Source organism: Mycobacterium sp. ST-F2 (genome assembly GCF_001905655.1).
Classification (GTDB): domain Bacteria; phylum Actinomycetota; class Actinomycetes; order Mycobacteriales; family Mycobacteriaceae; genus Mycobacterium.
In genome coordinates this window covers 1-56834 of the sequence record NZ_JMHT01000080.1, presented here as the reverse complement: position 1 = coordinate 56834, position 56834 = coordinate 1, and the positions used below count along the sequence as shown (strand labels likewise).

Here is a 56834-nt window from a genome sequence, read left to right as displayed (position 1 = left end):
GCCACTGACCGGGCATGTCGTACCACGGCGCGGCCACCAGAATCTGCCCGGGCTCGGCCGCGGCCACCAGGCGCGCCGCCAGATTCACCGGATTGCCGAAGTAGTCGCCACCGGTGGCCACCACCGAGCCGAAGCTCAGGCCCGCCCGCACGCTGATGTGGGCCATCTTCGGCCGCGGGTGGTGCACCAGATCCACAGCGACCTTCGCGAGCGATTCGGGTGTCGCGCAGACCCACATCACCGCATCCCCGATGAACTTGATCACCCGGCCACCGTCGGCGTGCACCACATCATTGGTGATGGCGTTGAACTCGCCCAGCAAGCTGGTCAGATCGTTCGGCGTGAGTCGTTGGGTGAGCTGCGTGAAATTGGACAGGTCGGCAAACCCGATGCCGCACACCACGGTTGACGCTTCACGGTGGTCGATCGTGTCGAAATATGCTCTCGCGGAGGCGACGTGGTGGCGGTGGACCGCGTCGATCATGGCGCCGATGCGCGGGATGAATTGAGCTGCCGCCAGATAAGCACGTGCGGTGACGAGTTCGTCGTGGCTCTGTGCCAGGTCGAGGTCGGGTAGACCGACGCGACTCATCGATGCCAGCGCCTCGGCCACGCGTGCGACGCTGGCGCCGACGACGCGCAGGAACCCTCGCGCGGCATCGTCACCGATCGAGGCCCGCAGATCCGCCCACGTGCGTAACGCCTCGAGGTCGGCGTCGGAGAGTGTCGGTGCGGTCGGGTCGGCGACCGTCAGACCGAGTACCGCCCAGACCTGTTCGACGTCGGCCAGTGGCACCCCGAGCGCACGCGCGGCGGAAGCCAGGCTGTGGCTGGGCTGACCCGACCACTGCGCGACGTCGCCGGCCAGCCCGAACAACCGGCCGCGCCGTTCGGCCTGGGCCATCTGTTCGGTGGTGAAGCCGAGGCTGTCGAGGTACTCGATCAGCGGCGCGCGCCGCCGCGCATCGGCGATGCCGGCGGCTTCCAACGCGTCGAAGTCGACCACGAAATGAGTCTGCCAGCTACGACGGGCCTGCGGGGCGGACTAGGCTCTCTGGCCGTGAGCGAACTGCTGCAGGGCCCGCTGGAAGACCGTCACCGCGAACTCGGGGCGAGTTTCGCCGAATTCGGGGGCTGGTTGATGCCCGTGTCGTACGCGGGCACCGTGGCCGAGCACAACGCGACCCGCGACGCCGTCGGCCTGTTCGACGTCAGCCACCTCGGCAAGGCCCTGGTCCGTGGTCCCGGCGCGGCCGAGTTCGTCAACTCCGCGTTCACCAACGACCTGCGCCGCATCGGCCCGGGTAAGGCGCAATACACGTTGTGCTGCAACGAATCCGGCGGGGTGATCGACGACCTGATCGCCTACTACGTCTCCGACGAGGAAATCTTCCTGGTGCCCAACGCGGCCAACACCGCCGCCGTCGTCGCCGAACTGCAGCGCGTCGCCCCGCCCGAACTGACCATCACCGACGAGCACCGGTCCTACGCCGTCCTGGCCGTGCAGGGACCCAAGTCCACCGAGGTGCTCACCGCGCTCGGCCTGCCGACCGACATGGACTACATGGGGTACGCCGACGCCGAGTACGCCGGCGTGCCGGTCCGGGTGTGCCGCACCGGCTACACCGGCGAACACGGCTACGAACTGCTGCCCGAGTGGGACCGCGCGGGCGTGGTGTTCGACGCGCTGGTCGACGCGGTGAAGGCCGCCGGCGGTGAACTCGCCGGGCTGGGCTCGCGCGACACCCTGCGCACCGAGATGGGCTACCCGCTGCACGGACATGAACTGTCGCTGGACATTTCGCCGCTGCAGGCGCGCTGCGGCTGGGCCATCGGCTGGAAGAAGGACGCCTTCTGGGGCCGCGACGCGCTGCTCGCAGAGAAGGCGGCAGGCCCCAAGCGGACGCTGCGCGGCCTCAAGGCCGTCGGGCGCGGTGTGCTGCGTGCGGACCTGACCGTCCTGGACGGGGACACCCCGGTCGGCATCACCACGTCGGGCACCTTCTCGCCGAGCCTGAAGGTCGGTATCGCGCTGGCACTGCTCGACACCGCGGCCGACATCGCCGACGGTGCGCGGGTGACCGTCGACGTCCGCGGCCGGGCATTGGAATGCGAGGTCGTCGCGCCGCCGTTCGTGGCGGCAAAGACGCGGTAGAAGAACCTGATTCCGGCGAGTGGAGCGACCGGAAAACCTGATAGCCACGGGCGATACAATCGGCATATGACCGATGGGCCCCTCGAATTCACCGTTTCGCGCGCGAGCAACCCTGCGAGCGACGAGGTAAGGGCCCAGATTCTGGCCGACCCCGGATTCGGGCGGTTCCACACCGATTACATGGTGTCCATCGATTACAGCGTCGACCGCGGCTGGCACGACGCTCGCGTCGGCGCCTACGGGCCCATCGAACTGGACCCGTCGGCCATCGTCCTGCACTACGCGCAGGAGGTCTTCGAAGGGCTGAAGGCCTACCGCTGGAACGACGATTCGATCGTCTCGTTCCGCCCGGAGGCCAACGCCGCCCGCCTCCAGGCGTCGTGCCGGCGCCTGGCCATCCCGGAGCTGCCCGCGGACGTCTTCGTCGAGTCGCTGCGGCAGCTGATCGCCGTCGACAACCAGTGGGTGCCCGCTGCCGGTGGGGAAGCGTCGCTGTACCTGCGGCCGTTCATCATCGCCACCGAACCGGGCCTGGGCGTGCGGCCCGCCAACGAGTACCGCTACCTGGTGATCGGCTCGCCGGCCGGCGCGTACTTCAAGGGCGGCATCAAGCCGGTGTCGGTGTACCTGTCCACCGAATACGTGCGGGCCAGCCCCGGCGGCACCGGTGCGGCCAAGTTCGGCGGCAACTACGCCGCCTCGCTGCTGGCCCAGGCACAGGCCGCCGAGATGGGCTGCGACCAGGTGGTCTGGCTGGACGCCATCGAGCGCCGGTACGTCGAAGAAATGGGTGGCATGAACCTGTTCTTCGTGTTCGGCAGCGGTGGTTCGGCCCGGCTGGTCACCCCGGAGCTGTCCGGGTCGCTGCTGCCCGGTATCACACGGGATTCGTTGCTGCAGTTGGCGGTTGACGCCGGCTTCGCGGTGGAGGAACGCAAGATCGACATCGACGAGTGGCAGAAGAAGGCCGCCGCGGGCGAGATCACCGAGGTGTTCGCCTGCGGCACCGCGGCCGTCATCACCCCGGTGGCGCACGTGAAGTACGGCCACGGCGAGTCGGCGGGCGAGTTCACCATCGGTGACGGCCAGCCCGGTGAGGTCACCATGGCGCTGCGCGACACCCTGACGGGTATCCAGCGCGGCACCTTCGCCGACACCCACAACTGGATGACGCGCCTGAACTAGCTCCCTGCGTTGACTGCGCGGCTACGGCGCAAAAGTGCGAGTGCGCAGCGCCCTGGCCTCAGAGTCAACGAGGTTGGCGGCTAGTGGGCGGCCAGCCCCAGGGCGGTCAGTGTCGTCGTGATTTCGACGGCGGCGCCTAGCACGTCACCGGTGATCCCGCCGAACCGGCTGGCGCAGTGCGCCACCAGCAGCCCGGCGATGGCAAGTGCGACGAGCACGACCACCGGGCCCTGCCACAGTCGCGGCGTCGCCCATGCGGACGCGGCGGCCACCGCCACCGTCCACGCCGCCACCACCCAGGGCGGCTGACTGCCGGCGACCAACGCCCCCAGCGTGCTGCCGGGCGCGGCCGGTACCGATGTGCGGCACGCGGTGAGCGCGGCCACCCGGCCGGCGGTGACCGCGACGACGACGGCCGCCGGGCTGCCGGATGCGAACGCCAGGCTCTGGGCGCCGATCACCACCACGATGGCGGCCACGCCGAACGGGCCCGCGGTGCCGCCGCGCATGACGGCCAGCGCCCGTTCGGGCGGTCCGTAGCAGCCGAGGCCGTCGACGGTGTCGGACAACCCGTCGATGTGCAGGCCGCGGGTCAGTAGCAGCAGCGCGGTCACCGCGAGCAACCCGGCCAGCGGTGCCGCGAACACATGTCCGGCGCCCCAGACGACTGCGGCCGCGACGCCACCGAGGGCGGCGCCCACCAGCGGGAGCGCGGTCAGTGTGCCTCGCCCGAACGGCTTGTTGCTGCGTACCGGCAGGACGGTACCGAATGCGAAAGCCGAAGCGAGGGCACCGATCACAATGGTTTGTCTGCCGGCTTGTCGGTGACGTTGGCCTCGCCGAAGGTGGCCATGGACGCCAGTGTCGCCACCGCGGCCCGCAACACCGGCAGCGCCACCGCCGCGCCGCTGCCTTCGCCCAGGCGCATGCCGAGATCCAGGATCGGGGTCATCTGCAGCCGCTGCAGCGCCACCGAATGCGCGGGTTCCGTGGACAGGTGGCCGGCCTGCCACCAGGCTTTCGCGCCGGGAGCCAGGCGGTCGGCGACCAGCGCCGCGGCCGTCACCACCACACCGTCGAGCAGCACCGGGGTCCGCCGGACCGCGGCCTGGGCGAGGAAGCCGGCCATGGCGGCCAGATCGGCACCACCGCAAACGGCAAGCAGCTGGGCGGGATCGGCCTTGACCTGGCGGGCGCGGAACAGCGCGTCGCGGATGGCCGCGGTCTTGCGCGCCCAGCCCTCGTCGTCGACGCCGGTGCCGCGGCCGACCACCGCGACGGGCTCGGACGCGGTGAGGGCGGCAACCAGAGTCGTTGCCGGGGTGGTGTTTCCGATGCCCATATCGCCCGCGATCAGTAGGTCGGCACCGCCGTCGACCTCCTGATCGGCGATGGTGCGGCCTGCCGCGATCGCCGCGATGGCCTCTTCGGTCGACAGGGCGTCCTCGACGGCGATGTTGCCGCTGCTGCGTCGTATCTTGTGGGCGCCGATCGCGGGGGAGTGGGCCTCGCCGTCGACGGCGATGTCAGCCACGCGCACGGTGGCGCCGGCCACCTCGGCCAGCACGTTGATGGCGGCGCCGCCGGCATCGAAGTTCGCCACCATCTGCGCGGTGACTTCCGAGGGGAAGGCGGAAACGCCCGATGCCGTCACCCCGTGGTCGCCGGCGAACACCACGATCCGGGCCCGCTCGAATTGCTGTGGCGGACAGACGCCTTGGCATGCCGACACCCAGACCGACAGTTCCTCCAGGCGCCCCAGGGAGCCCGCCGGTTTGGTCAGGGTGTTCTGGCGGGCGAGAGCGGCCGCGCGCACGTCGGCGTCCGGTTTGGTGAGGTCGGGAAACTGGGCGCGGGGATCGCTCATCGGGGCTCCTTGACGGTGAGAGGCTGGCCGGCCACCACCAGCACCACGCGGTCGCAGACCGCGGCCAGGCGCTGGTTGAGCGTGCCCAATTCGTCGGCGAACCGCCGGCCCGATGCCGTGGCCGGGACCACGGTCAGACCCACCTCCGGGCTGACCAGGGCCAGTGGCGCGGTGAATTCACCGACTGCTGAGGTCAATTCGTCGACGTCGGTCTGGATCGATCCGCCCGTCCAGGCGTCGTGCCGGTCCATCGCGGCGACCAGCCAGCCGCCGATGTCGTCGACCAAGGTGGCGGCCGGGTCCCGCAAAGTGCTTGCCACGTCAGCGGATTCGACGGTGGACCAGTGTGCCGGCCGGCGGCTGCGATGAGCCGAGACCCGGGCCGCGAAGTCGGCGTCGCCGTTGACCGAACCGGTTGCGACGTAGCGCACCGATCCGCCCGGACCGGCAACGCGGCCGATCCAGTCCTCGGCCCACTGCGATTTTCCCGACCGGATGCCGCCGAGCACCAGGGTGCGCACCGGGCTCAGTCGACCTTGTCTCCGCGGCCCACCTGCGGCTTCGGCACTCGCATCCGGCGCAGCTGCGAGGCCCGGCTGGACGCGTAAAAGCCCAGTTTCCAACCACTTTCGGTGTTACCCGGGAACTTGGCGTCGACGAGTTTGTTGATGCGCCGGCCGAGCCAGACGCCGTCGGCGGCCATGATCACCATGAGGCCCAGCATCGCGATGGACAGCAGGCCCTGGGTCTGCACCGGCGGCAGCGCCATCATGAAGAACACCAGCACCAGCGCCGAGGGCATGAACAGGCCCAGCACGTTGCGGCGGGAGTCGACGAGATCGCGGACGTAGTGCTTCACCGGGCCCTTGTCGCGGGGCAGCAGGTAGGCCTCGTCGCCGGCCATCATCTTGGCGCGCCGTGAATCCATCTCGGCCCGGCGGGCCTGTCGCTCGGCTTTGCGCTCTTCCTTGGTCTGCGAGTTGCGAAGTTCCTTGCGCCGCTTGCGTGCCTCGGCCGTCGTCATCGGTGCCGGTGCGACCGGGCCGCGCTTGCGGTTCGCGCTCTGCTTGGGGGTCGGGCGGCCCTTGGGCGCCGTGGTGCGCACCCCGGCGGCGTCGGCGTCCGAGGTGGTGGCTCCGGTGACGGCGTCAGCGCCGTCGTCGCCTCCGCCTTCAGAGTCGGGGTTGTCCTTCTTGCGGCCCAGCAGATTCACGGTGTCAGGTTACTTCGGTGGTCGGGGCCGGCCGTCATGCACCCGAGCCATACGCGGCTTAACCTGCTCGGATGGCGCATGACCTAACTGCTCCTCGCGTGCGCAGCGTGCTGATCGCCCCGGACTGCTACGGCGACAGCCTCACCGCGGTCGAGGCCGCGGCGGCCATCGCCGCGGGCTGGGCCGCCGCGCGCCCGGCCGACACCCTGGTCCTGGCGCCGCAGTCCGACGGCGGTCCCGGCTTCGTCGATGTCCTGGCCGAACGCCTGGGCGGTCTACGGACGGTGACGGTGCGCGGCCCGCTCGATCGCGACGTCACCGCGCAGTGGGTGCTGCACCAGGACACCGCCTATATCGAGTGCGCGCAGGCCTGCGGACTGGCGCTGCTCGGCGGGCCGCCCACGGTGCGGACCGCGCTCGACGCCGGCAGCTTCGGGGTCGGGCAGCTGGTGGACGCGGCGCTGACCGCCGGGGCACAGAAGGTGGTCGTGGGCCTCGGCGGCAGTGCGTGCACCGACGGTGGCCGGGGACTTGTCGAGGCACTGGGCGGGCTGGAGTCCGCGCATCGCAGGTTGGCCGGCATCGACGTCATCGTCGCCTCCGATGTCGAGCACCCGCTCCTCGGCCCGATGGGCGCCGCCGCGGTCTTCGGTCCGCAGAAGGGCGCCGATCCGGCGACCGTCGCGCTGCTGGAACAGCGCCTGACGGCATGGGCACATGAACTCGAGGCGGTGGCCGGCCGCGACGTCGCTGCCGAACCTGGGGCCGGGGCGGCGGGCGGTCTCGGGGCAGCGCTGCTGGCGCTGGGCGGACGGCGCGAATCAGGTGCGACGGTCATCGCGGCCCATACCGGGCTGGCCGATGATCTGGCGGCTGCCGACATGGTCATCACCGGTGAAGGCCGGTTCGACGACCAGTCGCTGCACGGCAAGGTGATCAGCGCCCTCGCGGCGGGGGCCCGGGCGCACGGCGCGCCCGTCCTGGTACTGGCCGGTCAGGTGACGCTGGACCCGTCCACGCTGGTAGCCGCCGGGATCGCGGCCGCCTATTCGATCACCGACCACGCCGGTTCGGTGGAGCTGGCGATCAGCGACGCGGCCAACCAGCTGACCGGATTAGCTGCGGGCGTAGCCGCTGAACTCGGGAATACCGGCCCGACAAGGTACCGTTGACTGTGCCTGGATATTGCCAGGCAATCGAGTGTGCACCAGGGAGAAGCAATGACTGTTGAGGACGCGACCAGCACCGGTACCTCGACCGAGACCCACGGCGTGATCTTGTCCGACGCTGCGGCCGCCAAGGCCAAGGCCCTGCTGGATCAGGAAGGCCGTGACGACCTCGCGCTGCGTATCGCCGTGCAACCGGGCGGCTGCGCCGGCCTGCGTTACAACCTGTTCTTCGATGACCGCACCCTCGACGGTGACCTGACCACCAATGTTGGCGGCGTCAACCTCACCGTCGACCGCATGAGTGCCCCGTACGTGCAGGGCGCCGTCATCGACTTCGTCGACACCATCGAGAAGCAGGGCTTCACCATCGACAACCCGAACGCCACCGGCTCTTGCGCCTGCGGCGATTCGTTCAACTGATCTAGCGCCGACCGTGCTGGTCCGGCGGTCTCCTACAGGGAGTCCGCCGGACGCGGCAGGTACGAGCAGACCAGGGTCTCGCGCGGCAGCACCAGCAGCTGCGCGACCGCCTGGAATTCGTTGTTCTTCGGTCCCGAACCGCGCGGCAGCCGCCCTGACGGCGCCACCTTCATGGTGAACAGCACCTGCGCCTGATTCGGTGACAACATCACGATCTTGTCGATCGACGTCACGTCCGCCTGGCCGAACTGCTTACGGAACGCATCGCTGGCCAGATTCGCCACGGTGAAGTCCGTGGCGTGGTCCTTGATGCCGTCATACAACCCGCACAACGCGTGCCGGGCCACGGTCTGCTTGTCCTGTTTCAGCAGCGCGTTCAGATAACCCTGGATCGCCGACTTCGCGGAGGCGTCCGTCAGCCCGCGATCATTGGTGCTGCGGACCGCGAAGATGATGCCGCCGATGACCGCGACAATCGCCACCACCGTGCCGACGACCAGCAGAATCCGTTTGGTGTTGTTACGGCCGCCCGACGGGTATGACACCGCCGGCGGCAGCGTCGTCGGGTAAGAGGCGGGCGGGCCACCATAGGGGGCACCGTAGGTGGGGTTCCCCGGACCCGGCTGCGGGGGGATCGATTCCGGGTACGGATATGCGCCGTCCATGTTGTCCACAGGCTAGCGCACTCGGCCTGATGTCCCGGTCCGGCGACTCCGGCTGCGCTGGGTAAGCTCGCCGGATGACCATTGCCGTGACCGGATCGATCGCGACCGACCACCTGATGCGCTTCCCGGGCCGTTTTGCCGAGCAGCTGCTGGCCGAGCACCTGCAGAAAGTGTCGCTGAGCTTCCTGGTCGACGACCTGGTGGTTCACCGCGGTGGCGTCGCCGGGAACATCGCCTACGCCATGGGCATCCTCGGCGGCAGCCCCACGCTGGTCGGCGCCGTCGGCAAGGACTTCGACGAGTACCGCGGCTGGCTGACGGCCCATGGCGTCGACTGTTCGCAGGTGCTGGTGTCCGACTCCGCCTACACCGCACGATTCGTCTGCACCACCGACGAGGACATGGCGCAGCTGGCGTCGTTCTACCCCGGTGCCATGTCCGAGGCGCGCAACATCAAGCTTGCCGAGCTCGTCGCCGCCCAGGGGGCGCCCGAGCTCGTGATCATCGGCGCCAACGACCCCGAGGCCATGTTCCTGCACACCGAGGAATGCCGGGAGCTGGGTCTGCCGTTCGCCGCCGACCCCAGCCAGCAGCTGGCCCGCCTGTCCGGCGAGGAGATCCGTCGACTCATCGACGGCGCCGCCTACCTGTTCACCAACGACTACGAGTGGGACCTGCTGCTGCAGAAGTCCGGCTGGTCCGAGGCCGAGGTGATGAGCCAGATCGAGCTGCGCGTCACCACGCTGGGGGAGAAGGGCGTCGACATCGTCGGCCGCGACGGCTCGTTCATCCACGTCGACGTGGTGCCCGAGAACGAGAAGGTCGATCCCACCGGCATCGGCGACGCCTTCCGCGCCGGCTTCCTCACCGGCCGCGGCGCCGGCCTGAGCCTGGAGCGGGCCGCTCAGCTGGCCTCGCTCGTCGCCACCCTGGTGCTCGAGGCTCCTGGCCCGCAGGAGTGGACCTGGGACAAAGCCACTGCGCTGCCGCGTCTTTCGGCCGCGTTCGGCGCCGAGGCGGCCGACGAGATCGCCGCGGCCCTGGGCTAGAGCTCGACGGGGTAGACGGGCTCGCTGATCTGTGGCGTGACGCTGCCCTCGATGAAGATGGCGTGCCACAGCATGAAGATCAGCACCGTCCACAGCCGGCGGCTGTGATCGCTGACGCCGTTCCGATGCTCTTCGAGCATCTGGCGGACGGCGTCGAGGTCGATCAGATCCCCGGTCTGCGAGGCGTTGACCGTCGCATAGGCCCACTCCAGCAGCTCGCCCGAACGCAGCCAGTGCCGGATCGGCACCGGGAAGCCCAGCTTTGCGCGGTGCAGCACGTGGGCGGGCACGATGGGTTCCAGCGCGCGGCGCAGCGCGTACTTGGTGGTTGTCCGGGTGATCTTCTGGTCGTACGGCAGCTTGGATGCCACCGCGAACACCTCGGGGTCGAGGAACGGCACGCGCAGTTCCAGCGAGTTGGCCATCGTCATCTTGTCGGCCTTGACCAGGATGTCGCCGCGCAGCCAGGTGAACAGGTCCAGGTGCTGCATGCGCGCCACCGGATCCCAGCCGGCCGACTCGGCGTAGATCGGCGCCGTCACATCGGTGTGGGTCCACTCGGGGTTGAACTGCGCCAGGGTCGTCTGCAGCTGCTCGTCGGAGAAGCTGCGGGCGTTGCCGTAGTAGCGCTCCTCGAGGGTCAGGGACCCGCGGTGCAGCAGGCTCTTGCCGCGCATACCGTCGGGCAGTGACCTGGAGGCCTTGCCGAGGCTGCGCCGCAGTCCCCGCGGGACGCGGTCGAAGGCCTTGAGCGACAAGGGTTCCCGGTAGATCGTGTAGCCACCGAAAAGCTCGTCGGCGCCCTCGCCGGAGAGCACCACCTTGACGTGCTTACGGGCCTCGCGGGCGATGAAGAACAGCGGCACCAGCGCCGGGTCGGCCACGGGCTCGTCCAGGTACCAGACGATCTCGGGCAGCGCCTCGACGAACTCGGCCTGGCTGACCACCTTGGTCACGTGCCGCGCCCCGATGGCCTCGGCGGAAGCGACGGCGACGTCTACCTCCGAAAAGCCTTCGCGCTCAAAGCCGGTGGTGAAGGTGATCAGCTTGGGGTTGTGCCGCATCGCCAGCGCGGCGATGGCGGTCGAGTCGATGCCGCCGGACAGGAACGCGCCGACGGTGACGTCGGCCCGCATGTGCTTGGCGACCGAATCCTCCAGGACCGCGGTGATCTCGTCGTACCGGGCCTGCTCCTGCCCTGTGACAAATGGCACAGCGGCGAATTTCGGCTTGAAGTACCGCGTCACCTCGGGCTGCTGGCCGGGACGGATCCGGGCGTAGCTGCCCGACTCCAGCCGGCGGATGCCGCGCTGCAGTGTCTCGGGTTCGGGCACGTACTGCAGCACCGTGTAGTGCTGGACCGCGCGCTCGTCGATGCTCAGATCGATGCCGGCGCGGCCCGCGAGATCGAGGATGCACTTCTTCTCGCTGCCGACGATGGTGCCGCCGGGGCCCGTCGCCAGGTACAGCGGCTTGATGCCGAAGGGGTCACGCGCGCAGAACAACTCGCGGGTCTGCGTGTCCCACAGGGCGAAGGCGAACATGCCGCGCAGGCGGTTCAGGGCCGCCGTGCCCCAGTAGTGGTACGCAGCGACGATGGCCTCGCTGTCGCCCTCGGTGGCGAACTCGGCGCCGAACTCGTCGCGCAGCTCCTCGCGCAGTTCGAGGTAGTTGTAGATCTCGCCGTTGAACACCAGCGCGTACCGGTTCGGCGACTCCGGTGGACCCCAGCGCAGCGGCTGATGGCTGTGCGCGATGTCGATGATCGACAGCCGGTTGAACCCGAAGACGACGGTGTGGTTGGCATCGTCGTCCGCCCAGGCGCCCGACTCGTCCGGACCGCGGTGGCGCATCGGATGAGTGGCGTCCGAAACCGCGTTCACCAGGTCAGTCGAATGGTCGGCAAGAGGGTCGGCCAAGTAGGCCAGCAGTCCGCACACGGCGCCAGTATGCCTGTTCAGGCGGGTGAACTCAGAACTGGCGTTGCCGATTGGCCGGTCGCTTCGCTCGGCGCCGCGGGCGTGGTCTACGCTGCGTAGTATTCGACCGGCTTGACCGACTCCTAGGAGGGCCTCAACGTGACCGCTCGCGGGCTCCGTTTGGTGGCGTTGTCCGCCATTCTCGGCGCGTCGACGCTGCTGCTCAGCGGATGCAGCTGGCAGGAAGTCTTCGGCCTTGGTTGGCCGGAAGGCATCACGCCAGAAGCACACGCCAACCGTGACCTCTGGGTGTGGTCGGTTATCGCTTCGTTCGTGGTCGGCGCCATCGTGTGGGCGCTGATCTTCTGGGCGATGGCGTTCCACCGCAAGAAGAAGACCGACACTGAGCTGCCCCGTCAGTTCGGCTACAACATGCCGTTGGAGCTGGTGCTGACCGTCGTGCCGTTCCTCATCATCTCGGTGCTCTTCTACTTCACCGTCGTGGTGCAGGAGAAGATGATGGACCACAGCAAGCCTGCTGAGGTGACCATCGACGTCACCGCGTTCCAGTGGAACTGGAAGTTCGGCTACCAGAAGGTCGCTTTCAAGGACAACACCTTCTCCTACGACGGCGTCGACGCCGCTCGCAAGGACGCCATGGTGTCCAAGCCTGAGGGCAAGAACGAGCACGGCGAGGAAATCGTCGGCCCGATCCGCGGCACCAACCCCGAGGATCGCAGCTACCTGAACTTCGACAAGGTCGAGACCATCGGCACCAGCACCGAGATTCCGGTCCTGGTCCTGCCGAAGGGCAAGCGCATCGAGTTCCAGATCGCGTCGGCCGACGTCATCCACGGCTTCTGGGTGCCTGAGTTCCTGTTCAAGCGGGACGTCATGCCGAACCCCGAGGCCAACCACTCGGACAACATCTTCCAGGTCACCGAGATCGAGAAGACCGGTCCGTTCGTCGGCCGCTGCACCGAGATGTGCGGCACGTACCACTCGATGATGAACTTCGAGGTGCGCGTGGTGGAGCCGGAGCAGTTCAAGGCTTACCTGCAGTACCGCATCGATCACCCGAAGGCGACCAACGCCGACGCGCTGGTGTCGATCGGACTGCCGCCGGTGGCCCAGACGACCCATCCGTTCGACTCTCGCCGCGGCGAGCAGGCTGGTTCGCCGGCCCAGGCGAGCAAGTAGGGGATACGCCAAATGCATATCGAAGCCCGACTTTTCGAGATTCTGACCGCCTTCTTCGCCTTGGCGTCCGTCGGCTATGCCGCGCTCACCGCGCTGTACGCCAAGGGCGGCGTGGAATGGGCCGGCGTCACCGCGCTGGTGCTGACCACCGGTCTGTCGCTGATCATCGGCACGTTCTTCCGGTTCGTGGCCCGTCGCCTCGACACCCGGCCTGAGGACTACGAAGACGCCGAGGTCTCCGATGGCGCCGGCGAGCTGGGCTTCTTCAGCCCGCACAGCTGGTGGCCCCTGCTGATCGCGCTGTCGGCCTCGGTCACCGCGGTCGGTATCGCCCTGTGGCTGCCCTGGCTGATCGTCGCCGGCGTCTGCTTCGTGCTGGCGACCGTTGCCGGCCTGGTGTTCGAGTACTACACCGGCCCCGAAAAGCACTGACACGTACGGCCCCTGTGACCTGATCGCTCCGCGGTCAGGTCACAACCGTATGTCAGATGGTCCTCTGGCGCCGTCCGGTACGGCCATGCCGGGCCCATGTTGGGTAATGTCTGCCGAAGCGCTGGAATGTCGCGGCAAGCGGCGTTCCTCAGCTGCAGCGACATAGTGGTCGAGAGGGATAGGCGTACGTGAGCGGGTCACATTCCTCGGGCTCGGATGATGCGGCCCGGGAGTCATCGGGCGTCGGTGACGGTACAGGCGAAACCGAGATCTATTCGCAGGCCTACTCTGCGCCCGAATCCGAGCACTTCACCATTGCGCCGTACGTGCCGCCGGAGCCGGCGCTCTACGACTACGACAGCTACGAGGCAAAATCCGACGCCGATGACGCCCCGCCGCCGCGGTGGCCGTGGGTCGTCGGCGTCGTCGCCATCATCGCCGCGATCTCGCTGGTGGCGTCCGTCGCCATTCTGGTGACCCGCAATACGAGCTCGGAGACCGTGGCGACGCCGTCGACGAGCACCACGTCGGCGCCGCCGTTCCAGGACGAGTTCACCACGACGACTCCACCGCCGCCTCCGCCGCCGACGACCACCGAGGAGCCGCCGCCACCACCGCCGCCCCCGTCGACGGTGACGGTGACGCAGCCGCCGCCACCTCCTCCGTCGGAAGAGCCGCCGCCTCCGCCGCCCAGCACCGCTGCGGCTGCGCCGCCGGCGACGACGTCGGCGCCGCCGACCGGACCGCGGTATGTCACGTACCGGATTTGGGGCACCAAGGCGCCGCTGGACCGTATTTCGGTGACGTACACCGACGCCGCAGGGCGCCAGCGCACCCAGCAGAACGTCTATATCCCGTGGATGATCACTCTGACACCGATCTCGATGTCCGATGTGGGGTCGGTGCAGGCCTCCAGCCTGCTGCGGCTGAGCCACCTGAATTGTTCGATTGTGACCAGCGACGGCCAGACCCTGGCGTCGCAGACAAACGATGATTGGCAGACGAGCTGTTAATGCCGTACAACGCTGAGACTTCAACCCGGTCGCGCGTGACCGGCGGTAGCCCCGAGCAGTTGGACCGTCTCCTGCTCGGCGGGTGTGTGGCCGTGTGGCTGGCGGCGCTGGGTGCCGGGGTGGCGGCCACCGTCACACTGGTGGACCTGGGCACCAGGCATTCGTCGGGCGGTGCGGCGTCGCACACGCCGTGGCTGCTGTACTCGATCATCGGGGTGTCGGCCGCCGTGATCGTGGGCGCCATCCCGCTGTTGTTGCGGGCCCGCCGCGGTGGGGCAGCGCAGCTGCCGCTGCTCGGGGGCGGTCCGGCCGAGGCGGAGGATCGCAGCCCTTCGGGTGACGCCCAGCAGAGTGCGTTACGGTCCTTCGACGATCCGGTGGTGCGGCGCTATTCGGCGTCGCCGGCGACCAGCATGGTGGGCTTCCCGGTGGCGGCGGTGGATCAGCTGTGGCTGCGCTGCACGCTCGGGATCGCCGCGGCCATCGGCGGCGCAACCCTGTTCGTGTTCCTGGGCGCGTACATGCTGGCCAATCGGCACGACGAGCTGGCCTGGATGCTGTACGGCCTCGCTTTCCTCATCACTGCCGCAATGGCGGCGGTGCCCTGGTACTGCCTGCGCGGTCTGCACGCGGTGCTGGAGGCCTCGGCGGAGGATGCCCGCGCCGCCTAGCGTTCGGCGAAGGCGCGGACGGCGCGCTGTGCGGTGTCCCTGAGGTATTCGGGCGTCACCGCGTCGGCGGTGAACAGGGCGCGGAAGTAGACGGGGCCGGTGGCCGTCTCCAGCAGTGCGCGCGGGTCGGTGCCGGGCGGGATTTCGCCACGGGTGACTGCCCGGTCGACGATGGCGCCGCTGAGGCGGAAGCGTTCCTCCCAGAATCTGGCCTGGGCGCACCGGACGTCCTCGCTGTCGTCGGCGCCCGTCAGGGTGCCGTAGAGGACTGCGCGGACGGCCCGGTTGGCCAGTGCGGTCACGACATCACGCAACAGTTGTTCGAGGTCTCCCTGTAGCGATCCGGTGTCCGGTGTCGCGACGGCGGCCCGGGTGAAGTTCGTCAGCAGATCCGCCACCAACGCGGCCTTGGTCGGCCACCGCCGGTAGACGGTCGTCTTGTTGACCTCTGCGCGCTTGGCGACGTCGGGCAGTTGCAGGTTCTCGTAGCCGATTTCCGCGAGCAGCTCGAGCGTCGCCGCGTGCACATCGGCCACGACGCGTGCGGACCGGCCGCCGGGCCGCGGACGCGGGGCTGCGGTGCCCTCGATGGTGGTGTCGGTCACGGATTCAGTCTGGCAGGACTCTTGACCTGGCATGGCGGGACGCTCCAAGATAAAAGCAACTGTAGATGCTTTAGTGTAGGAGGTGTTCGCGTGACGAACCAGGACATCACCATCGGCACCGTGATCGCGGGCCGTGCGGTCTCTCGCGACGAGGTCCTCGCCTGGGAGGCCGAGCGCCTGCCGAAGGCCGCCCGCAAGATCGGCCTGACGGTCCCTGGCGGCGATCTGGCTCGGCAACGGGCCGCGTTCACCGACAGCAAGCTGGCTCTCGGCCCCGACGAGATTCGTCGGCGCCTGGCGCGGGACATCCACCTGGCCGGCATCGTGGCCCGTGGGGCGACGCAGCTCTCGTTCGGTCGCCGTGCGACGAGCCGATGCGACCTGCACGTCACCGGTGGCAGCGCCGGCGCATTCGTGGACTGGTTCACCGACGCCGGCCGAGATGGCTACGCCCGCAGCATGATTGCCGCGAACCCCGACCACTTCCTCATCGACACCGCGCCGGACGGACGGCAGGAAGTGATCGAGACGACGGGTGGCAGCCCGCTCGCGACGCAGTTCTTCGTCGACTACAACGACACGTCACCGCTCGTGACACCTCGGGACCCGGCGTTCCCCATCGAGGCCGCGGGAGTGGCGCGTAGCGACCGTGGCCTGGCGATCGGCGGTGTCCGGCACGAGTTCCGCGACGAGGGCGACGGTTTCCTGGCTCGCCTCTGCGTGGAGTTCCCGAGGCTGACGGCGCCGTCCATGATCGCCGCGCACCGGTGGCACCTGGCGTGTGAGTTCAGCAACTGGATCGAGGCGGCTTTCGCCCCGGTGGGGTAGGGGAGTGCCCCGAAACGACTTCGGCCCGGTCTGGTGGAAACCAGACCGGGCCGAACTCGTGCTTACAACTAGTGGTGACCGCCTGAGCCGTTGGGCGAAATCTCGTCCTGGTACTCCTTGATCGCGGTGAGCGCCTTGTGCTCGGCGGCGTGCTCTGCGTCGGCGAGGGCGGCCTGCTCGGCAGCCGAGTCAGCGAACAGGAAGCTGCCGGTGCCGGGGGAGCCGGCCGATCCGAGCTTGTTCATGCGCTTGGGCAGTGCGGCACCCTGGTACTCCAGCGGGATGGGGTGGCCGTGGTCGTCGACCGGGCCGAGCGGCTGGTGCAGCTCGATGTAGGCGCCGTGCGGCAGTCGCTTGAGGATGCCGGTTTCGATGCCGTGTTCGAGGACGGCGCGGTCGCTGCGTTGCAGGCCTACACACCAGCGGTAGGTGAGGTAGTAGACGACGGCGGGCAGGACGACCATGCCGATGCGGCCGATCCAGGTGGTGGCGTTCAGCGAGATGTCGAACTTCAGCGCGATGATGTCGTTCATCGCGGCGAGGGTGAGCACCATGTAGAACGCGATGGCCATGGCACCGATGGCGGTGCGCACGGGCACGTCACGCGGACGCTGCAGCAGGTTGTGGTGCGCGTCGTCGCCGGTGAACTTCTTCTCCAGGAACGGGTAGGCGATCAGCAGACCGAACACCACGCCCATCAGCAGGGCGACGCCCATGACGGCGGGGATGGTGTGGCCGAACGGGTAGAACTCCCATGCCGGCCAGATACGGGCCAGGCCTTCGGTCCACATCATGTAGAAGTCGGGCTGGCTACCGGCCGAGACCTGCGAGGGCTTGTAGGGGCCCAGTTCCCAGATGGGGTTGATCTGCAGCAGACCGCCCATGATGCCCAGGATGCCGGTGACCAGGGCGAAGAAAGCGCCACCCTTGATCGCGAAGACCGGCATGACGCGGACGCCGACGACGTTCTTCTCGGTACGGCCGGGGCCGGGGAACTGGGTGTGCTTCTGGAACCACACCAGCGCCAGGTGGGCACCGATCAGCGCCAGGATGATGCCCGGGATCAGCAGGATGTGCAGGGCGTACATACGCGGGATGATGATGCTGCCGGGGAAGTCCCCACCGAACAGGGCCCAGTGCATCCAGGTGCCGATGACCGGAATGCCCAGGGTGATCGAGGACAGCGCGGCGCGCAGACCGATACCGGAGAGCAGGTCGTCGGGCAGCGAGTAGCCGAAGTAACCCTCGAACATGGCCAGGATCAGCAGCAGCGAGCCGATCATCCAGTTGGCCTCACGCGGGCGGCGGAACGCGCCGGTGAAGAAGATGCGCGCCAGGTGGACCATGATCGATGCGGCGAACATCAGGGCCGCCCAGTGGTGAATCTGGCGCACGAACAGGCCGCCGCGGACCTCGAACGAGATCTCCAGGGCCGATTCGTAGGCACGCGACATCTGCACACCGCGCAGCGGCTGGTAGACGCCGTTGTAGACGACCTCGGTCATCGACGGGTCGAAGAACAGGGTCAGGTACACACCGGTGAGCAGCAGCACGAGGAAGCTGTACAGCGCGATCTCGCCGAGCATGAAGGACCAGTGCGTCGGGAAGACCTTGTTCAGCTGCCGGCGTACCGCGGCCGACGGGTGGTACCGCGAGTCGATCGCATCGCCCTGTGCGGCAGCGATGTCAGCGAGCTTGGGACTCATGATTTGCGCTCCCAGAATGCCGGTCCGACGGGTTCGATGAAGTCGCCGTTGGCGACCAGGTAGCCCTCTTTGTCAATCGTGATCGGCAGCTGCGCCAGGGCGCGGGCCGCCGGACCGAAGATCGGACGCGCGAAGTGGAGCGCGTCGAACTGCGACTGATGGCAGGGGCACAGAATGCGGTAGGTCTGCTGCTCGTACAGCGACGAGGGGCAGCCCAGGTGCGAGCACACCTTGGTGTACGCGAAGAAGTCACCGAAGTTGAAGCTCTCCTGGCCCTTGCGCTTGACCACGCGGGACAGGTCCTCGGGCTTGATGCGGATGAGCATCACCGGGTTGCGCACACCGAGAGCGATCTCGGACAGCTTCTCGTGCGATTCGAGGGTCACGCCGTCGCCATCGGACTCGCGCCACGGGAACACGGTCTCCATGCCGCCCGCGTCGAGGTCCTCGGGACGCATCTTCACGAAGGGGGACTCACCCGGCAGGCCGGTGGCCCGGGCCAGGTAGATCGTCTCGCCGTGGAAGCGGGGGGTCCAGCCGGACGTCCACAGGACGGCCTTCTTACCCTCGGCGGTCGGCACGACCGGCTTCCACGGGTTCTTGATCAGACCGCCGATGAAGGCGACCGCGGTGCCCAGGCCGAACGCACCCAGGCCGACGCCCAGCGACAGGCCGATCAGCTTGCGGCGCTTGAGGGTCGAGCCCTCGAGCGCATCGGTCAGGTTGGCCGCGACGGTGGCGCGGTGGACCTCGGGGGAGGCGCCGTCGTGACGGTCCTGGATCGAGATTTCCTCGGGGATGAACTTCTTCTGGAAGAGCACCGCACCGATGCCGATCGCGAGGATCGACAGACCGAAGGTCAGGCCGTACAGCGGGGTGGCCAGCGAGTAGATGAACTCGCCCTCCGACTCGAACGGCTTGTACTCCCACGGCCAGAACAGGAACACCAGCAGCAGGGCCAGGCCGGACAGGCCGCCGAGCAGCAGCCAGGCCGCGACCTGACGCTCGGCGCGCTTCTCCGCCTTGGTGCCCTCGACGGGCCAGCGCGGTTCCTTGAAGACGGTCGTGACGCCGTCGATCTTTCCGCCCAGTTCGAGGAGTTCTTCGCGCGACATGTCGCGCAGTTCCGCGTCACTGGGAATGTTCACGTTCTCGCTCATGCGCGAGCTCCGATCCACATAGCCGCGCCGATCACAGCGACCATCCCGATAATCCACATCGCCATGCCCTCGGGCGCGGGGCCGAAGCCGCCGAGGCCGTAGCCGCCCTGGCTGCGGGCGTTCGCCGACTCATGGACGTAGGCGACGATGTCGCGCTTCTCTTCCGGCGTCAGCTGACGATCCGAGAACTTGGGCATGTTCTGCGGGCCGGTGAGCATGGCGGTGTACACCTGCGCCGGCACTTCGGCGGCCTTGCCGAGGTCGGGCGCGTACTTGCCCGACGACAGCGCGCCACCCTTACCGGTGAAGTTGTGGCAGGACGCGCAGTTCAGGCGGAACAGGTCGCCACCACGGGCGACGTTCTCACCGAGGAACGAGTGCTGGTCGATCTTGCCGTTGGCGTCACGGGGGACCTGCGGGCCGCCACCGTTGGCCTGGATGTAGGCGCCGAGGGCGTCGATCTGGTGCTCGTCGAACGCCGGGTCCTTGCGGGGGGCCTGGGCCTCACCGCGCATGGCGGGCATGCGGCCGGTGGACACCTGGAAGTAGACGGCCGCGTCGCCGACGCCGATGAGGCTCGGGCCGCGGTCGGTCACACCCTGCAGGTTGGCGCCGTGGCACGAGACGCACGACGTTTCGAACAACTGCTTGCCGGTGCGCAGCAAAGCGAGCTGCGACTCGTCGGCGACCGCGACCTGAGGCCGCGGAGTCAGGGTGGCCGCCAGGCCACCAGCGACGAGAAGTCCGAGCAGCAGCAGCATCGCTGCCGACAAACGTCGTCGCAACCGGCGCTGGCGCTTTGTCGCCGGCCCCCCGGCTCCGCGGGACTTGCTGGTCATCGAACCCCTTCTCATCGACGAGTTGGTCATGGGACGCATCGGCGAGCCGATCATCGAACGAAGTAGATGGTGGCGAACAGGGCGATCCACACGATGTCGACGAAGTGCCAGTAGTACGACACAACGATGGCGGCGGTGGCCTGGGCCGGCGTGAACTTGCTCATCTTCGTGCGGGCGAGCAGGTACACGAATGCGACCAGACCGCCGATGACGTGCAGACCGTGGAAACCGGTGGCCAGGTAGAAGACCGAACCGTAGGCGCTGCTCGCGATCGTGGTGCCCTCTTCGACGAGCATGAAGTACTCGAACGCCTGGCCACCGACGAAGAACGCGCCCATCAGCAGGGTGATGACGTACCACCGGCGCAGGCCGAAGACGTCGCCACGCTCGGCGGCGAACACGCCCATCTGGCACGTGAACGACGACGCGATCAGCACCAACGTCACCGGAACGGCCTCAGCCAGGTTCAGGTGCGTGGGGGGCGGCGGCCACACGCCGCCGGCCTGAGCACGCGCGGTGAAATACATTGCGAACAGTCCAGCAAAGAACATCAACTCACTGGAAAGCCACACAATGGTGCCGACACTGACCATATTCGGCCGGTTCAGCGAATGCACCCGCGACGTGATCGCGGTTCCCGAGGTACCTACAGCGCTCGTCACAGCGGTAAGTATGACGCTTTGTAGTTGTTGAACTCCACCCGGGTGCCGACATTGGCCATAATCAGGTCCGTGCCAACCACCGATCCTCATCAGGAACTGACCACCGACGGGCCGCTGTGGCCCCAGATCTTGGGCCGGCTGACCACCGGCCAGAACCTTGCCGCGGGTCAGGCGGGGTGGGCAATGGACCAGGTCATGACCGGTAGCGCGACCCCGGCGCAGATCGCTGCATTCGCCATCGCGATGAAGATGAAGCGGCCGACCTCCGCCGAGGTTTCCGAGCTCGCAGAAATCATGTTGCGACACGCCCGAAAGGTGCCGCCCGAGGCGCTCGCGGCGATCGGCTCTGATGTCGTCGACATCGTGGGGACCGGAGGCGACGGTTCCAACACCGTCAACCTGTCCACGATGGCGTCGATCGTCGTCGCCGCCTGCGGCGTGCCGGTGATCAAGCACGGGAACCGCGCGGCGTCGTCGTTGTCCGGTGGTGCCGACACCCTCGAGGCGCTCGGTGTCCGGATCGACCTGTCGCCGGGCGACGTCGCCCGCTCCGTCTCCGAGGTCGGCATCGGGTTCGCCTTCGCCCCGCAGTTCCACCAGTCCTACCGGCACGCGTCCGCCGTGCGGCGGGAGATCGGGGTGCCGACGGTCTTCAATCTGCTCGGTCCGCTCACCAATCCGGCGATGCCGCGGGCCGGCCTGATCGGCTGCGCCTGGGCGGAACTGGCGGAGGTGATGGCGGGCGTGTTCGCCGCGCGCGGTTCCAGCGTCCTCGTCGTGCACGGCGACGACGGCCTCGATGAACTCACGACCACGACGACGAGCACCATCTGGCGCGTGCAGGCCGGCACCGTGGAGCGGCTGACGCTGGACCCGGCGGCGTTCGGCTTCGCCCGCGCGGACCTGAGCGAGCTGCGCGGCGGTGACGCCAAGGCCAATGCGGAGTCGGTGCGTGCGGTGTTCGCGGGTCAGAAGGGTCCGGTCCGGGATGCCGTGGTGCTCAACGCCGCGGGGGCCATGGTGGCTCATGCGGGGCTATCCAGCGACGCTCAGTGGGTGCCGGCGTGGGAGCGGGGTCTGGCCCGCGCCACCGAGGCGATCGATTCGGGCGCGGCCGAGCAGCTGCTCGCGCGGTGGGCTCGGTTCACCCAGAAGGTCTGACCGCTCTGCTTGCTGGGCCGCCGCCCGCGCGGACCGGGCGGCGGCGGCCCACTGCGCCCACCGGCCCGCGGCGGTGATCGGCAGGCAGTAGCCCGCCTCCGATTCGCTGTTGGAATCGGTACGGACGATCCGTACCCCCGGGGCGGCCAGCCAGCGCACGATCAGTGCCACCTCCTCGACGGGCGCGCCGCCCAGCGGTCGCTCTGACGGCAAGATGACCTGTGCCGCAGCGGAAATCGCCTCGACGACGGGCATCGGCGGGACCCGGCGTGGCGCGTTGCCGGCGGCCGCCAGCCGGCCGTACCGGACCACGACGAGGTGCCAGCCGCCGGCGCCGTCGGGCCGGGCGGCCACCAGTTCCGGCAGCGCGGTCAAGGCCCGCAGCCGCTGCCCCCGCCACAGCCCGTCGATCACGGTCGCGGCATGGTCCCGTAGCCGCGCCGCGGTCTCGTAGCGACCCTCCGCCGCCAGGTCGTCGATGTGTTTCAGCGCCGCGGTGAGCGCGGAATCATCAACGCCGGCAATGCTTTCCGCGGCCCGGCCGGCGAATTCGGCGTAGCCGCCGGCGGTGATACCGCGGGGCGCGGGGCACGGCGAGAGCTCGCGCTCCGGGCACTGCGGCCCGTGTTCGGCGGCGCGCGCCAGCCGCGTCGTGCAGGTCCGCACGCCCGTGAAGCGGGCCAGCAGCGCGGCCGCGTCGACAGCGTCGGCATGGGCCCGGAACGGGCCGACTGCCCGATCGTGCCGCGGTGCCCGGACCACGCTGAACCGGGGGAAGGCTTCGTCGGTGAGCACCACCCACCACCATTTGTGCGGGGCTTTCGAGCGTCGGTTGTAGGGCGGCGCGTGCGCGGCCAGCAGCCGCAGCTCGCGAACCCCGGCCTCCAACTCGTGCGCGCACTCCACGTGATCGACCCGGATGGCAAGGGACGCCATCTCTTTCATGCGCGCGCGGGGGTCGGCGCCGGTGAAGTACTGCCGGACCCGGCGGCGCAGATCGACCGCGGTACCGACGTACAGCACCTCCTCGGACGGCCCGCGGAACAGATAGACACCGGGGGAGTTCGGCAGGGCGTCGGCGAGCTTGCGGTTGCGGCGCTGGGCGCTGGTGACGTCGGGCAGATAGCCGCGCAGCTCGGCCAACGTGTGCACGCCCTGGTTGCCGATGCGTTCCAGCAGCCCGTGCAGCACGTCGACGGTGGCGCGGGCGTCGTCGAGGGCCCGGTGGGTGGGGGTGGTGGTGGCGCGGAACAACCGGGCCAGCTCGGAGAGCCGGACGCTCGGCGCCTCCTCGCGGGTCAGCACCCGGCGGGCCAGCTTGACGGTGCAGAGCACCGGCGGATTGGGCCAGGGCAGTTGCGCCCGCTCGGCGGCAGCTCGCAGGAAGCCGATGTCGAAGCCCGCGTTGTGGGCGACCAGGACGGCGCCGCGACAGAACTCCAGAAATGCCGGCAGCACCGATTCGATGCGTGGGGCGTTGCAGACCATGGCCGTGGTGATCCCGGTCAGTTGCACGATCTGCGGCGGGATGGCGCGGCCGGGGTCGATCAGGGTGCCCAGTTCCCCGATGATCTCGCCGCCGCGGATCTTGACGGCGCCGATCTCGGTGATGGCGTCCCAGCCGCCGCCGGTCTCGTCCGCCCGGGCCCGGCCGCCGGTGGTCTCCAGGTCGACCACCACGAACGTGGTGTCCCGCAGCAACGCCTCATCAAGATCGAAAGCCAGCTGGTCGGTGGCGCTGCCGGAGCCCATGACGTGACAGTAGGGGCCGGCACCGACAAGAAATCCCATCGATGTCATTCCGTTACCGATGGGCTGATCACCCGCACTTTTTTGTCGGTGGACGTCGCTAGCGTGCGCCTCAACAGATGAGAGGAGCTGCGATGAAGTTCGACAACGGGCCGGTGAAGATCGACTGCGACGACTGCGCTGTGCGTGGTCCGGGCTGTGGTGACTGCGTGGTCAGTGTTTTGCTGGGCGTGCCCGAAACCTTGCTGGACGACGAGCGTCGCGCGCTGGAGGTGCTGGCCGATGCCGGCCTCGCGCCGCGTTTGCGGCTGGTGCCGATCGGCCGGCCGAAGGACCATGACGGGTCGCAAATCGGGCCGAAGTCAAGTGCTACGGGCGTAGCGTGACGACCCTCACATTGTGATGCTGGTTAACGAGTTCGGGGATCGGGCTGATAGATTGGCCATTCCCGTTGGACAACGCCGATGCCGTTTCGTAACCTATTCGAGACCTCACTGAGTTCGAAGCGGCGTCGAACCCGCAGTTGAAGGACGCGAAATCTTGAGTCTCCACCGCACACACCGCACTATATGCGGTCTTAAACGACCAGTAGCCGGTGCGATCGCGGGGCTCACCATACTCGGCAGCGCATTGGCGGGCAACGTCCAGGCCGATCCGGCGGACGACGCCGTAGCAAAGCTCAATGAGCTCTCGCGCCAGGCGGAGCAGACCACCGAGGCCATGCACGCCGCGCAGCTCGATCTGGACAAGAAGGTGGCCGCCTCGAAGGCTGCTGAGGCCAAGCATGCCGCCGCCGCCGCGGCTGCCGAGGTCGCCCAGGCCGACCTGGCCACCTACCAGACGTCCGTCGACAAGATTGCTGCAGCTCAGTACATGGGCGGCCGGACCGACGGCATCGACGCCATCCTGACCGCGGATTCGCCGCAGGGCCTGATCGACCAGCTCTCCGTGCAGCGCGTGATGGCCAGCGAGATGGCCGCCCAGATGGCCAACTTCCACAGCGCTTCCGACTCCGCCACCAAGGCCGAGGCCGACTCGGCCAAGCTCGCCGCCGAATCCAAGACGGCCGCCGAGCAAGCCGCCGCGGTGCGGGCCGACCTGCAGTCCAAGCAAAGCAAACTGCAGGTGCAGATCGCCATCGTCAAGTCCCGCTACACCGCGCTGACGCCGAGTCAGCGGCAGGCACTCGCGGCGCTGCCGCCGGCGCCGGCCGCTGCGCCGCCGGCCCCGCTTCCGGATGGTGTCCCGCCGGCTCCTGATGCGCTGCCGCCGGCGCCTGGCGAGGATCCGTCCATCAATGCCGCCGGTCCCAACCCGCCTGTCGAGGCGGTACCCACGCCTTCGGATGGTGGCGGCACCGCTGCCGGCGCCATCGCCGTGCAGGCCGCGCTGACCCGTATCGGCGATCCGTACGTGTGGGGCGCAGCCGGTCCTGGCGCGTTCGACTGCTCGGGCCTGGTGATGTGGGCCTTCCAGCAGGCCGGCATCTCGCTGCCGCACTCCAGCTACGCGCAGGCGGCGGGGGGTCAGTCGGTGTCGCGCGACCAGATGCAGCCCGGTGACGTCGTGAGCTACTACTCCGATGCCTCGCATGTGGGCATCTACATCGGCGACGGCATGATGGTGCACGCCTCGACGTTCGGTGTGCCCGTGCGGGTGGCGCCGGTCGACAACGCGCCGATCTACAACGTGCGTCGCTACTGAGCCTCTCCCGTCGCGCAGTTCTCGGCCTGCTCTCCGCAGAGGCGGCTGCAGCCGCGTTCGTACTGAGCCGCGGCCATTCGGCTGACGTTCCGGCCGCCTCACCGCCGCCCGCGCCACCGCCGCAGCCGACGACGCCGGCCTCCCTTCGGCTCGCTGACGGCCGGACCGTCGAACTTCTGATCCTGGACCCCGGGTCGACGCTGCCGAGCCGCATCACCGCCGAACTCGACGGCGCCGTCGCCGCGGTCACCGCCTTCTGGGGCGAGGACTGGCGTCGGCAGATCACCATCGTCACCACCGGCACCGACGAGGAGTTCCGGGCCTTGGCCGGCGGCCGTGCGGAGTTCGCCGCGGCCACCACCGTCGACCGCATCGTATTCGCGCCCGGCGCCGCCGCGATGGGGCCGGGAGCGCTGCGAATCGTGGTGCGCCACGAGCTCTTCCACTACGCCTCCCGGCCCGTCACCGCCGTCGACGCTCCGTGGTGTCTGACTGAGGGCGTGGCCGACTACGTCAGCCGGCCCCGCGTCCCACCGCCCGGCCCGGCCCGCGCCAGTGAGCTCGCGGTGCTGCCCACCAATGCCGACTTCCAGGTCACCGGGCCGGCGCTGTCGCTGGCCTATGACCGGGCCTGGTGGTTCGCCCGGTTTGTCGGTGCCCGATTCGGCGATCCGGTGCTGCGCCGCCTGTATCTGGCCGCGTGTGGCATCGGGCACCCCGACCTGGACATCGCACTGGCCGCCACCCTGGGCCTGGACGGCGACGCGTTGACCGCTGCGTGGCAGCAGTGGCTCGCGGCCCGGGGCTGACGCGATAGCCTGACCGCGATGTCATCCCCGTCGCTTCGCTCGCCCAGGACGTCCCGGGTTCTGCTGCTGACCAACGATTTTCCGCCCCGCCGCGGCGGTATCCAGTCGTATCTGGAGAGCCTCGTCGGCGAGCTGCTCGGTCGCGGCTCCCACGAGCTGACGGTGTACGCGCCGAAATGGAAGGGCGCCCCGGAATACGACAAGGCCGCCGGATACGAGGTGGTCCGCCATCCGACGACGCTGATGGTGCCCGAGCCGACTGTCGCGCTGCGGATGCGCAAGCTCATCGCCGAGCACCACATCGACACGGTCTGGTTCGGCGCGGCCGCGCCGCTGGCGCTGCTGGCGCCGCTCGCGCGCGACGCCGGGGCGGCCCGGGTGGTGGCCAGTACGCACGGTCACGAGGTGGGGTGGTCGATGCTGCCCGTCGCCCGAAATGCGTTGCGCCACATCGGGAACAACACGGACGTGGTGACCTTCGTCAGCCACTACACACGCAACCGGTTCGCCGCGGCGTTCGGGCCGGAAGCGGCCCTGGAATACCTGTCGCCCGGGGTGGACGTCGACCGCTTCGTCCCCGACGAGGTGGCGCGGGCCGAGCTGCGCGCCCGTTACGGACTCGGGCAGCGGCCGGTGATCGTCTGCCTGTCCCGGCTGGTGCCGCGTAAGGGCCAGGACATGCTGATCCGGGCGCTGCCCGTCATCCGGGAACGGATCGACGGTGCCGCACTGGTGATCGTCGGCAACGGGCCGTACCGCGACGATCTGCAGAAGCTGGCGCAGCGCTACGGCGTCACCGACCATGTGGTGTTCACCGGCGGCGTGCCCGGCGACGAGCTACCGGCCCACCATGCGATGGCCGACGTCTTCGCCATGCCGTGCCGGACCCGGGGGAGCGGCCTCGACGTCGAGGGCCTCGGCATCGTCTTCCTCGAAGCCTCCGCGTGCGGTGTGCCGGTGATCGCCGGTGACTCCGGTGGCGCACCGGAAACCGTCGTGGAGGGCAAGACCGGCCACGTGGTCGACGGCCGCGACGTCGCTGCCATCGCCGCCGCCATCGGTGACGTCCTGGCCGACCCCGACCGGGGCGCCGCGATGGGCGCCGCCGGCCGTCAGTTCGTCGTCGACAACTGGCAGTGGAAGCTCAAGGGCGAGCGGCTCTCCGAGTTGCTCTAGTGCTGCTCAGCTGTACAGCGCCGCGATCTCGGCTGCGAACTTCTCGGCCACGACCTTGCGCTTGACCTTGAGCGTCGGCGTCAGCTCACCGGTGTCCTCGGTGAAGTCGACCGGCAGGATCCGGAACTTGCGGATGGCCTCGGCCTTGGACACCGTCTGGTTGGCGTCGTCGACGGCCTTCTGGATCTCGGCGACCAGCGCCGCGTCTTCGGCCAGGTCGCCCACGGATGCGCCGGCGTCCTTGTTGTTGCGCTGCTTCCAGCCCTCGAACGCCTCGGGGTCGATGGTGATGAGCGCGGCGATGAAGGGTTCCTGATCGCCGACACACATGGCCTGGCTGATCAGCGGGTGCGCGCGCATGACGTCTTCCAGCGGGGCCGGGGCGACGTTCTTGCCGCCCGCGGTCACGATGATCTCCTTCTTGCGCCCGACGATCGACAGGTAGCCGTCGTCGTCGATGGCGCCGAGGTCACCGGTGTGGAACCACTCGTCGGTGAAGGCCTCGTCGGTGGCGGTCGGGTTGTTCCAGTAGCCGCTGAACACCACGCCACCGGAGAGCAGCAGCTCGCCGTCGTCGGCGATGCGCATGTTGTTGCCGGGCACCAGACGGCCCACCGTGCCGACCTTCAACTCGCCGATCCGGTTAACCGTGATGGCCGCGCTGGTCTCGGTCAGGCCGTAGCCCTCGTAGATGGTGACGCCGACGCCGCGGTAGAAGTGGCCGAGGCGGGCGCCGAGCGGCGCGCCACCGGAGATGGCGCCGACGCACTGCCCGCCCAGGGCGGCCTTCAGCTTGCCGTAGACCAGCTTGTCGAACACCGTGTGCTTGAGGTTGAGCAGCAGGCCGGCACCGCCGGTGTCCTGCGCCTTGCTCCACTCGATGGCCGTGTCCGCGGCGATCTGGAAAATCTTGCCCTTGCCGTCGTTGCGGGCGTTCTGCTCGGCGGTGTTGTAGACCTTCTCGAACACGCGCGGCACCGACACCACCAGCGTCGGCTTGAACACCCCGAGGATCGGCACCAGGTTCTTGATGTCGCTGGTGAAGCCGAGCGTCACCTGATTGCTGAAACCGGCCACGGCGACCGCGCGGGCCAGCACGTGCGCCAGCGGCAGGAACACCAGCAGCTTCTGGCCCTTGGCCAGCAGGTCGGGGAAGCAGGCCTTGACGCCGCGCAGCTCCGACAGCAGGTTGGCGTGGGTCAGCTGGCAGCCCTTTGGGCGGCCCGTGGTGCCGGAGGTGTAGATCAGGGTGGCCGGGTCACTCGACTTGATGGCGGCCAGGCGGGCGTCCAGCTCGGCGCGGTCGACGCCGGCGCCCGCGGCGGCCAGCTCATCGAGGGCGCCGCCGTCGATCACCAGCACCTCGCCGAGTGCGGGCACCTCGGCCCGGATCGACTCGATCTTGGCGGCATGGGAATCGGCCTCGGCGAACGCCAGGACGGCGCCGGAGTCGGCCAGCACGTGGCGGATCTGATCGGCGGCGGAGGTCTCGTAGATGGGCACCGTCACCGCGCCGATCGACAGGATGGCGAAGTCGATGATGGGCCACTCGTAGCGGGTCGCCGACAGCAGCACCACGCGGTCACCGGCCTTGACGCCCTTGGCGATCAGGCCGAGCGCGGTGGCGCGGACCTGAGCGGCGACCTCGGCGCTGCTCACGTCGGTCCAGGTGTCTCCGACCAGGCGCTGGATGGCTACGTGGTTGGGATCATTGCGCTCGAGGGAGTACACCGGGGCGACGACGTTGTCGTATTCGCCGATGGTGAACGATGCGGGAACGCTGAACTCACGCACTGTGTGGCCTTTCGGGTCAGAGCAAAGCAGTACTGGCAGCCATGCCGTGACAGCAGCGGCCGTGCTCAGCGTAGTCGGGTGCTTCATCACACTGTGGGGCCGTATGTGAAGCTGGTGGAGATGAACAGCATCCAGATCGCCGACGAGACCTTCGTGTGTGCCGACCCAGCCGCTGTCGGTGCCGCCGTGGCGAACCCGAGCAGCTGGCGGCGGTGGTGGCCGGACCTGTCGCTGACCGTCGTCGAGGACCGCGGTCCGGCGGGGCAGCGGTGGACGGTCACCGGCGCGCTGACCGGGACCATGGAGGTCTGGCTGGAGACCGTCATGGACGGCGTCGTGCTGCATTACTTCCTGCACGCCGAGCCGACGGGCGTCACGGGTGCGGCCTTGGCCGAGCTGAACCTGGCCGAGCTGAACCATCGGCGCCGGGTTGCCGGTAAGAACATGGCCTTCGAGATCAAGACCGACCTCGAGCGCAACCGCCCGGTGGGTGTGTCACGGTTGGCCTGAGAGGCTGCATCGCCCGGCCGCGCGTGGACGCTGGCGGTACATTGAGAGCTCGGCTGACGGGTGCGTGGCGCCTGAGCCGGCATCGTTAACTCGGGGAAGTGGACACGTGGCGGACAAGACTTCGCAGACCATCTACATCGACGCCGACCCGGCGACCGTGATGGACGTCATCGCCGACATCGGCTCGTACCCGGATTGGGTCGCCGAATACCCGGAGACCGAGGTCCTCGACACCTACGACGACGGCTACCCGAAGACGGCCCGGATGGTGCTCGACGCCACGGTGCTCAAGGACACCATGGTGTTCGCCTACACGTGGCCCGCCGACCGCAAGTCGGTGAGCTGGTCCCTGGTGTCGAGCTCGCTGCTGAAGGCCCTCGAGGGCACATACCGCTTGTCGCCCAAGGGTTCTGGCACCGATGTGACGTACGAATTGTCGGTCGACCTGATCATCCCGATGATCGGATTGCTCAAGCGCAAGGCCGAGCGCCGCCTGACCGACACGGCGCTCAAGGACCTGAAGAAGCGAGTCGAGACTGAGTGAGGCGGACCCTGCTGGGCGTGCCAGGATCAGTCTGTTCGTCGGTAAGGGTGGAGTAGGCAAATCGACGGTGGCCACGGCCACCGCGGTGCGTGATGCCCGCAGCGGCCGGCGGGTGCTGATCGTCTCGACCGACCAGGCCCACTCCACCGGTGACGTGCTGGGCGCGGAGGTCCACCCCACCGGGTTGCGGATACCGACGCAGGTGCCCGTCGACGACGGTGCCGGCGTCATGCTCGATGCCCTGGCGCTGGACACCCTGGCACTGCTGGAGGCCAGGTGGCGTGAGGTGGCCGCGGTGCTGGTCGCCCGGTTCCCCGAATCCGATGTGGGAGACGTTGCCCCGGAAGAACTCTCGGCGCTGCCCGGGATTCAGGAAGTGCTGGGCCTGCACGAGGTGGCCGAGCTCGCGGCGTCGGGCAACTGGGACCACGTGATCGTCGACTGTGCCTCGACCGCCGACGCCATGCGGATGCTGACCCTGCCGGCGGCGTTCGCCCTGTATCTGGAGAAGGCCTGGCCTCGGCACCGGCGGCTGTCGGTCGGTCTGGCCGACACGAAGACCCTTGCGATGGTGTCCCTTGTCGAACGCCTGGCCGCCGCCACAGAGGCGCTCGGTGAGCTGCTCGACCAGCCGGACGTCACCGCGCACCTGGTGCTCACCCCGGAACGGGTGGTGGTGGCCGAGGCCGTCCGCACGTTGGCGTCGCTCACGTTGATGGGTGTGCACGTCTCCGAACTCATCGTGAATCAGGTTCTGATCCAAGATGATTCGTACGAGTACGTGAATCTGCCCGCGCACCCGGCCTTCGACTGGTACGCCGAGCGCATCGCCGAGCAGCGCAGCATGCTCAGCGACCTGGACGCCGCCGTCGGCGACGTGCGGCTGGTGCTGGTGCCGCACCTGGCGGGCGAGCCCATCGGCCCGAAGGCGCTGGGGGAGCTGCTCGACGCATCGCGGCTGCGGCACGGTACCCCGCCGCCCCCGCCGCCGCGGCCCATCGTCGACCGCGAATCGGGCTCAGGATTGGCCGCCGTGTACCGGCTGCGGATAGAATTGCCGCAAATCGACCCGGAGTCTCTGACCCTGGGGCGCGTCGACGATGACCTGATCATCGGCTCGGGTGGTACCCGGCGCCGGGTACCGTTGGCATCTGTCCTGCGTCGTTGCATCGTGACCGGCGCGTCGTTGCGCGGCAGTGAACTGACCGTCCGTTTTCGCCCTGACCCGGAGGTGTGGCCCAAGTGACGCACACCAATTTCGGGGCAGACGCTCTGGGCGACCTACCGGTGGATCTGAAGCTCCTGGCACAGGCCCTGATCGACAAGATCGATCCCGTCGTCCGGCTGTCGGTGGCCATGCTGGCCGACGGCGAGAATCCGAGCGAATGCAAGCAGGTGTGGTGCCCGGTATGCGCCCTGGTCGCGTTGGCCAACGACGAGCAGCATCCGATGCTGACGGCCATCGCCGAACACAGCACCACGCTGCTGGATGCGGTCCGCGCCGCACTCGCCGCCCAGGGGCCCGCCGGCCCGCACCCCGAGCCGCCGACCGACCCGTCCGGTCCCGGCGGCAAACATCGTCAGCCCGACGAGCCCCCGAGTCCGGCAGGCCCGGGCCGTTACCAGTCCATCCCGGTCTCTGTGGAGGAATAGCGAGTCCGCTGCGGGCTGTGGTCGGGCCGACAGTCGGTGGGTAAAGTTGTCGGGGGCACCGTCCGGGTGCGCGCTGCGGGAGGTTCGATGTTCTTCTGGTTGTACAAGTACATCTTGATGGGCCCGTTGCTGACGCTTCTGGGCCGTCCGAAGGTCACGGGGCTCGAATACGTTCCCGACCACGGCCCCGTCCTGCTGGCCAGTAATCACCTGGCCGTCGTCGACAGCTTCTACCTGCCGCTGGTGCTGCGCCGGCGGATCTTCTTCCTGGCCAAGGCCGAGTACTTCACCGGGACCGGCATCAAGGGCAAGCTGATCAAGTTCTTCTACTCGTCGACCGGGCAGGTGCCCATCGACCGCACGAACGCCGATTCCGCGGCGGATGCACTCACGGCCGCGGCCAAGATCCTGGACCAGGGCAAGCTGCTCGGCATGTACCCGGAGGGCACGCGCTCTCCGGACGGCAAGCTCTACAAGGGCAAGACGGGCCTCGCCCGCATCGCACTGGAGACCGGCATCCCCGTCATTCCCGTCGCGATGATCAACACCGACGTGGTGAACCCGCCGGGCAGCAAGATGTGGCACTTCGCCCGCGTCGAGGTCAAGTTCGGCAAGCCGATGGACTTCCGCCGCTTCGAGGGCCTGGCCGGTAACCGGTTCATCGAGCGCGCCGTGATCGACGAGGTCATGTACGAGCTGATGCGGCTGTCGGGCCAGGAGTACGTCGACCTCTACGCGGCCGACGTCAAAGAGGGCAAGACGCCGCCGCCCGCGATCAAGGCGGGCTGAACGCGCCACAACGATTAAGCCGAGGATTGCGGTCACCTGATGACACCAATCCTCGGCTTACGTGATTCGGTGGGTCGGCACTCCGAACGTGGTGGCGGAAAATCGGCTGTCGGACCGCCGCGTGGTTGCCGTCGCGCCGGTTGAGCCCTGCCGTGTTCAGTTGGTCGCCGAGACCGGTGCCACGTGCTTCGTCGCGTCGGCGTCCGACGCGCCGCGGCCCGTGATGGTGCCGGCCGCGGCGATCACGGCCAGTGCCCACCACACGTACGAACTGCCGATCACCTGGCGCCACAGCGTCGCGTCGACCTCGTGGTGCTCGGGCAGCAGCCGGATCGGGGTGAAGACCAGCAGGACGGCGCCGACGGCGCTGACCGCGGCGAGGGCGGCATTGCGCTCCCGGTAGGCGAGCACGGTGATGGTCACCATGGTCGGCAGCGCCCACACCCAGTGGTGCGACCACGACACCGGCGACACCACCAACCCGAACATCGCCACGCACATCAAGGCCAGCACCGGCTGCCCCGCGCGGAGCACGCGGCGCGCCGCCCAGACCGTCAGCGCCAGCACCGCGAAGCACAGCAGAACCCACAGCACGAATCGCGGCGTCGCCGAGAGCCCGAACCGGGCCAGCGTGCCCGAGATGTTCTGATTGGTGTTCAGCGTCGCGGTGCCGATGCGGTCGGTGTTGCGGACTGTCTTGGTCCAGTACTCCCACGAGTCGCCCCACGCCAGGGCGAACGCGAACAGCGTGACCACGACCGACGACGCCACCGTCGTCAGCAGCGCGCGGAAATCGCGACGCAGGAGGAAGTACAGAAGGAACACGGCCGGGGTCAGCTTGAGGGCGATCGCCACGCCGAGCAGGACGCCGCGCGGCCACGGGGTGCGGCGGGGGACGCAGTCGGCGATCACCACCGTCATCAGGACGACGTTGATCTGCCCGAAGTTGAAGTTGGACCGCACCGGTTCGAGGAACAGCACGGCCGGTCCGACGATGGCGACGGCCAGCCAGCAGCGGCGGGCCAGCGCCGAGCCGCCGAGCCGTGACTGCGGCCAGACATCCAGCCGGGTCAGCACGATCACGATCGACACCAGCAGCAGCACCAACGTCGTCACCGTGATGGCGACGCTCGCTCCGGGCAGCGGGAGCCAGGCGAACGGTGCGAACATGATCGCCGCCAGCGGCGGGTAGGTGAACGGCAGGTCGACGCCCGCCTCGGTGCGGAAGATCGTGCTCTCGCTGTACAGCGGGGTGTTGTTCAGCCAGGCGCGGCCGCCCATCCGGTACACGTCGATGTCGATCCGGTACGGCGTATGACCCAGCAGCCGCCAGGCGCCCCATACCAACGCCAACATGGCCAGCAACTGCAACAGCCGCCAGGCCAGCCGTTGTCCGGAGGCGGGCCACGACCAAGTTCCCATACGCATCTCGCCGGACAGCCTATCGGGGGGACCGGCGCGTCGATGCCCTGCGGGGCAGTGACACGCATGCACGGGCGTAAGTTTCTGCCCGTGCGGTCGCCCTTACCTACGGAGTTCGTATCCAGTGGGCGGCTGCCGCTGTTGTGGTGCCTGATTGCGTTCATCCTGACGTTTTTCGTCACCCGCACCGTGGTCCGGTATATCCGGGCCCACGCCGACAACCCGGCGCCGCGCAAGTGGTGGCAGCCGCGCAACATCGGTCACGGCGGGCTGCACATCCACCACGTGGTGATCGGCGTTGTGCTGGTGATGGTGTCCGGGGTGACCATGGTGACCCTCGCGGTCGACGGCGGTGTCCCCGAATTCACGGTGGCGGCAATCTTTTTCGGTATCGGTGCGGCACTGGTCCTCGACGAGTTCGCGCTGATCCTGCACCTGTCGGACGTGTACTGGGCCGAGGACGGCCGCACCTCGGTGGACGCGGTGTTCGTCGCGGTCGCGGTGGCGGGGCTGCTGGTCCTGGGGTTCAACCCGTTGTCGTTCTTCGACATCACGGTCTGGCGCGACGACCAGGATGTCGGCGCCCGGGTCATGGTGGTGGCGCTGGCGCTGGGCACCCTGGCGCTGGCTGTCATCGTGCTGTTCAAGGGCAAGGTGTGGACCGGCCTGATTGGGATGTTCATCACACCGCTGCTGGTCATCGGTGCCATTCGGCTGTCGCGGCCGCATGCGCCGTGGGCGCGTTGGCGCTACACCAGCCGCCCTCGCAAGATGCACAAGGCGCTCGAGCGCGAGCGGTGGCTGCGCCGGCCGGTGGTCCGCGCCAAGCTGTGGTTACAGGATGCGATCGCCGGTATGCCAAAGTTTCCCGACGACGCGGCCGTTGACCAACAGCTCGACCGCGAGATCCATGCGGCGCCCGCGCCGCCGGACCGAACGCCCTCTGACGTTAATGAAGTGGTTGCCTGAATGAAGTTCTTCTACGACACCGAGTTCATCGACGACGGCCGCACCATCGACCTGATCTCGATCGGTGTGGCCGCCGAGGACGGACGCGAGTACTACGCCGTGTCCTCGGAGTTCGACCCCGACCGGGCGGGCTCCTGGGTGCGCAAGAACGTGCTGCCGAAGCTGCCGTCGCCGTCGTCGCAGGTGTGGCGGTCGCGCCGGCAGATCCGCTCGGAGCTCGAGGACTTCTTCGACATCGACGGCGACGAGCCGATCGAACTGTGGGCCTGGGTCGGTGCCTATGACCACGTGGTGCTGTGCCAGCTGTGGGGGCCCATGGCCGACCTGCCGCCGGCCATGCCGCGCTTCACGCGGGAGCTGCGGCAGTTCTGGGAGGACTGCGGCAGCCCGCGGATGCCACCGCGGCCCCGCGATTCGCACGATGCGTTGGTCGACGCGCGCCACAACCTGAACCGCTACCGGCTGATCGCCGAGATGATGACGGCGCCTCGTTAGTTCAGGTCACCAGGCCCGGAACGGCACGCTGGTGGCGGCGGCGTCGTTCGGGCCGAACTGCACCGTCAGCTGCAGTGTCCACAGCCCGGGCCGCGGCGCGGTCGCGTAGGTGCTGTGCCACCGGCCGTCGGGCCCCGCGGTGAACCGCACCGGCAGCGCGGCGATGTCGCTGCTGGACAGCGTGCCGCGCAACCCGGTGGCGCCGGGCACCGCGACGTCGATCGGGATGGCGCCGTGCCGCGTGGTGTCGAGATGCACCTGCGCCTGCCGGCCCTCATCGAGCGCGGCGGTGGCGGTGAGCTCGGGGCCGTAGGTGGTGCGGGCCGGCGGCTCACCGGTCAGCACCGTCGTCATCAGCAGCACCAGCACTGCGAGCGCGGTTTCCAGCGGCACGGTGCGTCGCAGCCGTTGCGGGGTGAGCCGGCGTCGGCCCAGATACGCCAGGGCGACCATGAGCGTCACCAGGAAGACCTTGGCGCACAACGCCATTCCGTAGCCGGTCGTCCACAGCGACTCGATGGGCGACACCTGCCGCCACGCCTGATATTCGCCGCTGAGCAGCACCGCCGCGACGCAGCCGAACGCCACGCGAGACCAGCGCTGCAGCTCGTCGGTCCGGCGGGCGGGCAGCACGACGAGCGCCAGCACGCACAGTCCACCGAGCCACAGCGCCATCGCCAGCAGGTGCACGGTCGTGACGGCGGTGGCGAACCACGGGTCGGGCCCGGCCGCGGCGTGCCCGGAGCGGGCGACGGTGACCGCGAGCGCCGTCGCGATCGAGAGGAACAGCGGGGTGCCGGCGCGGAGGGTCGCCGCCAGTAGGGCGAGTAGGACCGCCTGGAGGTAGAGCTGGGTATCTCCTCCGGTGGTGAGGACGTCGATGGCGGTCGCCGCGGCCAGCAGGACCCCGCCGAGGCCGGCCAGGATGCGGGTCCGGCGCAGCGCAAGCGCCCAGCCCCACACGAGCCGGCCCGCAGCGAGTACGCCGAGACACAAGGCCAGACCGGCGTACCGCAGGCCGCGGGCCACATCGGACGCCGTTGACGACGAGGCAACGGGACGCGATTCCGGCGGTGCGTCGGCCGCCTGTTGCACCCCGAAACTCACCGAACCGGACACTTCGTGGCCGTCGGCCGACATCAGCCGCCAGGTGGCGGTGTAGCTGCCGCGCGGCAGGTTCGGCGGCAGGCTCAGCTCGATGGCGGTGTTGCCGGGCTGCGCCCGGACGCCCCGGTCGACCTTGGCTCCGGTGGCCGAAATCACCTGTACCGCACCGGGAATCAGGCGGACTGGTTCATCGAACGTCAGGGTGACCTGGGCCGGCGACGACGGCAGGGTGGCGCCGTCGACCGGATCGCTGGAGACCAGGACGGCGTGCGCGTGTGCGAGGGGAGCGGGCAGCAGCAGCGCGAGCAGGGCCGCGAGAAGCGCTGCGAGCGGTCTCAGTTCTCTGGTCGTGACGTCGTCTTTCGTCGGGAAGATGCCAGGTTAGCGATGCCCAGCAGCAGTGCGACGACCGACACGGCCAGTGCCGTCAGGCCCGGCCATGCCGGTGCCGCGGGTGCCGGGGCGGCGGCGGGCTGGTGGTGGTCGCCGCCGCCGGCGGGCTTCAGGTGCAGGGTCGGTGCCGGATGCTCGGGCTCGGCCTGTCCCGGGGTGGCCTTCTCGTTCCAGTTCACGGACTTGCCGTCGCTGTAGGTCTGGACGGCGGGCAGCGACAGCGTGTTGGTCTTGGGCAGCGGGCCCGCCGAGATGGCGAAGACGTTGAACTGGTGCGGCGGGATGGCGGCGTCCGGGCCGGTGGCCTTCCACTCGACCGACGAGACGTATTCGGTGACCTCGGCGCCGTCGTCGTCCTTCTGCGGCGTGGGCAGCTTCTTCTTGGTGAGCGTGGCCGTCCAGCCCGCCTTCTGCTGGGTGCTGACCGAGATGATCGGCTGGTCGTCGGGCAACACGACCAGCAATGCGGTGGTGGACGCGGTGTCCGACTCGGTCGGGACGCGGAAGTTCAGCACGCCCCAGCCGCCCTGGGTGGCGTCGCCGGTCACCTTGACGTGGGCGGCGGCTGGTGCGGCCAGCGCGACGGCGCAGCCAACCGTCCCGGTGAGGGCGGCGAAAGTCTGAAACAGCTTGGGCATGTTGTCCTCTCGGTAGGGGTCAGACGGCCATGACGGCGAAGGCGGCGCTCATTCCGAGTGCCATGAGCAGGTCGGCGTACGGGCGCTTCGGCCCGCGCACCAGCAGGTAGAACCACCACAAGGCGGCCAGGCAGAACGCAGCAGCCAGCACGGTGCACACGACGACGAGCCACGTCGGGGGAGTGACGGCGACGGCGCCGTGGCCGAGATGCGCGCTGTGGTGACCGGAGGCCTGCGCCGTGGCGACCGGAAGCCCGGCGTTCGGCCCCATCAGCAGGCCCATGAGGGCCATCGCGGCCATCATCGCGCAGTGGTAGACGGGGTGTGGCAGCTCGAATCCGAACAGCGCCAGATAGGCGAAGTAGAGCGCGACGGCCGTGAACACCAGGACGTACACCAGCGGGGACACCCGCATACCGGCCGGCCACAGCATCGCGATCATGGCGACCGACGCCAGCGCGTGCAGCGCCCCGATGCCGCGCTGCTGCCCGATGCCCCGGCCGGCGCCCACGAACAGCAGCGCCGCCACCGCGAACACGGCGGTCAGCGCCCAGCGCAGGGCGGAATCGGCGATCACGGTGTTATTGGTCGGATGAAACCCGGGTTCAGTTCCCGGACGCCTTGGCCCGCATGTCGGGTTGTGATCGGTCCAGCGGCGTCAGCGCCACACCGAGCCAGCAGACGGCCAGGACCGCGGCGGCCACAAAACCGGCCAGCGGCCACCACACGGCGACCCGGGCCGGCGACGTCTGGCACCACCAGACCGCGCCGAAACCTGCCGCCGTGGCTACTCCCGACAGGTACAGCGCCACGCAGCACACGCGAAAACGCTTGCGCCACAGTGCCGTTGCCGAGGTCGCTGCGGCCAGGGAGAACAGGATGGCGACGACCTTCAGCACCCACCGGTGAGTTTCGGACCAGCAGACGCCGGCGGACACCGCCAGCACCACGACCGCGGCGGCGGTGGGGTAGCGGCGGGCCGGACCGATCCAGACCTCGTCGAACACCCGGCGCCCGATGGCGCTCAGGGTGTGCTCGAGGTCGATCGCATGGCGGGTGGACAAACCCAACTCCGCTCAGCCCGCGCTCTGGTCTTGGTTCCCCGCGCGCAGCAGGTCGTCGCGGGCGCGGGCGACCCGGGAGCGGATGGTGCCGACAGGGCAGCCGCAGATTTCGGCGGCCTCGGCGTAGGACAGGCCGAGTACCTGGGTCAGCAGCAGGGCTTCCCGGCGGTCGGAGTCCACGCCGTCGAGCAGCATCCGGATTTCGACGATGTCCTCGAACCGGGCGGTCGGCTGCTGCATGTCGATGACGGTCTCGGGCTCGATGGCCGCACTGCTGCGCGGCCGGCACTGCTTGCGCCTGATGTGGTCGACGACGACGCGGCGCGCAATCGACAACAGCCAGGTGCGGGCGGTCGACCGGCCGCGGAACCGGGGCAGCGAGCCGAGGGCCCGCAGGTAGGTTTCCTGGGTCAGATCGTCGGCGCTACCGGGCTCGTCGAGATAGGCGACGGTGCGCCAGACATCGCGCTGAGTAGCCTTGATGAACTGCTCCAATGCGGCGCGATCGCCGCGGCCTGCCGCCAGTGCGAGGCGGGTCACCTCGTCGTCGTCGCCGCGGCTGCTCACGGCCCGACCCTATGTGACGGTTGCCGGGAACTCACAGCCGGGCACGTCCGACCAATTTTTGGGAGGACGGCTCTGGCGGGGACAATAGGAGGATGATGACGGCCAGCACAGTGGTTGGTAGCGCGGTCGACGCTGCCCCTGATGCCACTGCCGCCGACGGCGCTTCGGTGCGCCGGGTGCAGCTCGACGTGACCGGCATGACGTGTGGCGCCTGTTCTGCGCGGGTCGAGCGGACGCTCAACAAGATGCCGGGCGTCCGCGCCTCGGTGAACTTCGGCACCCGCGTGGCCACGGTCGATGCGCTCCCCGAGATTGCCGATTCCGAGCTGTGTGACGCGATCCGCAAGGCCGGCTACGACGCCGAACCCCGTTCTGGGGTGACCGCCGGGGACCGCGATGACGAGGACCTCTCGCACGCCCGGTACCTGCTGCGCCGCCTGCTGGTGGCCGCGGTGCTGTTCGTTCCGCTCGCCGACCTGTCGGTGATGTTCGCCGTTGTGCCCAGCACCCGCATCACGGGCTGGCAGTGGATCCTGACTGCGCTGGCCCTGCCCGTCGTGACCTGGGCGGCCTGGCCGTTCCACCGGGTGGCGCTGCGCAACGCCCGCAACCGCGCGGTCTCCATGGAGACGCTGATCTCCGTCGGCGTGACGGCCGCGACGGTGTGGTCGCTCTACACGATGTTCGTCGGGCACCACGCCACCGTCACCACCGGCATCTGGCAGGCCCTGGCCGGCAGCGACGCGATCTACTTCGAGGTGGCCGCGGGCGTCACGGTGTTCGTGCTGGCGGGCCGCTACTTCGAGGCCCGCGCCAAGTCCAAGGCCGGCAGTGCGCTGCGGGCGCTCGCCGCGCTGAGCGCCAAGAACGTCACGATCCTGCTGGCCGACGGCACCGAGATGGTCATCCCCGCCGAGGAACTCGCCGAAGGGCAGAAGTTCGTCGTGCGCCCCGGCCAGACCATCGCGGCCGACGGCCTGGTCGTCGAAGGCTCTGCCGCGGTCGACACCAGCGTCATGACCGGTGAGGCCAAACCGGTCCGGGCCACTCCGGGCAGCAGCGTCATCGGCGGCACCATCGTGCTCGACGGCCGCCTGATCGTCGAGGCCGCGGCCGTCGGCGCCGACACCCAGTTCGCCGGGATGGTGCGCCTGGTCGAGGAAGCGCAGGCCCAGAAAGCCGAGTCGCAGCGCCTGGCCGACCGCATCTCCTCGGTGTTCGTGCCCTGCGTCTTCGGTATCGCCGCGCTGACCGCGCTGGGCTGGGCCCTGGCCGGCGCCGGCCCCGACAAGGTGTTCGCGTGCGCGCTCGCGGTCCTGGTCATCGCCTGCCCGTGCGCGCTGGGCCTGGCCACGCCGACGGCCATGATGGTGGCGTCCGGACGCGGCGCCCAGCTCGGCATCTTCCTCAAGGGCCACCGGTCGCTCGAGGCCATCCGCGCGGTCGACACCGTCGTCTTCGACAAGACCGGCACCCTGACCACCGGGCACCTGGCCGTCACCGCGATCACCGCTGCCGATGGCTGGCGGTGCGACGACGTCCTGGCCCTCGCCGCGGCGGTGGAGTCGGCGTCCGAGCACGCGGTCGCGGTCGCCATCACCACGTCAGCACCGGACCACGAGCCCGTGACCGATTTCCAGGCCGCTGCCGGCCGCGGCGTCGTCGGCGCCGTGGGGGAGCGCGAGGTGCGCATCGGCAAGCCGTCCTGGGTCGCCGGCCGCACCGCCGTGCCCGCGCCCCTTGCCGAGGCGCGCCGCAGCGCCGAATGCCGTGGGGAGACGGTCGTTTTCGTCGCGGTCGACGACGAGCTGTGCGGTGCCATCGCGGTCGCCGACGCGGTCCGCGAATCGGCCGCCGGTGCCATCGCCGCCCTGCACGAGCGTGGGCTCAAGACCATCCTGCTGACGGGTGACAACCCCGCGGCCGCCGCCGCGGTGGGTGCCGCGGTCGGTATCGACGACGTCATCGCCGACGTGCTGCCGGACGGCAAGGTCGACGTCATCCAGCAGTTGCGCGACCGCGGTCGCATGGTCGCCATGGTGGGCGACGGCATCAACGACGGTCCGGCACTGGCCTGCTCGGATCTGGGGTTGGCCATCGGCCGCGGCACCGACGTCGCGATCGGTGCGGCCGACATCATCCTGGTGCGCGACAGCCTGGATTCGGTGCCGCAGGCGCTGGACCTGGCCAAGGCGACCATGCGGACCATCCAGATGAACCTGGTGTGGGCGTTCGGCTACAACATCGCGGCCATCCCGGTGGCCGCGGCCGGCCTGCTCAACCCGCTGATCGCGGGCGCGGCCATGGCCTTCTCGTCGTTCTTCGTGGTGTCGAACAGCTTGCGGCTACGCAACTTCAAGTGATTTGTGCACGATTTTCCGCGCATGCCGCGGATTTTCGTGCACAAATCAGTGGTTGGCGTCGGGATTACTGCTGCCCGCGCTGGCGGGCCAGTTCGCGCAGCATCGCGTTGTAGGCGTCCAGGTCGTCGTCGGCGTAGTCCGCGTCGGCGTGCCGGTCGGCGCGGGAGGCGGCACGGCGATCCTGCCGCGCCCACTGGGCCACCAGCGCGATGACCACCAGGATCACCGGCAGTTCGCTCGAGCCCCAGGCGATGGCGCCGCCGAGGTGCTGGTCGGCGCCGATGCTGGACAGCCACGGCAGGCCGACGAAGCGGTAGAACGAGCCGCCGATGGTGTCGGTCATGGTCATGGTCGCGATACCGAAGAACGCGTGAAAAGGCATGACCGCGAACAACAATCCGAGCCGGCCCAGGAACGGCAGGCGTTTGGGGCCCGGATCGATGCCGATGATGCCCCAGTAGAAGAGGTAGCCGACCAGCAGGAAGTGCACGGTCATCAGCTCGTGGCCCCAGTGGTAGCGGACCAGGGTGTTGAAGATCGGGGTGAAGTACACCGCGTACAGCGACGCCACGAACAGCACGAAGGCCACGATCGGATTCGACAGGGCCGCCGTCACTTTCGAGTGCACGAGCCACAGAATCCATTCGCGGGGTCCGGGCGGGGCGCCCTCACCGGCAGGCGGCAGGGCACGTAGGGCCAGGGTCACCGGACCGCCCAGCACCAGCAGCACCGGGACGAACATGTTGAGGGTCATGTGCTCACCCATGTGCACGCTGAACATCGCCGAGCCGTAGGCGCGGACGCCCGAACTGCTGGTGAAAAGCAGTGCGGCGCAGCCGACCAGCCATGAGATCAACCGGCCGGCGGGCCACTCGTCGCCGCGGCGCCGCAGCTTCACGTACGCAAACACGTACGCGCCCGCGAGCACGATCGCGCCGATGCCGATGAACGAGTCGAACCGCCAGACCGTCAGCAGCCGAACGACATTCGGCGGGTCGGGCAGTTCGTAGCCGAGGAACACGTCCCACGTCGTGTACTGGTGGTGCAGCAGGCGCGGCGCCGTCTGCACCGCCATGGCGGACACCGCGGCCAGCGCGGTGATCGCGGGCAGGCAGGTGGCCAGCAGCGACGGCCTGGCGCGGCGCAGCGCGGCGGCATCGGTGATCCACGACGCGGCCAGCGCTATCGCGGCGACGACCGCCCACCGCCCGTAGTCGCTGCCCGTCAGCCCGGTGGGGCCGAGCTGTTCGGCCAGCAGCAGTACGCCGTAGATCAGGGCCGCGGTCCCGCAGGCAACCTGGATGATCAACACGCGGCGGTAGAGGTCGGCGGCCGGTGGGCTGATGACGGCGGCGATCTTGGTGCCGGCCAGAACCGCCAGCGCCACGGCGAACACGATCACCGCGCTGGTGGTGTAGTCGTGGTCGGGACCTTCGCTCGCGTTGCCGGTGACCGGCAGGGCCAGTACGCCGATCAGGCTGGGCACCAGCAGCACGACCATGGCGACCCAGCGCACGCTGAACCGCAGCGTCAGCGCCACGACCCAGGCGCACAGCGTGGCGGCGATCCAGCCGCGGGACATCTCGGAGGCGCCGATGGCCTCGCTCAGCCGGCCGCTCTCCACCAGGCGCAGCGCCGGGAGGCCGGCATCGGTGGCCGCCTGCACCACCACCATGAGTGCCGAGGCGACCAGCCAGACCAGCGAAACCCGTTCCAGCACAAGGTGGATGCGGAAGGCCGGCGGGTCGATGACGCCGCTCGGGTCGGGGCGGGCCGTGGTGACGACGTAGACCAGGCCGCCGAGACAGATGGCAGCGGCGAGGGTGGCCGTGAAGTACCCGACCGGTTCGGCCAACGAGGTGAGCGTGCCGGGGTAGCTGTCGCCCGTGGCGACGAAGCGCTGGTCGCCGGAGACCAGCGCATAGATGACCAGAGCGGCTACCGCGGCCAGATAACCCAGAAGCGGCAGTGTGAACCTGCCCATCGAAATACCGGCCTTCCACCTGAAGAACTGATCAGAACCCAGTCTACGACCAGGCGTCGTAGAAATTTTCCGGGCGCAGGAACTCCTGGCGCCGCGGGCCGACCAATATCAATTGTGAGCCAGACCCAGCTGCCCGAATCGGGCGTCTCTGCCCCGGCAGACCCATCCGACCCATCGGCGTGGAAGCGCTTTCGCCCGGCATTGCTGCGGCTGCACTTCTACGCCGGCCTGTTCGTCGCGCCGTTCATCCTCATCGCCGCTGTCACCGGCCTGCTGTACGCGGTGATCCCGCAGATCGATTCCGCGGTGTACCGCCACGAACTCACCGTCGACCACGTCGGCGAACGGCAGCTGCCGCTGGCGTCCCAGCTCGCCGCGGTCCGCGCGGCGCATCCCGAAGGCACCGTCGCCAGCATCCGGCCGCCCGCGGCGCCGGACGAGACGACGCAGGTGACGCTCGCGGTCGACCCCACCAAAGTTGACGTCCCCGCCGACTACGCGCGCACCGTGTTCGTCGACCCGTACACCGGCGCGGTGCGCGGCGCCCTGACCACCTACGGGCAGTGGCTGCCGGTGCGGGCCTGGTTCGACGAACTGCACCGCAACCTGCACCTCGGGGCCTTCGGCCGCAACTACAGCGAGCTGGCGGCCAGCTGGTCGTGGGTGATCGCCGGCGTCGGCCTGCTGCTGTGGATCGGGCACACCAGGGGACAGCCACGGCGGCTGGTCGTCCCGGAGGTGCGGGCGTCCGGGCGGCGCCGGCTGCTGTCGTGGCACGGCACGCTCGGGGTGTGGATCCTCGCGGCGGTGGCGCTGCTGGCGGTGTCGGGGATGACGTGGTCCCGCTTCGCCGGCGAGAACGTCGCGCAGCTGCGGACGCAGCTGAGCTGGACCAGCCCGTCGGTCGACACCGCACTCCCGGGCCAGACCGTGGGGGCGACGCTGGATGAGGCCACCGCACTGCGCGGCGCCGACACTGTGTTGCAGACAGCGCACGACGCGCACCTGCGCACCCCGATGTGGATGTACCCGCCGGCGAGGACGGGTCAGGGCTGGCAGGTCGCCGAACGCAAACGCGACTGGCCGACGCAGTACGACGCCATCGTCGTCGACCCCGGTTCGGGCACGGTGACGTCGCGGCTGGACTTCGCCGAGTGGCCGTTGATGGCCAAGATGACCGACTGGGTCATCGACCTGCACATGGGCATCCTGTTCGGCCTCGTCAACCAGGTGGCGCTGATCGGGGTCGCCCTCGCGATGATCGTCGGCATCCTGCTGGGCTACCGCATGTGGTGGCGCCGGCGGCCGACGCGCGGCGACGGATTCGCCCTGCCCAGCGGTCAGCGCCGCGGCGCGCTCGCGGCTCTGCGGCCCTACGAGGCGGTGCTGCTCGTGGCGGCGCTTGCCGGCTTCGGCTATTTCGCGCCACTGTTCGGGCTGACGCTGGCGCTGTTCGCGGCGGTCGATGTGGCGCTGGGCTGGTGGCAGCGGCGGAAGGCGGCGCGGTGATCGCCGATATCTGGCTCCGGTTGCTCGTGACCGGACTGTTCCTCCTCAGCGCCGCGCAATGCGTCTACGCCATCACGGTCCGCGAGGACCGCAGCCGGGCCGACCAGGTCAGCCGCGTGCTGCATCTGCTGATGGCCGTGGCGATGCTGGTCATGGCCTGGCCGGCAGGAATGAGCGTGCCGAACCGCCCGCCGATGGTGTTCTTCCTGTTGGCGACCGGCTGGTTCGCCGTGCTCCTGCTGACGCGCGCCGGCCACCGCGTCGCCGACGGCTATCACGCCGTGATGATGCTGGCCATGGCATGGATGTACGCCGTGATGGACGGCGGGGTGCTGCCCGGTCAGTGCGCCGGGACCGCCGCCGATATCCCGGAGTCAGTGCACTCCATGCATGGCATGCACATGTCCGGGCCGGCACCGCAGTCCGGCGCGATCGCTGGCTGCGGCCAGCCGTCCGAGTGGGTCGGTGCCGTCAACTGGGCGCTCACCGCGGCGTTCGGGGTCGCCGCGCTGTGGTGGGCCATCCGCTACTTCACGGTGCGCCGGCAGCGTCCGGACGCACCGGTTCGGGTGTGGTTCGCCGTGGCCTGCCAGGCCATGGCGGCGGCCGGCATGGCGATCATGTTCGGCGTGATGATCTAGGCGGCGTTGCCATCGGTGGGCCACAGGTGGCCCCGGCGGCGGCCGCGGGAGGCGTTGTCCGGCAGCGTGATGTCGTCGAGTGTGGGCGCCGCGTCGCGGTCCGGCCGCGGTGGTTCCAGGGTGTGGCGACGCCACACCAGCACGGTCAGCACCACGCCGGCCAGTGCAGGCAGATGGCTCAACATGCGGACCGCGCCCACCGCGCCGGTCAGGCCGTCGACCACGACGTAGCCCGCCAGCACCAGGGTGAACACCCCGCCGACCACGGCCAGGCCCAGGGCCGCGGCCGGGCGTGCGGCCGCGACCAGCATGGCGACGCCGAGCGCGACGGACCAGGCCGTCGACTCGTTGATCACGTGCCCGCCCATCGCGTGCCCGGCATGCACTCCGACGCTGACGCCCGCGGCCTGCAGCACGGCCAGCACGATCTGGATGGCGCCCACCGCCGCGAGGGCGACGCGCGCCCAGTCGATTCTGGCGCGAGTGTCGGGCAGCGCGGGCTGGGACACGGTGTCGGTCACCGCGGTCATCCGGGTGCGGTCGGAGGCGATCAGCCCGCGCAGCAGCTGCATCTGGCTGTCCAACTCGGCCTGCCACTGCCGGCAGTCGGGGCAGGACGCCAGGTGCTCGTCGACGCGGCGTGCGGGTACGGGTTCGCGCTCGCCGTCCATGCGCGCGGACAGCGCCTCCCGAGCAATCTCGCACTCCACATCGTCAATAGTCGCGCACGAGGCCGGGTTTTCTCCCGGTGGTCCCGAATCCGGCATTGGCGGGTAAATACCCGCTGGTCGGCGCCGGTACCATAGACACGTGAACTGGACCGTCGACGTACCCATCGACCAGCTGCCCGAGCTGCCCCCGCTGCCCGAGGACCTGCGCACCCGCCTTGCCGACGCGCTGTCCCGCCCGGCCGCGCAGCAGCCCAGCTGGCCTGCGGACCAGGCTGCTGCGATGCGCAAGGTGCTCGAGAGCGTGCCGCCCATCACCGTGCCGTCCGAGATCGAGAAGCTCAAGCTCCAGCTGGCCGACGTGGCGCAGGGCAAGGCCTTCCTGCTGCAGGGCGGCGACTGCGCCGAGACCTTCGTCGACAACACCGAGCCGCACATCCGGGCCAACATCCGGACGCTGCTGCAGATGGCCGTCGTGCTGACCTACGGCGCCAGCATGCCGGTGGTCAAGGTGGCCCGTATCGCGGGGCAGTACGCCAAGCCGCGCTCGTCGGACACCGACTCGCTGGGCCTGACGTCCTACCGCGGTGACATGGTCAACGGTTTCGACCCGGACCCCGCCGTGCGCGTGCACGATGCGTCGCGCCTGGTGCGCGCCTACGCCAACGCGAGCGCCGCGATGAACCTGGTGCGGGCGCTGACGTCGTCGGGTCTGGCGTCGCTGCAGCAGGTGCACGAGTGGAACCGCGAGTTCGTCCGGACCTCGCCGGCGGGTGCCCGGTACGAGGCGTTGGCGGCCGAGATCGACCGTGGCCTGAACTTCATGACGGCCTGCGGCGTCAATGACCGCAACCTGCAGACCGCCGAGATCTACGCCAGCCACGAGGCCCTGGTGCTCGACTACGAGCGCGCGATGCTGCGGCTGTCCACCGAGTTCGACGAACCGCGCCTGTACGACCTGTCGGCGCACTACGTCTGGATCGGCGAGCGCACCCGTCAGCTCGACCACGCGCACATCGCGTTCGTCGAGACCATCGCCAACCCCATCGGCATCAAGATCGGCCCGACGACGACGCCCGAGATGGCCGTCGAGTACGTGGAACGCCTTGACCCGCACAACATTCCGGGTCGGCTCACGCTGGTCAGCCGAATGGGCAACGGCAAGGTGCGCGACGTGCTGCCGGGCATCATCCAGAAGGTGGAGGCCTCCGGCCACCAGGTCATCTGGCAGTGCGACCCCATGCACGGCAACACCCACGAGAGCTCGACGGGCTACAAGACCCGCCACTTCGACCGCATCGTCGACGAGGTGCAGGGCTTCTTCGAGGTGCACCGCGCGCTGGGCACGCACCCGGGCGGCATCCACGTCGAGATCACCGGCGAGAACGTCACCGAATGTCTTGGTGGCGCGCAGGATATCTCCGACGACGATCTGGCCGGCCGCTACGAGACGGCCTGCGACCCGCGCCTGAACACCCAGCAGAGCCTGGAGTTGGCGTTCCTCGTCGCGGAGATGCTGCGCGACTAGAACAGCCCGTCGAGGTTGGTGCCGAGGGTCCAGGCCCCGGCGGCGGTCAGCGCCGTCAGGGTCAGGATCGCGATGAACCAGAACAGCACGGCGCGCCGCGAGCGTTGCCGGGCCCAGGCGAAATCGTCGAGGTCGATCCCGGCGAATTGCTTTGCCACAGTGGGTGATTCGAGCAGCGCCGGATCCATCGTGGGGTCCATCGTGAATTGCAGGGTGTGTTGGGGCGCCGGCTTGGGGACTGGGGCCCGGCCCGTCGCGACCGTGGTGCGTTCCGCCCGGCCACGCTGGGCAGCTGCCGCGGTGTGCTGTGCCGAGTTGGTCGGCGCCGGCACCCGGAAGTTGGGCAGGCCCAGATCGGCGACGATGGCGGCCAGCTCGGCTGCCATGTCGCCGGCATCGAGGTAGCGGTCATCCGCCGCACGGGCTGTCGCGCACGCCACCAGGTCGTCGAATTGCTTTGGCACACCGGCGATTGCCGCGCTCGGCGGCGGTACGTCCTGGTCCAGCCTCTGGTACGCCACGCTGAGCGGGTTGTCGCCGGTGAATGGCGTGGCACCGGTCAACAACTCGTAGGCCAGGATGCCGACGGAGTAGACGTCGCTGCGCGGGTCGGCGTCGCCGGTGCTGACCTGCTCGGGGGAGAGGTACGCCGCGGTGCCGAGGATCACGCTCGTCGACGTGATCTTCGCTTCGGCAACCGCCCGCACCAATCCGAAGTCGGCGATCTTGACCTCGCCGCTGTCGGAGATCAGGACGTTCTCGGGTTTGATGTCGCGGTGCACCAGCCCGGCGTGGTGGGCCACGGCCAGGCCGTCGAGCATCGGGGCCAGCACGGCTGCCACCGCATGTGGCGGCATCGGGCCGCGCTCGCGCAGCAACTCCCGCAGCGTCCCGCCCTCCACCAGCTCCATGACGAGGAACGGGTGTCGGCCGTCGAATCCCTGGTCGTAAACCGCCACCAGGCCAGGGCTTTTCAGGCCCGCGGCGGCGCGCGCCTCGCGCTGGAACCGGGTCAGGAACTGCTGGTCTCCGGAGTACCGGGAATCCATCACCTTGAGCGCCACCAGGCGGTCCAACCGGGTGTCCAGACCGCGGTACACCGTCGACATGCCGCCACTGGCTATCGGTGCATCCACGCGGTATCGCCCGTCCAGCACCACACCGATCAGTGGGTCAGGTTGGCGGGATGGCTGCACCCGGCAATCGTACGGCCCTAGAATCTCCTGCGTGAGCAGCATTCCGGCCGCCGAGGACGTTATCGATCCCGATGAAGCGGTTTACGACCTTCCCGCAGTGGCATCCATGCTGGGTATTCCGGTGACCAAGGTGCATCAGCAGTTGCGGGACGGGCACCTGCTCGGGGTGCGCCGGAACGGCGCCATCGTGGTGCCGAAGATCTTCTTCGACGCCAAGGGGCATGTGATCAAGCAGCTGCCGGGCCTGCTGGTCGTGTTGCGCGACGGCGGCTACCACGAAACCGACATCGTGCGTTGGCTGTTCACGGCCGACGAGTCGCTGACGCTGACCCGTGACGGCAGCACCGAGCGCACCGTCAACGCACGCCCGGTCGACGCGCTGCATTCGCACCAGGCCAGGGAAGTGCTGCGCCGCGCTCAGGCTATGGCGTACTAGCTTCGGGTGCCGGTTCCGGGGCGGCCGGCTCGGGTGCGTGCGCCAGCGAATACCACGCTGCCACAGCGCATCCCGTTGCCAGGATCACGTGCAGCCAGGAGTACATGCCGTGTGATCCGTCGGGTTTGAAGATCACCATGATCCAGGTCGAGAACCCGGCGATCGCGGCGATGGCCGGCCGGCTCTGCGCCAGCGCGGAGACGATCGCCAGCGGCCAGGTGTAGTACCAGGGCAGGGCGGCGGGCACGAACAGGACGACGACGGCCATCACCAGCGCGATGCCGACCAGTGCTTCGCGGTCGGTGTGGCGGAACCGCCACCACAGCAACGGAAGTGAGATCGCGATGATCGCGATGCCGATGATCCGGGTGACGTCCAGCACCGCGTAGAAGCTGACGGTGGTGACGAGCCCGCCGATGGCGTGGATCAGGTTGGCCACGGCCGTCGGGATGGTCAGCCAGTTGACGATCTTCACCGAACCCGCCAGTGCCGTCAGCCAGCCGAGGCCGACGCCCGCTGCGACCGTCACCACGGCGAACACCACCGTGAAGATCGCTCCCGAGGCCGCGGTGGCCACCAGCCAGGCGCGGACCTGACCCCACGGGTGTCGTTCGCGCAACTGGCGCATCCAGACCCACACCATGAACGGAAGTGCCAGTCCCGCGGTGGCTTTCACCGCGACTGCGAGGGCGATCAGGCTGACGCCGGCGATGGGATGCCGTTCGAAGGTGAGCGCGATGGCGGCCATCATCAGCCCCACCATCAGCATCTCGTTGTGGACGCCGCCCATGAGATGGATGATCACCAGCGGGTTGAGGACGCAGATCCACAGGGCGGCAGCGCTGTTGGCGCCGACGTGGCGGGCGACGCGGGGCGCCGCCCAGATCAGCATGACCAGGCCGGGCAGCATGCACAACCGCAACAGCATGGTGCCCTGCACCACGTGGTCGCCGACGATCATGGTCACGAACTTGGCCACCAGGATGAACGCCGGTCCGTAGGGCGCGGTGGTGGTGGTCCAGATCGGACTCACGTTGTCCAGCAACGAGTTCGGGTTGTCGACCGGCCCGACGAGATAGGGGTCCAGCCCGTCGCGCAGCAGCGCGCCCTGGGCCAGGTAGGAGTAGGTGTCGCGGCTGAACACCGGCACGCTCAGCAGCAGCGGCGCGAGCCAGAAACCGGTCGTCGCGATCATCGTGTACTCGGTCGCGGAGCGGTCCACGACGCGTCGGCCCAGCGCGAGCCAGGCGATCAGCATCAGGGCCACGCCGGTCCACAGCAGAATCGACGACAGCACCAGCCCGTGGCCGAACCGGAACCACGACAGGTGCATCGACTCCAGCAGGGGATCGTGCTGCCGGGTGCTCCCGGCGCCCAGCCCACCGAGGGCGATCAGAATGGCGCCGGTGAACCCCAGTAGTGCGGGACGGCCCTCGTCGGAGCGTCCGAAGGCGGTGAGCCGGGTGTACCCGCTCATGCGGACCGGTTCGACGCCCGGCGGGCGAGTTCGGTGAGTCCGCTCTTGGCCCCTTCGTCGATGGGGGCCGCGGCGAGCGCGTCCAGTCCGCGCTGGGTGAGCAGCGCGATGCGCTGTTCGACGGCGGCCAACGCGCCCACGGACTCGATGACGCCGCAGAGTTCGGCGACCTGACCGTCGGTCAGGTCGGTGCCGATGGAGCCGCGCAGCAGAGCCGCCGCCGTCGGGTCGGAGTTCTCGGCCAGTTCGACGGCCTCGGCCAGCAGCACGGTGCGCTTGCCGGAGCGCAGGTCGTCACCCGAGGGCTTGCCGGTGACCGCCGGATCACCGAACACCCCGAGGACGTCGTCACGCAACTGGAACGCGATGCCGAGATCGGTGCCGACGGCGTGGAAGATCTTCTGCACGTCGGGCCGGTCGGCGGCGGCCGCGGCGCCCAGCTGCAACGGCCGGGTGACGGTGTACGACGCGGTCTTGTACAGGTTCACGTTCATGGCCGACGCGACGGTGTCGGCGCCGCTGGATTCGGCGACGATGTCGAGGTACTGCCCGCCGAGCACCTCGGTGCGGATGTGGGCCCACTCCTCGTTGACGCGCCGCCGGGCGTCCACCGGCAGGTCGGCGTTCGAGACGACGTCGTCGGCCCAGGACAGCGCCAGGTCGCCGAGCAGGATGGCCGCGGACAGTCCGAACTGCTCGGACGAGCCCCGCCAGCCCTGCCGGCGGTGCCGCTCGGCGAACAGCCGGTGCACTGTCGGCAGGCCGCGCCGGGTCGCTGAACAGTCGATGACGTCGTCGTGGACCAGGGCACAGGCCTGCAGCAGTTCCAGCGCGGCGAACAGGCGCAGCACGGCCGGGTCGGCCGGGTGGCCGGGGTCGGGTGCCACCGCGCGCCAGCCCCAATAGGCGAACGCCGGACGGACCCGCTTGCCGCCGCGCAACACGAATTCTTCGAGTGCCCCCGTCACATCGGCATAGGCGTCGCCGATGTAGGCGCTGTCCCGCCGGCGCTCGGCGAGATAGTCGCGCAGTTGATCTGTGATGGCATTCGCCAGCTCGCCAGCCGACGGACCTGCGGCATCGACGCTCAGCGCGCGTCCCCTCTCCTGACCCCGGAATTGTGCATCCAGATTAGAGGGTGACGGGTCACTCGTCGGACACTGCGGCGAACTTCGGGGAGCGGTCCCGGCTCCAGTAGGCGAGGCCGCCGATGACGCCGGCCACCGCGAAGGCCAGGACGGCCATCCAGATCGCGGCCGTGGTGAACGACCGTGCGCTCGGGTCGGTGTAGCGGGCCTGGGCCTTCATGGTGCTCACCACGCCGGGCTTGAGCTTCCACTGGACGATGTCGCTGGCGACCCGCTCGCCGTTGGTCGACGTGACGTCGCCGGGGAACGCCACCGACAACGTGACGTCGGAATCCGGGTCGGCCACCGTGGTCAGGTCGACGCGGCCTTCGAGGATCACCAGGTCACCGGCGCGGCGCAGCGAGATGTCGGCGCCGGCCGAGTCGCGGCTCAGGTTGGCCAGCTGGGGCACCTCGGAGAAGCTCAGGTCCGAGAACACGGCCTCGGACCCGACGTAGTCGTCCTTGCGGTAGTCCGAGACCACCACCTTCTGCGCGAACGGCAGGTTGTTGGTCAGCTGCGGGCCCTTGTCGTCCGCGTCCTTGGCCTTGGCGGAGGCGACGATCTGGCCGGACACCCGGTCGTCGGGCGAGACGGTGAGCGAGGTGTGGACGCGGACGCAGCCGACCGCCAGGGGGAGCAGCATCAGAAACAGCAGCAAGGCACGCAGGTGGCGGCGGCGGTTCACGCCGTTATCGTGCCAGACCGGGGCAGTCACAACGGTAGCGAACGGCCGAGGATGGCGAACGGCCGTGGATCGCCGGGGAAGAAGTAGCTGCGCATGACGTCATGGAAATCCAGCCGGCGGTACAGCCGCCAGGCCCGGTTGCCTTCGCCGGCGCTTTCCGGAGTGGACAGCAGGACGTGGGATTCCCGGCAGCCGGCGAGCAGCCGCCGTGCCAGCGCCTCGCCGAGTCCGTGACCCTGTGCCCGCGGGTGGATGTGCAGCTCGGTGAGCTCGAAATACCCGCTCATCAATTGCTCGATGCGTTCGCTGGGCGTACCGACGTGCCGCAGGCCCGTCGAGACCTGCTGGTGCCACCACTGGTCGGGGGCGCCTCGGTACCCGTAGGCGATGCCGAGCATCGGTGCCGACTCGACGGAGCCGCCGTCGGGAACGTCGAACGCCGCGACGCCCGTCCAACCCTCGCGTCGGGTGTGCTCCAGCCACATCGATGCGCGCTGGCGTTCGGTGCCCCGCGGATAACGCATGGCCTCGACGTAGACGGACAGCGCCTCGTCGAGTCGCTGCTGCATGTCGGCCGGCGACAGATCGGTCAGGAGTGTCGCCACGGTGTGTGCCTTTCGGTGCAGCTGGGATGTCGGTTTCGGGTTGCTGAACAGGCGCTGTCGCCCGGCCGACGTACCAGTCTTACAATTCGGGAGTCTGAAGTATGTGGTACGTGTCTGTGTGACCTCGTATCATGACAGTTAGGGATCCGTGACCACGGGTGCAGACGTCAGGAGCCGCTGCGGGCAGCGGTGTGAGTTGGGAGGCGCGGATGCCACTCTCCGATCATGAGCAGCGCATGCTCGACCAGATCGAGAGTGCGCTGTACGCCGAGGACCCGAAGTTCGCTTCGAGCGTCCGGGGCGGCACGCTGCACGCGCCGTCAGCGCGGCGGCGGCTGCAAGGTGCGGGGCTGTTTGTCCTCGGCCTGGCGTTGCTGGTGCTGGGTGTGGCCTTTCGGATCCTGTGGATCAACCAGCTCCCGATCCTGAGCGTCATCGGTTTCGTGGTGATGTTTGCCGGTGCGGTGTTCGCGGTGACTGGGCCCCGGGTGCTGTCCAAGGAGAAGTCGACGCCGTCGTCCGGCAAGTCCAAGCGCGCTCGCGCCGGCAACTCGTTCACCAACCGCATGGAAGACCGGTTCCGTCGCCGGTTCGATGAGTGATCGCTGACGCGTGACACAGGGGTAGCCGATTCGGCTGCCCCTGATTTTTTTGGGCCGTCCTGTGGCGGTGTGACGCCCGACACGCCGGGCCCGTAGCGAAATTTGCCGGCGGCGGCGTGCGCCGCGATTTTCCAGGGGCTGCGCTCCGCGGTTCCCCACAACGCCCCACCACACTTCCGCACGGCCATTCACCTGTGGTTTCCGCGTGCATCCAGGCGCTTTGATGCCGTGCTCCACCACCTACTTCCCGTGATTGCTGCGCCCGGTGGGGCAGATAAGGCCATTTTTAGACTTTGAATGGAGAGAAGTGGGGGATTGTGGGGTAATGTGGCGGACGTCGGAGAGACCGGACTCCGGAGTGGTGGGAGGTGCCTGATGTTCCTGGGTACCTACACGCCGAAGCTCGACGACAAGGGGCGGCTCACGCTGCCCGCCAAGTTCCGTGATGCACTGGCAGGAGGGTTGATGGTCGCCAAAAGTCCAGATCACAGCCTCGCCGTGTATCCCCGGGCCGAGTTCGAGGAAGAGATCGCCCGCCGCGTGGCGAGCACCCCCCGGAACGATCCCGCCGCTCGTGCCGACCTGCGCGTTTTCGCTGCGGGCGCCGACGAGCAGCACCCCGACGCTCAGGGCCGCATCACGTTGTCCGCCGACCACCGCCGCTACGCGAGTCTGACCAAGGAATGCGTCGTGATCGGTGCGGTGGACTACCTCGAAATCTGGGATGCCGCGGCCTGGCAGACCTACCAAGAAACTCACGAAGAGAACTTCTCCGCGGCAAGCGATGAAGCGCTCGGCAGCACCCTTTGACCTGCAGGCCCGTGCAGCGTGGCCTCTGCCCGAACCGGCCCTGGCGTACTTCCCCAACGTCAGGTTCGCGAACTCGGACAGAGACCTCGCTGCGGGGGCCGCACAAATCCACCAGCTGAAGCCTTATGGGGGTGTTGCGTTGACCGATCGCCGGCCGCACATTCCGGTGCTGCTGGACCGCTGCGTCGAGCTGCTGGCTCCGGCACTCACCCGGCGCGGCGCCGACGGTACCGGCGCCGTCATGATCGACGCGACATTGGGTGCCGGTGGCCACTCCGAAGCCTTCCTGTCCCGCTTTCCCGGTCTGACGCTCATCGGCCTGGACCGCGACCAGACCGCGCTGCGGCTGGCGGGGGAGCGGCTCGCGCCGTTCGGTGACCGGGTGCACCTGGTGCACACCCCGTACGACGGCATTGACGACGCACTCGCCCAATCCGGTTACCGCCCAGGCGAACTGGATGGCATCCTGTTCGACCTCGGGGTGTCCTCGATGCAGCTCGACCAGGCCGAGCGCGGTTTCGCCTACGCCCAGGACGCGCCGCTGGACATGCGGATGGACCAGAGCTCCGGGCTGACGGCGGCGGACATCCTCAACACCTACGACGCCCGGGCGCTGACCCGCGTGCTGCGCGAATACGGCGAGGAGAAATTCGCCTCCCGTATCGCGGGAGCCATCGTCCGGGAGCGCGCCCGCCGCCCGTTCACGACGACGACCGAGCTGGTCGAGCTGCTGTACGCGGTGATCCCGGCACCGGCCCGTCGCACCGGGGGGCACCCGGCCAAGCGGACGTTCCAGGCGCTGCGCACCGAGGTCAACGGCGAGCTGGACTGCCTGCGCGCCGCGATACCGGCCGCGCTGAACGCGCTGCGTCCCGGCGGCCGCATCGCGGTCGAGGCCTATCAGTCGCTGGAAGACCGAATTGTCAAGGGGTACTTCACCGATGCCATCGCATCGCGCACCCCGGAGGGGCTGCCGATGGAGCTGCCCGGCTACGAGCCGCTCTTCACCTCGCTGACCCGGGGTGCCGAGCGGGCCGACGAACACGAACTCGAATTGAATCCGCGTAGCGCGTCGGTTCGCCTGCGCGCACTGGAAAAAGTTGCCACAAGGGGAGGTCTGTGATGGCAAAGCGGCCAGCACCGGTACGCGGCGGCAGCGCACGACGGGGAACCCGGTCCGGCGATCCGGATCCGCGCCGGCGCACCGCCGTGCGGCAGGACCCCGTGAACAAGCGGGATGTCAAGCGCGACAACAAGTCCGGTAACAAGGGCGAAACCCGCGTCAAGCGTGGCAAGCGCGACGTCCGGCCGCAGCGGTCCAAGCCCACCGGTGCCGGTCCGCAGACCACACCGTTCGCCCGGCCGACTGCTGCGCCGTCGCGCCCCAAGAGCGCGTCCCAGGCCAAGGCTCGGGCCAAGGCGCGTAAGGCCAAGGCACCCAAGGTCATTCGCACGCCACTGCGGGAGCGGCTGCTGATCCGTATCGCGGAGATGGACCTGGACCCGCGGCACCTGATCGCGCGTGTGCCGTTCGTCGTGCTGATCATCGGCGCGCTGGGTATGGGTCTTGGTGTCACGCTGTGGCTTTCGACCTCCGCGGCCGAGCGGTCCTACGAGTTGGGCCGGGCCAAGGAGATCAATCAGGCTCTGCAGCAACAGAAAGAGGCCCTCGAGCGTGACGTGCTGGTGGCCCAGGCCGCACCGGCGCTTGCCGACGCGGCCCGCAACCTCGGCATGATCCCGTCGCGCGACACCGCGCACCTGGTGCAGGACCCGACCGGCAACTGGCTGCTGGTCGGCAGTCCGAAGCCGGCGCAGGGCGTGCCGCCGCCACCGCTGAACACGCCGCTGCCCGAGGTGGCTCCGCCCGCCCCGGCCGCCGCGCCGCGTCCGGCCCC

General features: G+C 69.1%; 57 protein-coding genes and 1 pseudogene (1 of these 58 running past the window's edge). 31 read left to right on the top strand and 27 right to left on the bottom strand.

All coding sequences use genetic code 11. The features are described from left to right. A protein-coding gene (locus EB75_RS26060) for an adenylate/guanylate cyclase domain-containing protein (protein WP_073698130.1) crosses the window boundary here: on the bottom strand, positions 1-1006 show its 5' portion. The gene continues 104 nt to the left of window position 1, outside the view; the window shows 1006 of its 1110 coding nt (coding positions 1-1006); its start codon is at positions 1004-1006; the stop codon falls past the left edge of the window. 3 nt (positions 1007-1009) lie between these two features. Here EB75_RS26060 and gcvT point away from each other — a divergent pair, with 3 nt between their 5' ends. Together gcvT and EB75_RS26050 are read left to right on the top strand one after the other, a co-directional pair. Continuing rightward, complete coding sequence (gene gcvT / locus EB75_RS26055; RefSeq protein ID WP_073698129.1) at positions 1010-2155, top strand: glycine cleavage system aminomethyltransferase GcvT; 1146 nt, start codon at positions 1010-1012, stop codon at positions 2153-2155. Positions 2156-2221: 66 nt separating this feature from the next. After that, a complete protein-coding gene (locus EB75_RS26050) occupies positions 2222-3340 on the top strand; it encodes a branched-chain amino acid aminotransferase (RefSeq protein ID WP_073698128.1) in 1119 nt (372 codons plus the stop codon). A gap of 80 nt (positions 3341-3420) precedes the next feature. Here the strand turns inward: EB75_RS26050 and EB75_RS26045 are convergent, their stop codons facing one another. Genes EB75_RS26045 through EB75_RS26030 form a run of 4 tightly spaced genes read right to left on the bottom strand, consistent with a single transcriptional unit; the run spans position 3421 to position 6420 of the window. Further along, a complete protein-coding gene (locus EB75_RS26045; protein ID WP_073698127.1) occupies positions 3421-4140 on the bottom strand; it encodes an adenosylcobinamide-GDP ribazoletransferase in 720 nt (239 codons plus the stop codon). Beyond that, positions 4137-5207, bottom strand: a complete 1071-nt coding sequence (cobT, locus tag EB75_RS26040) for a nicotinate-nucleotide--dimethylbenzimidazole phosphoribosyltransferase (RefSeq protein ID WP_073698126.1) — start codon at positions 5205-5207, stop codon at positions 4137-4139. Before cobT ends, EB75_RS26045 begins: the two co-directional genes overlap by 4 nt. After that, positions 5204-5728 carry a bifunctional adenosylcobinamide kinase/adenosylcobinamide-phosphate guanylyltransferase gene (locus EB75_RS26035; protein WP_073698125.1) on the bottom strand — a complete coding sequence of 175 codons (525 nt, stop codon included), beginning with the start codon at positions 5726-5728 and terminating at the stop codon, positions 5204-5206. Before EB75_RS26035 ends, cobT begins: the two co-directional genes overlap by 4 nt. Before the next feature lie 5 nt (positions 5729-5733). Then, the gene (locus tag EB75_RS26030; RefSeq protein ID WP_073698124.1) at positions 5734-6420 is read right to left on the bottom strand and encodes a DUF3043 domain-containing protein; all 687 of its coding nucleotides are present in this window, start codon (positions 6418-6420) and stop codon (positions 5734-5736) included. Positions 6421-6491: 71 nt separating this feature from the next. On the opposite strand from EB75_RS26030, the gene EB75_RS26025 reads away from it, so the two are divergent. Further along, a complete protein-coding gene (locus EB75_RS26025) occupies positions 6492-7592 on the top strand; it encodes a glycerate kinase family protein (RefSeq protein ID WP_073698123.1) in 1101 nt (366 codons plus the stop codon). A 48-nt stretch (positions 7593-7640) separates the two neighbouring features. Beyond that, a complete protein-coding gene (locus EB75_RS26020; protein WP_073698122.1) occupies positions 7641-8009 on the top strand; it encodes a HesB/IscA family protein in 369 nt (122 codons plus the stop codon). A 32-nt stretch (positions 8010-8041) separates the two neighbouring features. Here EB75_RS26020 and EB75_RS26015 read toward each other — a convergent pair whose 3' ends face one another. After that, entirely contained in the window at positions 8042-8674 is a 633-nt protein-coding gene (locus EB75_RS26015; protein ID WP_073698143.1) for an Rv0361 family membrane protein, read from the bottom strand. A gap of 74 nt (positions 8675-8748) precedes the next feature. On the opposite strand from EB75_RS26015, the gene EB75_RS26010 reads away from it, so the two are divergent. Beyond that, entirely contained in the window at positions 8749-9723 is a 975-nt protein-coding gene (locus tag EB75_RS26010) for a carbohydrate kinase family protein (protein WP_073698121.1), read from the top strand. Here the strand turns inward: EB75_RS26010 and asnB are convergent. After that, positions 9720-11663 carry an asparagine synthase (glutamine-hydrolyzing) gene (gene asnB / locus EB75_RS26005; protein ID WP_073698120.1) on the bottom strand — a complete coding sequence of 648 codons (1944 nt, stop codon included), beginning with the start codon at positions 11661-11663 and terminating at the stop codon, positions 9720-9722. The genes EB75_RS26010 and asnB overlap by 4 nt on opposite strands. Before the next feature lie 138 nt (positions 11664-11801). Here asnB and ctaC point away from each other — a divergent pair, with 138 nt between their 5' ends. The 4 genes from ctaC to EB75_RS25985 all read left to right on the top strand — a co-directional run bounded on the left by ctaC (position 11802) and on the right by EB75_RS25985 (position 14958). Then, positions 11802-12842: an aa3-type cytochrome oxidase subunit II gene (gene ctaC, locus EB75_RS26000; protein ID WP_073698119.1), complete on the top strand. Its 1041-nt coding sequence runs from the start codon at positions 11802-11804 to the stop codon at positions 12840-12842. A gap of 12 nt (positions 12843-12854) precedes the next feature. Continuing rightward, positions 12855-13274, top strand: a complete 420-nt coding sequence (locus EB75_RS25995) for a cytochrome c oxidase subunit 4 (protein ID WP_073698118.1) — start codon at positions 12855-12857, stop codon at positions 13272-13274. Between the two features lie 188 nt (positions 13275-13462). Beyond that, positions 13463-14287 (top strand): hypothetical protein, encoded by an 825-nt coding sequence (locus EB75_RS25990; RefSeq protein WP_073698117.1) that lies wholly within the window; start codon positions 13463-13465, stop codon positions 14285-14287. Beyond that, the gene (locus EB75_RS25985; protein ID WP_073698116.1) at positions 14287-14958 is read left to right on the top strand and encodes a DUF2561 family protein; all 672 of its coding nucleotides are present in this window, start codon (positions 14287-14289) and stop codon (positions 14956-14958) included. The genes EB75_RS25990 and EB75_RS25985 overlap by 1 nt, the downstream gene beginning before the upstream one ends. On the opposite strand, the gene EB75_RS25980 is transcribed toward EB75_RS25985, so the two are convergent. Then, positions 14955-15563 (bottom strand): TetR/AcrR family transcriptional regulator, encoded by a 609-nt coding sequence (locus EB75_RS25980; RefSeq protein WP_286150327.1) that lies wholly within the window; start codon positions 15561-15563, stop codon positions 14955-14957. The genes EB75_RS25985 and EB75_RS25980 overlap by 4 nt on opposite strands. Positions 15564-15653: 90 nt before the next feature. Between EB75_RS25980 and EB75_RS25975 the strand changes: the two genes are divergently transcribed. Continuing rightward, on the top strand, positions 15654-16391 hold the full coding sequence (locus tag EB75_RS25975) for a Rossmann-fold NAD(P)-binding domain-containing protein (RefSeq protein WP_142239827.1): 738 nt from the start codon (positions 15654-15656) through the stop codon (positions 16389-16391). A gap of 68 nt (positions 16392-16459) precedes the next feature. Here EB75_RS25975 and qcrB read toward each other — a convergent pair whose 3' ends face one another. Genes qcrB through ctaE form a run of 4 tightly spaced genes read right to left on the bottom strand, consistent with a single transcriptional unit; the run spans position 16460 to position 20758 of the window. Beyond that, positions 16460-18097, bottom strand: coding sequence for a cytochrome bc1 complex cytochrome b subunit (gene qcrB, locus EB75_RS25970; RefSeq protein ID WP_073698114.1), 1638 nt, complete (start codon positions 18095-18097; stop codon positions 16460-16462). Next, complete coding sequence (gene qcrA, locus EB75_RS25965; protein ID WP_073698113.1) at positions 18094-19257, bottom strand: cytochrome bc1 complex Rieske iron-sulfur subunit; 1164 nt, start codon at positions 19255-19257, stop codon at positions 18094-18096. The genes qcrB and qcrA overlap by 4 nt, the downstream gene beginning before the upstream one ends. Beyond that, positions 19254-20096 carry a cytochrome bc1 complex diheme cytochrome c subunit gene (gene qcrC / locus EB75_RS25960; protein WP_073698141.1) on the bottom strand — a complete coding sequence of 281 codons (843 nt, stop codon included), beginning with the start codon at positions 20094-20096 and terminating at the stop codon, positions 19254-19256. Before qcrC ends, qcrA begins: the two co-directional genes overlap by 4 nt. A 50-nt stretch (positions 20097-20146) precedes the next feature. After that, positions 20147-20758 (bottom strand): aa3-type cytochrome oxidase subunit III, encoded by a 612-nt coding sequence (ctaE, locus tag EB75_RS25955; protein WP_073698112.1) that lies wholly within the window; start codon positions 20756-20758, stop codon positions 20147-20149. Between the two features lie 51 nt (positions 20759-20809). On the opposite strand from ctaE, the gene trpD reads away from it, so the two are divergent. After that, entirely contained in the window at positions 20810-21919 is a 1110-nt protein-coding gene (trpD, locus tag EB75_RS25950; protein ID WP_502689402.1) for an anthranilate phosphoribosyltransferase, read from the top strand. Here trpD and EB75_RS25945 read toward each other — a convergent pair. Further along, positions 21857-23671 (bottom strand): annotated as a pseudogene (locus EB75_RS25945) (DEDD exonuclease domain-containing protein); the annotation flags it as partial. The gene trpD and the pseudogene EB75_RS25945 sit on opposite strands and share 63 nt — an antisense overlap. 116 nt (positions 23672-23787) lie before the next feature. Between EB75_RS25945 and EB75_RS25940 the strand changes: the two are divergent. From EB75_RS25940 to EB75_RS25925, 4 genes are all read left to right on the top strand, one after another. After that, a complete protein-coding gene (locus tag EB75_RS25940) occupies positions 23788-24054 on the top strand; it encodes a hypothetical protein (protein ID WP_073698109.1) in 267 nt (88 codons plus the stop codon). 154 nt (positions 24055-24208) lie between these two features. Further along, positions 24209-25372 carry a peptidoglycan hydrolase RipC gene (gene ripC, locus EB75_RS25935; RefSeq protein ID WP_073698108.1) on the top strand — a complete coding sequence of 388 codons (1164 nt, stop codon included), beginning with the start codon at positions 24209-24211 and terminating at the stop codon, positions 25370-25372. 62 nt (positions 25373-25434) lie between these two features. After that, positions 25435-26181, top strand: coding sequence for a hypothetical protein (locus tag EB75_RS30070; RefSeq protein ID WP_073698107.1), 747 nt, complete (start codon positions 25435-25437; stop codon positions 26179-26181). A gap of 18 nt (positions 26182-26199) precedes the next feature. Beyond that, positions 26200-27357: a glycosyltransferase family 4 protein gene (locus tag EB75_RS25925; protein ID WP_073698106.1), complete on the top strand. Its 1158-nt coding sequence runs from the start codon at positions 26200-26202 to the stop codon at positions 27355-27357. A 6-nt stretch (positions 27358-27363) separates the two neighbouring features. Here EB75_RS25925 and EB75_RS25920 read toward each other — a convergent pair whose 3' ends face one another. Further along, positions 27364-29151: an AMP-dependent synthetase/ligase gene (locus EB75_RS25920; protein WP_073698105.1), complete on the bottom strand. Its 1788-nt coding sequence runs from the start codon at positions 29149-29151 to the stop codon at positions 27364-27366. A 120-nt stretch (positions 29152-29271) separates the two neighbouring features. Here EB75_RS25920 and EB75_RS25915 point away from each other — a divergent pair, with 120 nt between their 5' ends. The 5 genes from EB75_RS25915 (at position 29272) to EB75_RS25895 (ending at position 32647) form a co-directional block, all read left to right on the top strand. Beyond that, positions 29272-29661 carry a polyketide cyclase / dehydrase and lipid transport gene (locus tag EB75_RS25915; protein WP_073698140.1) on the top strand — a complete coding sequence of 130 codons (390 nt, stop codon included), beginning with the start codon at positions 29272-29274 and terminating at the stop codon, positions 29659-29661. A 106-nt stretch (positions 29662-29767) separates the two neighbouring features. Next, positions 29768-30205, top strand: coding sequence for an SRPBCC family protein (locus tag EB75_RS25910; RefSeq protein WP_073698104.1), 438 nt, complete (start codon positions 29768-29770; stop codon positions 30203-30205). After that, complete coding sequence (locus tag EB75_RS25905; RefSeq protein WP_073698103.1) at positions 30198-31451, top strand: ArsA family ATPase; 1254 nt, start codon at positions 30198-30200, stop codon at positions 31449-31451. Before EB75_RS25910 ends, EB75_RS25905 begins: the two co-directional genes overlap by 8 nt. Continuing rightward, positions 31448-31858, top strand: a complete 411-nt coding sequence (locus EB75_RS25900) for a hypothetical protein (protein WP_083612575.1) — start codon at positions 31448-31450, stop codon at positions 31856-31858. Before EB75_RS25905 ends, EB75_RS25900 begins: the two co-directional genes overlap by 4 nt. 87 nt (positions 31859-31945) lie before the next feature. After that, positions 31946-32647: a lysophospholipid acyltransferase family protein gene (locus tag EB75_RS25895; protein ID WP_073698102.1), complete on the top strand. Its 702-nt coding sequence runs from the start codon at positions 31946-31948 to the stop codon at positions 32645-32647. Between the two features lie 156 nt (positions 32648-32803). On the opposite strand, the gene EB75_RS25890 is transcribed toward EB75_RS25895, so the two are convergent. Next, positions 32804-34069 carry a glycosyltransferase 87 family protein gene (locus EB75_RS25890; RefSeq protein ID WP_073698138.1) on the bottom strand — a complete coding sequence of 422 codons (1266 nt, stop codon included), beginning with the start codon at positions 34067-34069 and terminating at the stop codon, positions 32804-32806. 90 nt (positions 34070-34159) lie between these two features. On the opposite strand from EB75_RS25890, the gene EB75_RS25885 reads away from it, so the two are divergent. Together EB75_RS25885 and EB75_RS25880 are read left to right on the top strand one after the other, a co-directional pair. Then, positions 34160-35038: a hypothetical protein gene (locus EB75_RS25885; protein ID WP_286150324.1), complete on the top strand. Its 879-nt coding sequence runs from the start codon at positions 34160-34162 to the stop codon at positions 35036-35038. Next, a complete protein-coding gene (locus tag EB75_RS25880) occupies positions 35039-35533 on the top strand; it encodes a polyadenylate-specific 3'-exoribonuclease AS (protein ID WP_073698100.1) in 495 nt (164 codons plus the stop codon). 6 nt (positions 35534-35539) lie between these two features. On the opposite strand, the gene EB75_RS25875 is transcribed toward EB75_RS25880, so the two are convergent. Genes EB75_RS25875 through sigC form a run of 5 tightly spaced genes read right to left on the bottom strand, consistent with a single transcriptional unit; the run spans position 35540 to position 39302 of the window. Then, a complete protein-coding gene (locus EB75_RS25875; protein ID WP_083612571.1) occupies positions 35540-36934 on the bottom strand; it encodes a copper resistance CopC/CopD family protein in 1395 nt (464 codons plus the stop codon). Between the two features lie 41 nt (positions 36935-36975). Then, positions 36976-37671: a YcnI family protein gene (locus EB75_RS25870; RefSeq protein WP_073698098.1), complete on the bottom strand. Its 696-nt coding sequence runs from the start codon at positions 37669-37671 to the stop codon at positions 36976-36978. Positions 37672-37690: 19 nt separating this feature from the next. Then, complete coding sequence (locus EB75_RS25865; RefSeq protein ID WP_073698097.1) at positions 37691-38248, bottom strand: DUF5134 domain-containing protein; 558 nt, start codon at positions 38246-38248, stop codon at positions 37691-37693. Between the two features lie 28 nt (positions 38249-38276). Continuing rightward, a complete protein-coding gene (locus EB75_RS25860; RefSeq protein ID WP_073698137.1) occupies positions 38277-38735 on the bottom strand; it encodes a hypothetical protein in 459 nt (152 codons plus the stop codon). A gap of 12 nt (positions 38736-38747) precedes the next feature. Next, positions 38748-39302 (bottom strand): RNA polymerase sigma factor SigC, encoded by a 555-nt coding sequence (gene sigC, locus EB75_RS25855; RefSeq protein ID WP_073698096.1) that lies wholly within the window; start codon positions 39300-39302, stop codon positions 38748-38750. 92 nt (positions 39303-39394) lie between these two features. On the opposite strand from sigC, the gene EB75_RS25850 reads away from it, so the two are divergent. After that, the gene (locus EB75_RS25850; RefSeq protein WP_286150323.1) at positions 39395-41665 is read left to right on the top strand and encodes a heavy metal translocating P-type ATPase; all 2271 of its coding nucleotides are present in this window, start codon (positions 39395-39397) and stop codon (positions 41663-41665) included. 64 nt (positions 41666-41729) lie between these two features. Here the strand turns inward: EB75_RS25850 and EB75_RS25845 are convergent, their stop codons facing one another. Continuing rightward, on the bottom strand, positions 41730-43649 hold the full coding sequence (locus EB75_RS25845; protein ID WP_073698095.1) for a cytochrome c oxidase assembly protein: 1920 nt from the start codon (positions 43647-43649) through the stop codon (positions 41730-41732). A gap of 114 nt (positions 43650-43763) precedes the next feature. On the opposite strand from EB75_RS25845, the gene EB75_RS25840 reads away from it, so the two are divergent. Together EB75_RS25840 and EB75_RS25835 are read left to right on the top strand one after the other, a co-directional pair. Then, positions 43764-45158: a PepSY-associated TM helix domain-containing protein gene (locus EB75_RS25840; protein WP_083612569.1), complete on the top strand. Its 1395-nt coding sequence runs from the start codon at positions 43764-43766 to the stop codon at positions 45156-45158. Continuing rightward, positions 45131-45799 (top strand): DUF5134 domain-containing protein, encoded by a 669-nt coding sequence (locus tag EB75_RS25835; RefSeq protein WP_286150322.1) that lies wholly within the window; start codon positions 45131-45133, stop codon positions 45797-45799. Before EB75_RS25840 ends, EB75_RS25835 begins: the two co-directional genes overlap by 28 nt. Here the strand turns inward: EB75_RS25835 and EB75_RS25830 are convergent. Next, on the bottom strand, positions 45796-46509 hold the full coding sequence (locus tag EB75_RS25830; protein WP_073698094.1) for a zf-HC2 domain-containing protein: 714 nt from the start codon (positions 46507-46509) through the stop codon (positions 45796-45798). The genes EB75_RS25835 and EB75_RS25830 overlap by 4 nt on opposite strands. A gap of 100 nt (positions 46510-46609) precedes the next feature. Between EB75_RS25830 and EB75_RS25825 the strand changes: the two genes are divergently transcribed. Beyond that, complete coding sequence (locus tag EB75_RS25825; protein WP_020103604.1) at positions 46610-47995, top strand: class II 3-deoxy-7-phosphoheptulonate synthase; 1386 nt, start codon at positions 46610-46612, stop codon at positions 47993-47995. Here EB75_RS25825 and EB75_RS25820 read toward each other — a convergent pair. Then, positions 47992-49233, bottom strand: a complete 1242-nt coding sequence (locus EB75_RS25820; RefSeq protein ID WP_073698093.1) for a protein kinase domain-containing protein — start codon at positions 49231-49233, stop codon at positions 47992-47994. The genes EB75_RS25825 and EB75_RS25820 overlap by 4 nt on opposite strands. Here EB75_RS25820 and EB75_RS25815 point away from each other — a divergent pair. Beyond that, complete coding sequence (locus EB75_RS25815; protein WP_073698092.1) at positions 49223-49627, top strand: Rv2175c family DNA-binding protein; 405 nt, start codon at positions 49223-49225, stop codon at positions 49625-49627. The genes EB75_RS25820 and EB75_RS25815 overlap by 11 nt on opposite strands. Here the strand turns inward: EB75_RS25815 and EB75_RS25810 are convergent. The 4 genes from EB75_RS25810 to EB75_RS25795 form a co-directional block, all read right to left on the bottom strand. Then, on the bottom strand, positions 49614-51104 hold the full coding sequence (locus EB75_RS25810) for an alpha-(1->6)-mannopyranosyltransferase A (protein WP_073698091.1): 1491 nt from the start codon (positions 51102-51104) through the stop codon (positions 49614-49616). The genes EB75_RS25815 and EB75_RS25810 overlap by 14 nt on opposite strands. Beyond that, positions 51101-52159: a bifunctional (2E,6E)-farnesyl/geranyl diphosphate synthase gene (idsA2, locus tag EB75_RS25805; RefSeq protein WP_073698090.1), complete on the bottom strand. Its 1059-nt coding sequence runs from the start codon at positions 52157-52159 to the stop codon at positions 51101-51103. The genes EB75_RS25810 and idsA2 overlap by 4 nt, the downstream gene beginning before the upstream one ends. Before the next feature lie 91 nt (positions 52160-52250). Beyond that, positions 52251-52877, bottom strand: a complete 627-nt coding sequence (locus tag EB75_RS25800) for an LppM family (lipo)protein (protein WP_174557730.1) — start codon at positions 52875-52877, stop codon at positions 52251-52253. Between the two features lie 68 nt (positions 52878-52945). After that, positions 52946-53524: a GNAT family N-acetyltransferase gene (locus EB75_RS25795; RefSeq protein WP_073698088.1), complete on the bottom strand. Its 579-nt coding sequence runs from the start codon at positions 53522-53524 to the stop codon at positions 52946-52948. Positions 53525-53733: 209 nt separating this feature from the next. Between EB75_RS25795 and EB75_RS25790 the strand changes: the two genes are divergently transcribed. From EB75_RS25790 to ftsL, 4 genes are all read left to right on the top strand, one after another. Beyond that, a complete protein-coding gene (locus EB75_RS25790; RefSeq protein WP_073698087.1) occupies positions 53734-54126 on the top strand; it encodes an SCO2097 family morphological protein in 393 nt (130 codons plus the stop codon). A 375-nt stretch (positions 54127-54501) separates the two neighbouring features. Continuing rightward, entirely contained in the window at positions 54502-54936 is a 435-nt protein-coding gene (gene mraZ / locus EB75_RS25785) for a division/cell wall cluster transcriptional repressor MraZ (protein WP_073698086.1), read from the top strand. 1 nt (position 54937) lies between these two features. Then, positions 54938-56059: a 16S rRNA (cytosine(1402)-N(4))-methyltransferase RsmH gene (rsmH, locus tag EB75_RS25780; RefSeq protein ID WP_286150329.1), complete on the top strand. Its 1122-nt coding sequence runs from the start codon at positions 54938-54940 to the stop codon at positions 56057-56059. Continuing rightward, the coding region (ftsL, locus tag EB75_RS25775) for a cell division protein FtsL (RefSeq protein WP_502689401.1) at positions 56059-56834 on the top strand (776 nt) is incomplete at its 3' end. The genes rsmH and ftsL, both read left to right, overlap by 1 nt.

Excerpts from the sequence above, each read along its gene's own strand:
- gcvT (WP_073698129.1), top strand. The coding sequence starts at position 1,010 with ATGAGTCTGCCAGCTACGACGGGCCTGCGGGGCGGACTAGGCTCTCTG.
- EB75_RS26050 (WP_073698128.1), top strand. The coding sequence starts at position 2,222 with ATGACCGATGGGCCCCTCGAATTCACCGTTTCGCGCGCGAGCAACCCT.
- cobT (WP_073698126.1), bottom strand. The coding sequence starts at position 5,207 with ATGAGCGATCCCCGCGCCCAGTTTCCCGACCTCACCAAACCGGACGCC.
- EB75_RS26025 (WP_073698123.1), top strand. The coding sequence starts at position 6,492 with ATGGCGCATGACCTAACTGCTCCTCGCGTGCGCAGCGTGCTGATCGCC.
- EB75_RS26020 (WP_073698122.1), top strand. The coding sequence starts at position 7,641 with ATGACTGTTGAGGACGCGACCAGCACCGGTACCTCGACCGAGACCCAC.
- EB75_RS26015 (WP_073698143.1), bottom strand. The coding sequence starts at position 8,674 with ATGGACGGCGCATATCCGTACCCGGAATCGATCCCCCCGCAGCCGGGT.
- EB75_RS26010 (WP_073698121.1), top strand. The coding sequence starts at position 8,749 with ATGACCATTGCCGTGACCGGATCGATCGCGACCGACCACCTGATGCGC.
- EB75_RS25995 (WP_073698118.1), top strand. The coding sequence starts at position 12,855 with ATGCATATCGAAGCCCGACTTTTCGAGATTCTGACCGCCTTCTTCGCC.
- EB75_RS25985 (WP_073698116.1), top strand. The coding sequence starts at position 14,287 with ATGCCGTACAACGCTGAGACTTCAACCCGGTCGCGCGTGACCGGCGGT.
- qcrB (WP_073698114.1), bottom strand. The coding sequence starts at position 18,097 with ATGAGTCCCAAGCTCGCTGACATCGCTGCCGCACAGGGCGATGCGATC.
- qcrA (WP_073698113.1), bottom strand. The coding sequence starts at position 19,257 with ATGAGCGAGAACGTGAACATTCCCAGTGACGCGGAACTGCGCGACATG.
- qcrC (WP_073698141.1), bottom strand. The coding sequence starts at position 20,096 with ATGACCAGCAAGTCCCGCGGAGCCGGGGGGCCGGCGACAAAGCGCCAG.
- EB75_RS25940 (WP_073698109.1), top strand. The coding sequence starts at position 23,788 with ATGAGAGGAGCTGCGATGAAGTTCGACAACGGGCCGGTGAAGATCGAC.
- EB75_RS25925 (WP_073698106.1), top strand. The coding sequence starts at position 26,200 with ATGTCATCCCCGTCGCTTCGCTCGCCCAGGACGTCCCGGGTTCTGCTG.
- EB75_RS25915 (WP_073698140.1), top strand. The coding sequence starts at position 29,272 with ATGAACAGCATCCAGATCGCCGACGAGACCTTCGTGTGTGCCGACCCA.
- EB75_RS25895 (WP_073698102.1), top strand. The coding sequence starts at position 31,946 with ATGTTCTTCTGGTTGTACAAGTACATCTTGATGGGCCCGTTGCTGACG.
- EB75_RS25890 (WP_073698138.1), bottom strand. The coding sequence starts at position 34,069 with ATGGGAACTTGGTCGTGGCCCGCCTCCGGACAACGGCTGGCCTGGCGG.
- EB75_RS25880 (WP_073698100.1), top strand. The coding sequence starts at position 35,039 with ATGAAGTTCTTCTACGACACCGAGTTCATCGACGACGGCCGCACCATC.
- EB75_RS25870 (WP_073698098.1), bottom strand. The coding sequence starts at position 37,671 with ATGCCCAAGCTGTTTCAGACTTTCGCCGCCCTCACCGGGACGGTTGGC.
- EB75_RS25850 (WP_286150323.1), top strand. The coding sequence starts at position 39,395 with ATGATGACGGCCAGCACAGTGGTTGGTAGCGCGGTCGACGCTGCCCCT.
- EB75_RS25845 (WP_073698095.1), bottom strand. The coding sequence starts at position 43,649 with ATGGGCAGGTTCACACTGCCGCTTCTGGGTTATCTGGCCGCGGTAGCC.
- EB75_RS25820 (WP_073698093.1), bottom strand. The coding sequence starts at position 49,233 with ATGCTGCTCACGCAGGAGATTCTAGGGCCGTACGATTGCCGGGTGCAG.
- EB75_RS25810 (WP_073698091.1), bottom strand. The coding sequence starts at position 51,104 with ATGAGCGGGTACACCCGGCTCACCGCCTTCGGACGCTCCGACGAGGGC.
- EB75_RS25800 (WP_174557730.1), bottom strand. The coding sequence starts at position 52,877 with ATGCTGCTCCCCCTGGCGGTCGGCTGCGTCCGCGTCCACACCTCGCTC.
- EB75_RS25790 (WP_073698087.1), top strand. The coding sequence starts at position 53,734 with ATGCCACTCTCCGATCATGAGCAGCGCATGCTCGACCAGATCGAGAGT.
- mraZ (WP_073698086.1), top strand. The coding sequence starts at position 54,502 with ATGTTCCTGGGTACCTACACGCCGAAGCTCGACGACAAGGGGCGGCTC.